The organism is Synechococcus sp. R70.1 (genome assembly GCF_047461675.1).
Classification (GTDB): Bacteria; Cyanobacteriota; Cyanobacteriia; order Thermostichales; family Thermostichaceae; genus Thermostichus.
On the sequence record NZ_JANSHR010000019.1, the window covers coordinates 6024 to 53472 of the forward strand.

The 47449-nt window shown below is 59.8% G+C and carries 40 protein-coding genes and 1 pseudogene; 15 read left to right on the plus strand and 26 right to left on the minus strand.

Annotation, left to right across the window (positions count from 1 at the left end; translation table 11 throughout):
* The 4 genes from NW807_RS02150 to NW807_RS02165 form a co-directional block, all read right to left on the minus strand.
* A partial coding sequence (locus NW807_RS02150; RefSeq protein WP_414425165.1) for a response regulator occupies nt 1-584 on the minus strand: 584 nt, incomplete at its 3' end.
* A 111-nt stretch (nt 585-695) separates the two neighbouring features.
* Entirely contained in the window at nt 696-1031 is a 336-nt protein-coding gene (locus NW807_RS02155) for a DUF3007 family protein (RefSeq protein WP_414393513.1), read from the minus strand.
* A gap of 12 nt (nt 1032-1043) precedes the next feature.
* Nucleotides 1044-1265, minus strand: coding sequence for an NAD(P)H-quinone oxidoreductase subunit L (ndhL, locus tag NW807_RS02160; protein WP_414393511.1), 222 nt, complete (start codon nt 1263-1265; stop codon nt 1044-1046).
* A 68-nt stretch (nt 1266-1333) separates the two neighbouring features.
* Nucleotides 1334-1738 carry an NIL domain-containing protein gene (locus NW807_RS02165; protein WP_414393509.1) on the minus strand — a complete coding sequence of 135 codons (405 nt, stop codon included), beginning with the start codon at nt 1736-1738 and terminating at the stop codon, nt 1334-1336.
* Between the two features lie 144 nt (nt 1739-1882).
* On the opposite strand from NW807_RS02165, the gene NW807_RS02170 reads away from it, so the two are divergent.
* The 4 genes from NW807_RS02170 (at nt 1883) to tilS (ending at nt 7103) form a co-directional block, all read left to right on the plus strand.
* Nucleotides 1883-2056, plus strand: a complete 174-nt coding sequence (locus NW807_RS02170) for a hypothetical protein (protein ID WP_414425191.1) — start codon at nt 1883-1885, stop codon at nt 2054-2056.
* 63 nt (nt 2057-2119) lie between these two features.
* Complete coding sequence (locus tag NW807_RS02175; RefSeq protein ID WP_414425166.1) at nt 2120-4447, plus strand: endonuclease MutS2; 2328 nt, start codon at nt 2120-2122, stop codon at nt 4445-4447.
* Between the two features lie 464 nt (nt 4448-4911).
* On the plus strand, nt 4912-6069 hold the full coding sequence (gene hrcA / locus NW807_RS02180) for a heat-inducible transcriptional repressor HrcA (protein WP_414425167.1): 1158 nt from the start codon (nt 4912-4914) through the stop codon (nt 6067-6069).
* A 38-nt stretch (nt 6070-6107) separates the two neighbouring features.
* Nucleotides 6108-7103 (plus strand): tRNA lysidine(34) synthetase TilS, encoded by a 996-nt coding sequence (gene tilS / locus NW807_RS02185; protein ID WP_414425168.1) that lies wholly within the window; start codon nt 6108-6110, stop codon nt 7101-7103.
* A gap of 8 nt (nt 7104-7111) precedes the next feature.
* Here the strand turns inward: tilS and trpE are convergent, their stop codons facing one another.
* Nucleotides 7112-8629 carry an anthranilate synthase component I gene (trpE, locus tag NW807_RS02190; RefSeq protein ID WP_414425169.1) on the minus strand — a complete coding sequence of 506 codons (1518 nt, stop codon included), beginning with the start codon at nt 8627-8629 and terminating at the stop codon, nt 7112-7114.
* Nucleotides 8630-8742: 113 nt separating this feature from the next.
* On the opposite strand from trpE, the gene NW807_RS02195 reads away from it, so the two are divergent.
* Complete coding sequence (locus tag NW807_RS02195; RefSeq protein WP_414425170.1) at nt 8743-9312, plus strand: NUDIX hydrolase; 570 nt, start codon at nt 8743-8745, stop codon at nt 9310-9312.
* Nucleotides 9313-9335: 23 nt separating this feature from the next.
* Here the strand turns inward: NW807_RS02195 and NW807_RS02200 are convergent, their stop codons facing one another.
* The 4 genes from NW807_RS02200 to NW807_RS02215 form a co-directional block, all read right to left on the minus strand.
* Nucleotides 9336-10370, minus strand: coding sequence for a glucokinase (locus NW807_RS02200; RefSeq protein ID WP_414425186.1), 1035 nt, complete (start codon nt 10368-10370; stop codon nt 9336-9338).
* Between the two features lie 202 nt (nt 10371-10572).
* Entirely contained in the window at nt 10573-11169 is a 597-nt protein-coding gene (locus tag NW807_RS02205) for a hypothetical protein (RefSeq protein WP_414425171.1), read from the minus strand.
* Between the two features lie 30 nt (nt 11170-11199).
* The gene (ilvN, locus tag NW807_RS02210; RefSeq protein WP_414393495.1) at nt 11200-11724 is read right to left on the minus strand and encodes an acetolactate synthase small subunit; all 525 of its coding nucleotides are present in this window, start codon (nt 11722-11724) and stop codon (nt 11200-11202) included.
* 114 nt (nt 11725-11838) lie between these two features.
* A complete protein-coding gene (locus NW807_RS02215) occupies nt 11839-12888 on the minus strand; it encodes a tetratricopeptide repeat protein (RefSeq protein ID WP_414425172.1) in 1050 nt (349 codons plus the stop codon).
* 444 nt (nt 12889-13332) lie between these two features.
* Between NW807_RS02215 and NW807_RS02220 the strand changes: the two genes are divergently transcribed.
* A complete protein-coding gene (locus NW807_RS02220; protein ID WP_414425173.1) occupies nt 13333-15195 on the plus strand; it encodes a peptidoglycan D,D-transpeptidase FtsI family protein in 1863 nt (620 codons plus the stop codon).
* Between the two features lie 13 nt (nt 15196-15208).
* Here the strand turns inward: NW807_RS02220 and NW807_RS02225 are convergent, their stop codons facing one another.
* The 3 genes from NW807_RS02225 to NW807_RS02235 all read right to left on the minus strand — a co-directional run bounded on the left by NW807_RS02225 (nt 15209) and on the right by NW807_RS02235 (nt 18241).
* A complete protein-coding gene (locus tag NW807_RS02225) occupies nt 15209-16432 on the minus strand; it encodes a glycosyltransferase (RefSeq protein ID WP_414425174.1) in 1224 nt (407 codons plus the stop codon).
* Nucleotides 16433-17068: 636 nt separating this feature from the next.
* Nucleotides 17069-17518 carry a sulfocyanin-like copper-binding protein gene (locus NW807_RS02230; RefSeq protein ID WP_414411151.1) on the minus strand — a complete coding sequence of 150 codons (450 nt, stop codon included), beginning with the start codon at nt 17516-17518 and terminating at the stop codon, nt 17069-17071.
* A gap of 45 nt (nt 17519-17563) precedes the next feature.
* The gene (locus NW807_RS02235; RefSeq protein WP_414425175.1) at nt 17564-18241 is read right to left on the minus strand and encodes a 4'-phosphopantetheinyl transferase family protein; all 678 of its coding nucleotides are present in this window, start codon (nt 18239-18241) and stop codon (nt 17564-17566) included.
* Nucleotides 18242-18380: 139 nt separating this feature from the next.
* Here NW807_RS02235 and NW807_RS02240 point away from each other — a divergent pair, with 139 nt between their 5' ends.
* Both NW807_RS02240 and htpG read left to right on the plus strand, forming a co-directional pair.
* On the plus strand, nt 18381-19724 hold the full coding sequence (locus NW807_RS02240; protein ID WP_414425176.1) for an LCP family protein: 1344 nt from the start codon (nt 18381-18383) through the stop codon (nt 19722-19724).
* A 164-nt stretch (nt 19725-19888) separates the two neighbouring features.
* Nucleotides 19889-21748 carry a molecular chaperone HtpG gene (gene htpG / locus NW807_RS02245; protein ID WP_414405529.1) on the plus strand — a complete coding sequence of 620 codons (1860 nt, stop codon included), beginning with the start codon at nt 19889-19891 and terminating at the stop codon, nt 21746-21748.
* On the opposite strand, the gene ribH is transcribed toward htpG, so the two are convergent.
* Nucleotides 21742-22320 carry a 6,7-dimethyl-8-ribityllumazine synthase gene (gene ribH, locus NW807_RS02250; RefSeq protein WP_414393477.1) on the minus strand — a complete coding sequence of 193 codons (579 nt, stop codon included), beginning with the start codon at nt 22318-22320 and terminating at the stop codon, nt 21742-21744. The two genes, htpG and ribH, sit on opposite strands and share 7 nt — an antisense overlap.
* A gap of 151 nt (nt 22321-22471) precedes the next feature.
* Nucleotides 22472-23521, minus strand: coding sequence for an alpha/beta fold hydrolase (locus tag NW807_RS02255; RefSeq protein ID WP_414425177.1), 1050 nt, complete (start codon nt 23519-23521; stop codon nt 22472-22474).
* Nucleotides 23522-23661: 140 nt separating this feature from the next.
* On the opposite strand from NW807_RS02255, the gene NW807_RS02260 reads away from it, so the two are divergent.
* Nucleotides 23662-24288, plus strand: coding sequence for a cobalt-precorrin-8X methylmutase (locus NW807_RS02260; protein ID WP_414425178.1), 627 nt, complete (start codon nt 23662-23664; stop codon nt 24286-24288).
* 107 nt (nt 24289-24395) lie between these two features.
* Nucleotides 24396-25631, plus strand: coding sequence for a precorrin-6y C5,15-methyltransferase (decarboxylating) subunit CbiE (gene cbiE / locus NW807_RS02265; protein WP_414425179.1), 1236 nt, complete (start codon nt 24396-24398; stop codon nt 25629-25631).
* Between the two features lie 35 nt (nt 25632-25666).
* On the opposite strand, the gene NW807_RS02270 is transcribed toward cbiE, so the two are convergent.
* Together NW807_RS02270 and NW807_RS02275 are read right to left on the minus strand one after the other, a co-directional pair.
* Nucleotides 25667-28015, minus strand: coding sequence for an AAA family ATPase (locus tag NW807_RS02270; RefSeq protein ID WP_414425180.1), 2349 nt, complete (start codon nt 28013-28015; stop codon nt 25667-25669).
* Nucleotides 28016-28201: 186 nt separating this feature from the next.
* Nucleotides 28202-28798, minus strand: coding sequence for an NYN domain-containing protein (locus NW807_RS02275; RefSeq protein WP_414393469.1), 597 nt, complete (start codon nt 28796-28798; stop codon nt 28202-28204).
* Nucleotides 28799-28991: 193 nt separating this feature from the next.
* On the opposite strand from NW807_RS02275, the pseudogene sfsA reads away from it, so the two are divergent.
* The 3 genes and pseudogenes from sfsA (at nt 28992) to msrA (ending at nt 31258) form a co-directional block, all read left to right on the plus strand.
* Nucleotides 28992-29701 (plus strand): annotated as a pseudogene (gene sfsA / locus NW807_RS02280) (DNA/RNA nuclease SfsA).
* Between the two features lie 14 nt (nt 29702-29715).
* A complete protein-coding gene (gene xth, locus NW807_RS02285) occupies nt 29716-30501 on the plus strand; it encodes an exodeoxyribonuclease III (RefSeq protein WP_414425187.1) in 786 nt (261 codons plus the stop codon).
* A gap of 82 nt (nt 30502-30583) precedes the next feature.
* Nucleotides 30584-31258, plus strand: a complete 675-nt coding sequence (gene msrA / locus NW807_RS02290) for a peptide-methionine (S)-S-oxide reductase MsrA (protein ID WP_414425188.1) — start codon at nt 30584-30586, stop codon at nt 31256-31258.
* 13 nt (nt 31259-31271) lie between these two features.
* On the opposite strand, the gene cysW is transcribed toward msrA, so the two are convergent.
* From cysW to pflB, 10 genes are all read right to left on the minus strand, one after another.
* Nucleotides 31272-32111, minus strand: coding sequence for a sulfate ABC transporter permease subunit CysW (gene cysW / locus NW807_RS02295; RefSeq protein WP_414405520.1), 840 nt, complete (start codon nt 32109-32111; stop codon nt 31272-31274).
* Entirely contained in the window at nt 32101-32913 is an 813-nt protein-coding gene (gene cysT, locus NW807_RS02300; RefSeq protein ID WP_414409602.1) for a sulfate ABC transporter permease subunit CysT, read from the minus strand. Before cysT ends, cysW begins: the two co-directional genes overlap by 11 nt.
* Before the next feature lie 6 nt (nt 32914-32919).
* Nucleotides 32920-33963, minus strand: a complete 1044-nt coding sequence (locus NW807_RS02305) for a sulfate/molybdate ABC transporter ATP-binding protein (RefSeq protein WP_414425181.1) — start codon at nt 33961-33963, stop codon at nt 32920-32922.
* A 175-nt stretch (nt 33964-34138) separates the two neighbouring features.
* The gene (locus NW807_RS02310; protein ID WP_414425182.1) at nt 34139-35173 is read right to left on the minus strand and encodes a sulfate ABC transporter substrate-binding protein; all 1035 of its coding nucleotides are present in this window, start codon (nt 35171-35173) and stop codon (nt 34139-34141) included.
* A gap of 75 nt (nt 35174-35248) precedes the next feature.
* A complete protein-coding gene (locus NW807_RS02315) occupies nt 35249-38080 on the minus strand; it encodes a GNAT family N-acetyltransferase (protein WP_414425183.1) in 2832 nt (943 codons plus the stop codon).
* 28 nt (nt 38081-38108) lie between these two features.
* Complete coding sequence (adhE, locus tag NW807_RS02320; protein WP_414425184.1) at nt 38109-40739, minus strand: bifunctional acetaldehyde-CoA/alcohol dehydrogenase; 2631 nt, start codon at nt 40737-40739, stop codon at nt 38109-38111.
* Nucleotides 40740-40829: 90 nt separating this feature from the next.
* A complete protein-coding gene (locus tag NW807_RS02325; protein WP_011429381.1) occupies nt 40830-41240 on the minus strand; it encodes an OsmC family protein in 411 nt (136 codons plus the stop codon).
* Between the two features lie 181 nt (nt 41241-41421).
* Entirely contained in the window at nt 41422-42174 is a 753-nt protein-coding gene (gene pflA, locus NW807_RS02330) for a pyruvate formate-lyase-activating protein (RefSeq protein WP_414425185.1), read from the minus strand.
* A 154-nt stretch (nt 42175-42328) separates the two neighbouring features.
* Nucleotides 42329-42706: a pentapeptide repeat-containing protein gene (locus NW807_RS02335; protein WP_414388725.1), complete on the minus strand. Its 378-nt coding sequence runs from the start codon at nt 42704-42706 to the stop codon at nt 42329-42331.
* Nucleotides 42707-42774: 68 nt separating this feature from the next.
* On the minus strand, nt 42775-45054 hold the full coding sequence (gene pflB, locus NW807_RS02340) for a formate C-acetyltransferase (protein ID WP_414425189.1): 2280 nt from the start codon (nt 45052-45054) through the stop codon (nt 42775-42777).
* Nucleotides 45055-45678: 624 nt separating this feature from the next.
* On the opposite strand from pflB, the gene NW807_RS02345 reads away from it, so the two are divergent.
* The gene (locus tag NW807_RS02345) at nt 45679-46026 is read left to right on the plus strand and encodes a DUF1815 family protein (protein WP_414393445.1); all 348 of its coding nucleotides are present in this window, start codon (nt 45679-45681) and stop codon (nt 46024-46026) included.
* 373 nt (nt 46027-46399) lie between these two features.
* On the plus strand, nt 46400-47449 hold a 1050-nt coding region (gene glnT / locus NW807_RS02350; RefSeq protein WP_414425190.1), incomplete at its 3' end, for a type III glutamate--ammonia ligase.

A 47449-nucleotide genomic window follows, 5' to 3' on the forward strand; every position in this document is an offset into this window, starting at 1 on the left:
CGATACATCAACCGGTACTTTGCTGGCTGGGTCTCAGCCTTTTGCTCTTGCCGTTCTTCTGCTGCCTCAGGCAGAGAAGAAACGGGCTTGCCACTCCCCAGACCTGCCTGCTCGAGAGCGGTACAGAGGGCTTGCGCGTCGATGGGAAAAGGCCAGCCGGCGGCTTTGTACACTTGCTCAAGGGAAGGGAGGATGTCGTCCGCCTCTGCCAAGCCTGGGATCATCTCTGCTGCTCCCTGGGAGATGGCCCAACGTCGCTCAGCAGGTTCGATGGGGCGCCGAGGATGGTGGGTGAGGATCACAGGGACAGCCGGGAGCCTGCTCCGGCACTCTCGGCAGAAGGCGTAGGGGTTAAAGAGTCCCGTTGTTATATCCACTACCATCAAGTCTAGGGGCTGGCATGGCGTTGCTGCCACTTCCGCCAGATCTGGCCGCGGCGAAATGAGCACCACCCTATGCTGCTGAGACTCCAGCGCCAACTTCCAGAGCTGCGCTTGGAAGGGCTGGCCCTGAGCTACCAGGACGGTCTTAGTCACGGCAAGGGGGAATACGTAAGCAAAATGGGAAGTCAAAACCTGTACCACTTAGCTTGCTTTCCTAGCCCTGCTTGCAGTGCAGAATAGCCTTGCCAAAGGGAGAAAGGAGTAGCTGGGTATACAGGCGCCGTGCCCCTCTTCTACCTTGCGAAAGCAGCTCTAGCGCCTGTCCGGCCCAGGCCAGCTAACTTCCCCTTCGGTTTCGGATTCCAGTTCGGCCTGCAGGGCCTGCCACTCCTCCGGCGAGAAAGATCGGAGTTTCTCTTCAATTTGCTGCCTTTCGAAACTGGCCCACTGGGCCTTCAGAGTCATCTCGCCGCTTAGAACCCGCCTCAGGTAACTCACCGTCCAGCCCAGGCACCCCAGCATAAACGCCGCACTCGACACCTGCTGTGCCGTTCCCGTGTCTAGGCCGGCCCAAAGCAACAGACCGTAAAGAACGCCTCCCCCCAGCAGCAGGGCCAGGCCAATGCTGAGGATATCTCGTCTGCGCATAGCTCGAGGGCTCTAGAGGGAACGCGGCTTAGGCCGAAACGTCATGAAGGGGGCTACCAACACCATGCCGGGGAAGAAAAACAAGACCAGGAAAAACATCAACACCTTTTCCCAGGCGCCGCTGCAGTTCCAGCGCTTGTCCACGTACACCAAAGACAAAAACGGCAGCACCAGCAGGTAAAGAGCTGCTAGAGCACCATAAGTTGCCCAAACTAGCCAGGTGGTAGAAGCCATGGTGAGCTTGCCCCAGAACCTAGTACTGCCCATTCTACTCTTGGGAGAGGTCGCCAGCTCAAGGCTGCCTACAGGCTGGCGCTAATGGCCCCAACCGGGCAGGTGGGAATGCACTGTTCGCACATGACGCAGCGGTTGCGCCGGAACTCTAGCTTCCAGTCAGGAGCTGAAATCTTCAGGGCTTCGGTAGGGCAGACTCCCGTGCACAAGCCGCAGTCTACACACAAATCCGGGTCAATCTGAATTTCCTTGGTCTGGTCAGCCACCTCGATCCCCAGCGACTGCACCCACTCCAGCCCTGCTTCCACTTGGTCGATATCTCCGGAGAGCTCCACCACGAGGGTGCCCACTTCATTGGGACTGACCCTAGCGCGCAGGATGTTGGCCGCCACGTCGAAGTCTTTGGCCAGGCGGTAGGTAACAGGCACGTTCACCAAGTGCCGCGGGAAGATCAACGTTACTCGTTTGCGCACGGAATCTCAGACTGTGGGTTGAGCATTGGCCAGGAAGCCTCGCTTTTCAGTATGGCAAGGCCTCTTCCTGCAGGGGTAGAACCTCTCCGGTTGGAAGCTCCAAGAGGTACCCCGGAGCCTGCCACAATAGGAGCAGAGCGTTCTTTGAACCCCATGGACTCAGCCCGGCCCCGCCTCAACTCCGAGCACTACCGACAGATGTTGGTGCGCGATGGCGAGCGGCGCTTCCGCGAGTGGCACACCGCTTTTCTCAACTACCAGCGGCAATTTTTACGCGAGATGGAGCGACTGCGTCTTCGGTATTCTTCAAATCGCTAGGTAATGCCTACGGCTATCCCTTCGGTCTCTTCTTGCCCCGACTCTTCCCTCCGCCAGGAAACCTTGGAACTGTTGGAGTGGCCCCGCCTCTGTCAGCAGCTAGCCACTTTTGCGGCTACACCTCTGGGTCGTCGCGCCTGTCTGGAGCTAGATCCCTGGCGTAGCCGCGAGGAGAGCGAGGCCTACCTTGACCAAACCGAGGAAGCTATACGGCTGGATCGCAGCCAGCCAGGGGGGGTTTCCCTGGAGGGGATCCACAACTTGCTGCCGGCCCTGGAACGGGTCGAACGAGGGGGTGTCCTGAGCGGGGAAGAGCTGATCCAGATTGCCACAACCCTGGGAACTGCTCGCCGCCTTCGTCGCCTCATCGATGAGCAGGAGCACCTACCCCGCCTGCAGGAGTGGGTGAGCAGCCTGCGCACCTACCCTGAGCTGGAGCAGGAGATCTTCCGCTGTCTGGACGAGCACGGCGAGGTGAGAGATAGCGCCAGCCCAGCCCTTGCCGACCTGCGCCGTCAGCACCGCCTTTTTCGCAGCCAGATCCAGGAACGCCTGCAAGAGGTGATGAGCCAGTGCCCACAGGCGCTGCAGGATACCCTGATTGGCCAGCGGCAGGGACGTTTTGTGCTGATGGTGAAGGCCACCCACCGGGATCTCATCCGCGGCCTTGTCCACGACAGCTCTGCCAGTGGGGCTACCCTCTATGTAGAGCCTTATGCGGTGGTGGAGCTGGGCAACCGCTTGCGAGAAACCGAGGCTCGCCTCCGGGCGGAGGAGGAGCGAATCTTGGCGGCGCTCTCGGCCCAGGTGGGAGCCGTGGCTGCCGACTTGGAGCACCTGCAAGCGGTGATGGTGAGGCTGGAGGTAGCCCTGGCTCGCGCCCGCTATAGCCTTTGGTTGGAGGGCAACCGTCCGCAGTTTGTTGCCGGTGGATTGCGCCTGCGCCGGGTTAGACACCCTTTGCTGTGGTGGCAGGCCCGTCAAGAGGGCAAGGGCCTAGAAGTGGTGCCCATCGATTTCACCCTCCCCGAGTCTATTCGTGCTGTGGTCATCACTGGCCCTAACACCGGTGGCAAAACCGTTGCCTTGAAGACGCTGGGCCTGTTGGTGCTGATGGCCAAAGCAGGGATCTTCTTGCCAGCTCAAGATCCGCCCCAACTGCCTTGGTTTGACGGGGTCTATGCCGACATCGGTGACGAGCAATCGCTGGAGCAAAACCTCTCCACTTTTTCCGGCCACATCCATCGGATTAGCCGCATTGTGCAAGCTCTGCAATCCAGTCCAGCGCCGGCCCTTGTTCTGCTGGACGAGGTGGGGGCGGGCACGGATCCCACGGAAGGCGCTGCCCTAGCGGCTGGGCTATTGGAGTATCTCTCGGAAAAGGCCCTGCTGACTCTGGCCACCACCCACTACGGCGAGCTGAAGGCCCTCAAGTACCAGCACCCCGGCTTTGAAAATGCCTCGGTGGAGTTTGACGAGGCCACCCTGGCCCCTACCTATCGCCTGTTGTGGGGGATCCCGGGCCGCTCCAACGCCTTGACCATTGCCCAGCGGCTGCAGTTGGATCCGGAGATCCTGCGGCGGGCCCAGCGGCGTCTGCAGGGAGAAAGCCAAGTGGATAAGGTCATCGCTGGGTTGGAAGCGCAGCGGGCTCAATTGGAAGAGCGGGCGGCCCAGGTGGGATCCCTGCACCAAGAGCTAGAGACCCTCTACCGCCAAATGCAAGAGCGCAGCCGGCGGCTGGCCGAGCGAGAGGCCCAACTGGAGTACCAGCAGCGCCAGGGGCTGGAAACTCTGCTGGCTGCTGCCCGCCAAGAAGTGGCTGCTGCCATTCGCAAGCTGCAACAGGGGGACGCTCCTCAACAGGTAGCCGCCCATCTCGAGCAAATCCGCAAGCGCTACTTGCCGGCGCCTCAACCTGTGGACACGGAGTTTGTGCCGGAGGTGGGGGATCGGGTGCGGCTGCGGGGGCTGGGACAAACGGGAGAGGTCATTGCCGTCGAAGGAGAGGTGTATGTGGTGCGCAGCGGCATCCTCAAGTTCACCGTGCCAAGGGCCCAGTTGGATCCCCTCGATGAACACCAGGCCAAGCAGCGCCAACGCCCCAAGGCTCCACCTCCCCCGCCACCAGCCACCGCCCCCCTTAACCTGCGCACCAGCCACAACACCCTTGATCTAAGGGGGAAAACCGTGGCTGAGGCCGAGGCTATTCTCGAAGCGCACTTGGCCCAGGCACCTCCTGGTCCCCTTTGGATCATCCACGGCCACGGCACGGGTCGCCTCAGGGCGGGTATCCGGGCCTATCTCCAAAATCACCCGCGCGTTCAGAGTTTTGCCGCGGCACCTCCCCACGAGGGAGGAAGCGGCGTAACCGTGGCCCAGCTGCGCTAGCAAGGAGCGGGCGGATCTCTCAAGCCGCTAGCGGAGCTCGATCCCCTTAGTCCTCTGGACTCAGCTCCGTCAGGCCTTTGCTCGTCAACGAGATCTTCCCCTGCCCCCCAAAACGGCTACCCTCAGAGCAGCTAGGCGGACTCTCAGCTCCTGGAGCAACCTCAGAACAAAAGGTTACAAAGGGGATAAAGGTAAGCCCTATTGCCCCAGAAGTAGCACCTCTGGGGAAAGCTTAGGGCGAACCCAACGCCTCTGTCGGTATTTTGCAGCTTTCCTTGCCAGGCAGTCCACCCCAGCGAGGTTAATTAAATTGTCAAAAAGTCAAAAATTATCAATTCATCAATACGAAGCGTTAGGTAGACTAAAGGTTCATTTAGATTGGTATCTCAGTCCTCAACGGGAATCTACCGGTTGCTTGGCAGTCTGCTTTGAGATACGGGTTAACCAGATTCTTTTGAGCGGCCATGAAACTTGAACTGACTCCCCGCCAGCGGAAGATCCTCTGGGCGACAGTGCGCAGCTACATTGCAACGGCTGAACCTGTCGGTTCCAAGACTTTGGCTCAGTCGTATAACTTTGGGGTAAGCACAGCCACCATTCGCAACGACTTAGCCACCCTTGAGCAGGCGGGGTTGCTGTTCCAGCCCCACACCTCTGCCGGTCGGATCCCTTCCGACTTTGGCTATCGGGTTTATGTCAACGATTTGTTGACCTCCGTCGGCATGGAGGGGATCCCCGACGACGCTCCCCAGCCAGAGCCCCACCCTGCGCTGCAGCGGCTGTTGGATCAGGTTAGTCGCGAGCTGGGAGACGACCTCGACAGTTTCCTCCAGAGGGTGGCGCAGCTTCTGGCCCACGTGAGCGGCTGCATTGCCCTCATCACCCCACCTCAGGGGCCCCTTGTAGCCATTCACCACGTGCAGCTGCTGTCGGTAGGGCCGGGGCGGGTGATGGTGGTGGTGGTTACCGATTCCTACCAAGCCCATTCAGCCCTGGTCAGCCCACCGGCATGGCCCGACAGCCGCTATGAGGATTTGGAAGACGAGCTGCAGCTACTGAGCAACTTTCTCACCCTCAAGCTGCGGGGCAAGACTTTTGCCGAGCTGCAGGATCTGAGCTGGCTAAAGCTGGACGAAGAGTTTCGCGCCTACAGCCAGTGGCTGCAGCAACTGCTGCGCTCAGTGGTCCAGCGCTACCTGCGGCCCTCTTTGGGGCCTGTGTTTAGCGCAGGCATGACAGAGCTGATGCGGCAGCCAGAGTTTTCTCAGACCCAACGGGTGCAAGCGGTGGCCCAGTTGATTGAGGCGGGATCCGAGCAACTGCAAGGGATGATTGGGCTCTATACTGCCAGCCCCCCAGATTGCCAGATCTCTAGCGAGGCTACTCCTTCTGCCCCGCCCTCCTCTGGCGATCCCTTCCACACCATCCCGGTGGTCATCTACATTGGCAGCGAGAATCCGCTGGAGTCTCTGCGCCACTGCACGGTTATCACCTCAGTCTACCGCCGTCGCTCGGCGCCGCTGGGGACGGTTACCGTGCTGGGGCCAACGCGGATGGCCTACGAGCGGAGCATTGCGGCGGTGCAGACGGTGGCCTCCCATCTCACGCGGGCTCTGGCCTAGGAAGTCTAGGTGCAAGTTCCCAAGAGCAATCGCCCACCGTGGCCAGACTCTCCCCTCTTCACCTACGCGTTCAGTGTGCCATCCGCGAGCGGCAACTGCTGCGCCCCGGCCAGCGGCTGTTGGTGGCCCTTTCCGGCGGGCAAGATTCTTTCTGTCTGCTCCAGATCCTGCGCGATCTGCAGCGGCGCTGGAACTGGCAGATCTTTGTCCTGCACTGTAACCACCGCTGGTCGGAGGATGAAACGGCGTGTGCCTGCTTTTTGCAAGAGTGGCTGCAGCAGCAGGGCCTGCCTTATGCCATTGAAACTGCCGATCCCATCCGCTGGGATGAGGCGGGGGCTCGGGTTTGGCGCTACCAACAGCTGGACAAATGGGCGCGCACCTGGAATTGCGAGGCAGTGGTTACGGGGCACACCGCCAGTGACCGCGCGGAGACGTTCTTGTGGAACCTGCTGCGGGGCACAGGGGCAGCTGGGCTAGCTAGTCTGGATTGGCGGCGGCGTTTGGACGAGCGGGATCCCTCCTCCGCCTGGCTGGTGCGGCCTCTCCTAGGCCTTTTCCGGTGGGAAACAGAGGAGTTTTGCCGGCAGTACCAGCTTCCGGTCTGGCCGGATCGCAGCAATCAAGATTTGGCGCACGGACGCAACCGGCTCCGCCTGGAGGTGATACCCTATCTCAAGCGGCACCTCAATCCCCAGGTGGAAAAAGCTCTGAACCGGGCCGCCATCTTGTTACAAGCAGAACATGAACTGGTGGTGGCCCAAGCCGCTCAGCTATGGCCGCAGGTGTATGAGCCGGCCCTGCCGGGGTTGCGGCGGGATCCCTTGCGAGCTGCTCCCCTTGCGCTGCAGCGGCAAGTCCTGTTTCAGTTCTTGTCCTTGCTGCTCCCCCATCACCCCACCTTTGAGCAGGTGGAAGCCGGGGTTCGGCTCCTCAAAGCAGGTCGCCGCAGCCGCAGCCCCGACTACCCCGGCGGTGGCTGGCTGGAGGTGAAGGAAGAGTACTTGGCTTGGGTTTCTCGCCCTTGCGCTTAACAGCAGCGCTAAAGCGCCCCGGAGCCACCCTGGCTTTCCTGCAAGCTGGCTACAGCCATGAGCATGCCCCGCGCTTTGTTCAAACATTCTTGGTACTCCCGCTCCGGCTCCGAGTCGGCCACAATGCCCGCCCCCGCCTGCACACTCACCTGGCCGCGGTGAACCAGGAGGGTGCGGATGGTGATGGCGGTGTTCAGTTGGCCGGCAAAGTCGTAGTAGCCGTAGGCGCCAGCGTAGGGGCCGCGGCGGCACCCTTCCAGTTCGTGGATAATCTGCATGGCGCGGATCTTAGGAGCGCCGGTAACTGTGCCCGCAGGAAAGGTGGCCCGCAGCAGATCCCAGGCGCTGTAGCGAGGATCCAACTGCCCTACCACGTTGCTGACAATGTGCATCACATGGCTGTAGCGCTCAATCTGCATCAGGTCGTCCACCTGCACGGATCCCAGGCGGCAGACCCGGCCTAGGTCGTTGCGGGCCAAGTCCACCAGCATCACATGTTCCGCCCGCTCCTTGGGATCCGCCAACAGCTCCTGCTCCAACTGGCGGTCTTCGGCAGGGGTAGCGCCGCGAGGGCGGGTGCCGGCAATGGGACGAACGGTGGCAAGGCGCTCTTCCCCAACGCGGCTGAGCTTGACCATCACCTCTGGGCTGGAGCCGACAAGGCAAAGATCGCCAAACTGCAGAAATGCCATGTAGGGAGAGGGGTTAATGAGCCGCAGGGAGCGATAAAGCCGGAAGGGATCGCCGGCAAAGGGAGTGGTGAAGCGCTGCGAGAGCACAACCTGAAAGATCTCGCCGGCGCGGATGTATTCTTTGGCCCGCTCCACGGCCTGGCAGTAGGCGTCGCGGCTGAGCGTGCTGGGAGGGATCTGATCCGGCAGGTGGGGCTTCCAGTTGAGGCTGAGGTGGGATAGGGCCAGGGGGGCGCTGAGCTGGTGCACCAACTTTTCCACCCGCTGGCAGGCTTGGGCGTAGGCCTGCTCCGCCGGCTGCTGGCGCGTGTCGGCAAAGGCCACCACCCAGATCTTACGCTTGACCTGGTCGAAGATGAGGATGCTGTCCACCTGCATCAGGATGGCGTCGGGAGGGTCCTCTGGTTGCAGGGGATAGATGGGCACCTTGGGCTCAATCCAGCGGATGAGCTCATAGCCCCAGTAGCCAAAGAGCCCGCCAATGCTGCTGGGCAACTCCGGCAGGTGCACCGGCTCATAGGGCTCTAGGCAGCGGGCCAAGATGGCGAAGGGATCCCCCCGATGCTGCTCCCGATGCCCATCGCGGTGGATTTGCCAAGCCTGATCCCCGCGCACCTCCAGCACCCACTGGGGATCGCAGCCGAGGAAGCTGTAGCGGGCCACCTGTTCCCCTCCCTCCACTGATTCCAGCAGAAAGTTGTAGGGCTGCCCGGCGCAGACGCGGTACCAGGCAGAGACAGGCGTTTCCAAATCCGCCACCCATTCCTGGTACACCGGGATGAAGTTGCCCTGACCCGTGAGGGCAAGAAACTCTTTCAGGGGAGGGTAAATCATGGCTTGCCAGGTGGGATCCCTGCTTTCCCCGACTGTATCCCACAGTGGATCCCTGGCAACAGGGCCGGAAACCACTAAGCTAGGAGCGGCTCTACTCTTGGGAAATCTTGGCCATGCAAATCCCATCGCAAGTCCTCCGCGAGCGCCTGCGCTTTCAGGGCCACAAGTACACCTTCGTCAGCCAGCGTCTGCGCTTTCCCAACGGCAAAGAGGGGGAGCGGGAGTACTTCATCCACCCCGGGGGCGTGGTGGCTGTGCCAGTGACTGCCGAGGGCAAGTTTGTCTGCATTCGCCAGTATCGCTTTGCCGTCGCCTCCTACCTTTATGAATTTCCAGCGGGTACGGTCGAGCCGGGAGAACATCCAGACGAAACCATTCGCCGCGAGCTGGAGGAAGAAACCGGTCTGCGGGCCCACCGCTGGGATTCACTTGGCCAGTTTTATCTCTGCCCCGGCTATTCCAGCGAGATTATGTACGCCTATCTGGCGCGGGATCTGGAAGTGCTGGACTCTCCTCCAGCAAGGGATGAAGACGAAGACATTACTGTTGTCGAGTTTTCCCCGGCTGAACTTACAGAGAAGGCTCGTTTTGGCCTCGATTTGGACAGCAAATCCATTGCCTGCTTTTGGCGGGCTCAGCTGTTTTTGGCCTCGGAAAAGGGGGTCAGTGCCGCTGGGAGCTAATCCCCCGCAGCGAAAGAGGAGGACTACAGCAAGGTGGCAGCATGGCGGGCGGCCCCCCTCAAACCCACCTGCTCGTTAAGCACCACCTGCACCGACAGCTGTTCCAACAGCGGCCGCATTCGCCCTTTGTCCAAAAACGCCGCTAGAAACTCCCCCTGGCGCAACAGGGGCAAGAGCTTGGGGGCAATCCCACCGGCAAGGAACAGCCCACCCCGGGGCAATAGGTGCAGGGCAAAATTGCCAACAGCCGCTCCGTAGAGGCTAACGAACAGCCGCAAACACTCCATAGCTAGAGGATCCCGTCCCTCGAGGGCGGCAGTGGCAATGTGGGCGGCTGGATCAATCCCACTGGCTCCCCTTTCCCAGGCGGCAACCTGGGCTAACCCTTGCTCCTCTCCCTGGGACCGGCGACTATCCCGCAAAAACTGGTAGATAGCTACGATCCCCTGGCCGGAGACCACCCGCTCGGTGGAGACACGCCCGTATCGCTGTTGCAAATACTGCAGCAGCTCCCATTCCAGAGGAGTGCGCGGGGGAAAATCCACATGGCCTCCCTCGCTGGGATAGACCTGGTAGCCGCCTTCTCCCCAGGTGAGGTAAGCCTGCCCCAGCCCCGTGCCCGCCCCTATGACGCCAATGGGTGCCCGCGGCTGCCGCTCCCCCGCTTGCAGAGTCTCCAGCTCCGCATCGTGCAGGGCTAGCACGCCATAGCCTACGGCGCTGAAGTCGTTGATCAAGGCCAGGCGCGGGATCCCCAGTTCTGCCGTCAACTGGCTTGAGTGCAAGCTCCAGGACAGGTTGGTGATTTTGGCCCTTTGTCCGCCGCTTTTCTCCTCCACCACTGGGCCGGCCACGGCAAAACAAGCAGCAGCCGGCTGCGGATCCCACCCCAGCTCCTGCCGAGCTTGGGCCAGAAACTCCTGCACTAGGGGGGTAAGGCTGGAGTAATTTTGGCTGGCGTAGCGGCGGCTGTAGAGGCTGTGCTCGGGATCCTCGGCCTTGACCAGACTGAGGCTGGTCTTGGTGCCCCCAACATCTCCGGCCAGCAGCAACTCCATGGGGCCTTCTCCGAGCAGCGCGCCCATTCCACCCTGCCATTTTCGGCAGGGCTCTGGCAATGGACGTCGGAATCCAGAGGTGGGAAGGTCTCTTGCCCATGCCAGGGTTACCCCGAGCTGGCTGGCGGAACTGGGGCTGGCTGCGTTGGGAGCCGCTCTGGCCCATGCTGAATTGGCGGCAACGCTTTGCCCGCCTTGGCACCTAGTTTGGCTCCCTCTGAGGCACGGCAGGAGTGGCAGCAGGCGACGCCGTTTGACTGGCTGGAGACGCAGCTGACGCAGGGGAGGGTGCCTCTGCTTGCCCAGGGGGCAAGAAGTCGACGACTTCCCACCCCTTGCCCTCGGGGGAGCTAGAGGCCAACAGCCATCGCTCAGTTAGGCCTTGAGACCCCGCTGATTGGACTTGTTGGCGGGCCAAGGTGAGCTGAAAGGGATCGCCTTTGCGGCGGTAGGGGCGGCGGGATCCCGGTGGCTTCACCCTCAGGGTATAGGTGCCGCTGAGGTGGTGGATCTCTAGTTTTTCCCCAGTTGCTACCCGCAGCCCCGTCTCCCGCCGATCCCGGCGAATGCGAACATCCTGCACTTCCAGATGGGCTGCCAAGCGGTCGCTGCCCACCAGCGAGGCAACCGGCCCCGACAGGTGAGCAATCTGGTAGGTCAGGGCCTGTTGGACAACAGACTGGGGTGGCTGGGGAGCACAGCCTGCTAGGAGCCCCAACAAGGCAAGGGCCAGGAGGCTGAGTAGACAACGCCTGCCACGGTTGCTTGCTGCTTTTGCCGTGGCCCTCTCCCTAGGCATCTCCTCTTCCCGGCAGCTTGGCCAAGTCTGTTAGACCATAGCAGCGCTGGGATGCTGCTTTAGGTATTCGGTATTAACTCCCGACTCGCGGGTGAGCGCCACTAGACCCGTGCGGGCGATCTCGCGAATGCCAAAGCTAGTCAACATTTTGATGATGGCGGCCATTTTGCCCGGATCCCCGGTGACTTCCAAAGTTAAAGACTCTTCCGCCACATCGACGATGCGGGCCCGGAACATCTGCGCCACGTCCATGATGGCAGAGCGGGTTTCGATGCTGGCATTGACCTTGACCAGCATCAGCTCCCGTTCTACACAGGGGACGTGGGTAATATCCGTTACTTTCAGAACCTCGATGAGCTTGTAGAGCTGCTTGGTTAGCTGCTCCACATCGTGCTCGTCTCCCTGCACCACCATGGTGATGCGGGAGATCCCAGGCCGTTCAGTAGGGCCAACGGTGAGGCTGTCGATATTGAAGCCCCGCCGGGCAAACATGCCGGCAATGCGGGTTAAGACGCCGGGCTGATCCTGCACAAGAGCGCTGAGGGTATGTCTCACGGCAACCGCAGAGGAGAGTGGCGGGAAGTAGGCGATGGCCTTGTACAAATCCTACCCCAATTCCACAGCTGCCAGGAGGGATCCTCGAGCCTTGCCGAATTGAACTCAGCCGTGCTAAGGATCTCCCTCTTCATCCTGGAGTTGGCGCAAAGCGCGCTGCACCTGCTCTTGCAGAACCCGGTTGTGGCGCTGGCGGCCAAGGTGCAAGGCGGCTTGCCAGCTGGCAATGGCGGTCTTGAGGTCTCCCATATTCCGGTAGGCCAGTCCCCTCGCGTAGAGGCCGTACTCGTCGGCAAGGTCAAGGGGAATGCCGCTGGCCTCCAGGCGAAAGGCCTGGTCGTAGTCGTCGAGGGCTGCCCCAAGCTCCCCCAGCTCGTAGAGCAGATTGCCCCTGAGGTAGAGAGCGCAGGGCTGGCCGGGCTCTGCCTCTAGGCTACGGCTGAGGTCGGCAATTGCTTCGAGGTAGCGATCGGCCCAGGCGTAGGCGATCCCCCGCCGGTAGTAATGGGCTGGGCAGGGATCCCAGCGGATGGCCTGGGACCAGTCGGCTACAGCCGCCTCCCACTCCCCCAGGTAGCCGTACACCTGAGCACGGCAGGCATAGGCGAGCGCCCAGGTGGGATCCCGCGCAATTGCCTCATCCAAGGGAGCCAGCGCTGAAGGTAGGGATCCCTGCTGCAGGTACAGCTCAGCTAGGCGGAGATGGTAAGTAGGGCTGGGATACAGCTGTACTAGCTTGGTCAACTCGGCGGTTGCCCCTTGCAGATCCCCTTGCGCTTGGTAAATGAGGCTGCGGTAGAAACAGGGTTCCGAGCGACGGGGGATCAACTGGGCAGCCTGTTCGAAGTCTTCCAGGGCCTGGGCAAGCTGACCCAGTTCGAGGCGGATCTGTCCCCGCAGGAGGTAGGCGTTGGCTAGACGGGGATCCCGTTGCAGCGCCAGGGTAAGCTGCTGCAGGGCCCCTAGCAGATCCCGGTTGAGCCACCGTTCGCGAGCGCGGTTGTAGGCCAAGATGGCCGGGCGAGTAAAGGCAGAAATCGCCGCTGCGCTGGCCAGGCCCATCACCGCCAAGAGGCGATCCTGGTGCCAACTGGCCAGGCTCCCCAGCAGCAAGGCAGCGGCAACCCCAAGGCGCAGGCCAGCAGAGGTGTAGGCTTTGAGCATGGTATTCCGCCGCCCTGAAAGACCTGCGAAACGATAACAAAATTTATGGCAGGGCATTGCTTGCCGCGTTTCTGCCTTCTTCCTGCTTCCACGACCTGTAGCTGGTAGTAGACTCTGCACCTACCAGCCGGCTAGGGGGGTCTCCACAGACGTCACTTCCTGTCGAGCTGACGGGAGTTGCCCCTTGCTCTGGATGCCAACCTTAGCTTAGGCAAAATACCTACCGAAGAGAGGTAGCTGCCGGCCCACTAGCTCAGCTACTCCACGTTAAGTCAGAAGATTTGTTGGCAACGCTGTCCAGTGTGCCACAAAAGTAGCAAAGTGCTCCGCACCCGTGTTGCCAACGAGAGCCCCCTGGCCTAATCCCGACACCCGCCCGGTAAAACGCTGGCCAGAGGAGGAGATGGGCGTCAAACTGACGGTGGTATCTACCCAAAGGCAGCAGTGGAAGACAAGTCGAGGACTGGCTTGGGCCGGCAGCCTTTACAGAATAGCCAGAGCAGCCGGCAGCTTGCCCGCTGGCGCCGCCACCGAGCTAAGGAACAGCAGCTGGCGTGGCTTTGGGAGGATCGGATCCCGACGGCCCGACAACTGAACTTTCGCCTTGCGGCGGTGGGCTTGGCTTTGGCCGTCGCTTTCTTGGGAGCGGGGGCGCGTTTGGTTTACTTGCAACACTACCAAGGGCCAACCCTACAGCAGCGGGCCGAGGCTCAGCAGCGGGCCCACCTCCGACCCTTCCTCCCTCGCCGCTCGATCGTGGATCGCCACTCCGTAGCTCGGCAGCAGGCGGAGCTGTTGGCCGTAGATCGCCCTGCCTATACCCTTTGGGCCCATCCCCGCCTTTTTGGCAGGCGCACTCCGCAGGAGATTGCCACGGCTCTAGCCCCTCTGCTGCGGCGGCCAGTTGAGCAATTGACCCAGCAGTTGTCGGCTAACCATGCGGTGCGGCTGGAGCGCTGGCTGGCGCCAGAAGTGGCGGAGCAAATTCAGGCTCTGTACCTGGACGGCCTGGAGCTGGTGAGCGAGCGGCAGCGGGTTTATCCCCAAAAGGAGATGGCTGCCGAGGTGGTGGGCTATGTGGATTTAGACCACCGCGGCCAGGCAGGAGTGGAATATTCTCAACAGGCACTGCTGGAGCGGACAGTTCAGCCAGTTACCATTCCCCGAGATGGCTACGGCCAGTTGTTGGCTGCCGAGGTGCCGGAAAGGCTGCTGCAATCCGGCGAGACGGTGCTGCAACTGACCTTAGACATGCGCCTGCAGCGGGCTGCCCGCGCTGCTTTGAAAGCCCAGATGGAACGGTTTCAGGCGCTGCGGGGCACGGTGATTGTTTTGCAGCCCCACACTGGCGAGATCCTCGCCTTGGTGAGCGAGCCCACCTACGATCCCAACCGCTACTTCGAGTACGACCCTGCCCTTTTTCGCAACTGGGCCGTTACAGACTTGTACGAGCCGGGATCCACCTTCAAGCCTATCAACATCGCCATTGGGCTCGATGCCGGGGCCTTCACCGCCAACGAGCGGGTTTACGACGCAGGGCGGATCTGGATTGGCCGCTGGCCCATCCAAAACCACGACTACCGCCAGCGGGGTGCCCATGGCTGGCTAAGCGTTACCGAGATTCTGCGCCTGTCCAGCAACGTGGGCATGGTGCACCTGATGCAAAAGCTGGATCCCCGCCAGTACCACCATGCCCTCCTACGGCTGGGATTGAACGACCGCAGCGGTGTCGATCTGCCCTTCGAGCCGCCCAGCCGCCTGAAGCCCCTGCGGCAATTTGTAACCGTGCCAGTGGAGCGGGCTACTGTCGCCTTTGGCCAGGGATTGGCCCTCACTCCTCTGCAGTTAGCCGCCTTGCACTGCATCATCGCCAACGGCGGGTTAAAGGTGCGGCCCCATGTGGTGCGCGGCCTAGTGGAGAAGGATACCGACACCCTGGTTTGGGGCCCCCCCCGGCCAACGCCAGTGCGGGTGTTGTCGGAAGAGGCCACGTTGGCAGTGCGCATCCAGATGCGGGATGTGGTGGACTTTGGCACTGGGCAGTCGGCCAAGGTCGAGGGGTATGAGATCGGCGGTAAAACGGGCACAGCGCAGAAAGTTGGGCCGCAGGGGGGCTACTTGCCCGGCAAGCGCATCACCAGTTTTGTGGCCTATTTCCCAGCCCTTCGTCCTCAGTATGTGATTTTGGCTGTGATCGACGAGCCAAAGGGGGAAGATGCCTTTGGATCGACGACGGCAGCTCCCGTGGTTCGCTCGGTGATCCAGGAGATCATCGCCCTGGAAGGGATCCGCCCCAATTCCCCATAGGAAAAGGCTGGGATCAGGACTGGCTGCCATGGGCATCTGACCTTGGTGCTGCCACCCGCCAGCTCAGTTTAGCGTTGAGATAAAAGTTCCAAAATACAACAATACCAATTGCGATCAAGTTAGCGAGCAAATAGTGAATGCCCAGGCGCTCGCTTAGCAAGATCAACAACAAAGAGTTGAGCAGCAAGCCAATCAAGCAAATGACATTAAACTTGACCAGTCGCTGCAGACGATTCCAGAGGCCTGGCTGTAGCCGAGTGACATGGCGAAAGGTCCAGAGGTCGTTCCAGAGGAAGTTATTGAGGATGGCCACCTCAGAGGCGATGAGTTTGCTGATAGCCAGATCCCACCCTAAGTTGCGGGGATCGTGGAACAGATACAGCAATGTCATATCCACAAACGTGCCGGACAGTCCAACCATGCTGAAGCGCAAAAAGGATCCCACTTGACCTAGCGAAAAGCGCAGCGCAATGAGGTGGTGGAGATACTGGAGGCAGGTTTGCAGTTGGATTTTGCTCTCACCGTTTTGGCGCTCCTGAAAGATGTAGCCGACTTCAGCAATGGTCCTCACCCGGCCCCGCGCCAGCACCTCAACTAGCAGCTTGTAGCCTTTGGGGCTGAGCGGGATCCCGGCAATAGCCTGGCGTCTGACTAGAAACAACCCGCTGAGAGGATCCGACACCCGCCTAAAAACCCCAGGAAGTAGCATCAGCCCAATCCACTGGGCCCCCCGGGAGACGAGGCGCCGGCCCAGGTTCCAGTGGCTCACTCCCCCCGACTCCGCGTAGCGGCTGCCCACCACCAGGTCTACTCCCTCTTGGATGGCAGGCCACAGCTTGAGAACAATCTCCGGCGGGTGCTGCAAGTCCCCATCCATCACCCCCAGGACCTCGCCGCGGGCCGCTTGCCATCCCCGCAACACCGCCGTGGCCAGCCCCCGTTCGTGGTCTCGGCAGATAACCTGCAGTTGGGGAAATTCCTCTTGCAGTTCCTGGGCCACTTTGGCGGTGTAATCGGGGCTATTGTCATCCACCACGATCAGCTCGTAGGCCCCAGGTAGGATTTTGTCCAGATGGGCACACAACTGCCGGATCAGGCTGCAGATGCTGGAGGCCTCGTTGTAGGTGGGAACAACCAGCGATAGCTGGACAGAGGTGGGCTGAGAGAGCGGCGGGATTTGAATAGGGACTGTCGAAGCTTGCGGATGGTTGGACGAAGTAAGAGTTCCCTGAGGCATTCAGCAGGCCATCCAAAAAACATCGAGGAGAATCCTAAGCAGGAGCGCGGAAACACCGCTCCGCGCCACCAAAGCGCTAATCCCCTATCCTATCGGGGGATAACCCCCAGAGCTAGACAGTTCCCCACATGCCCAGCTTGCCTAGGAAGATCCCGTCGAAGGGAGCGGGATCTAGGCCGCGGCAGAGTTGGGCTCTCGCAAGCCTCGATGAGCGTTTGTTTGGCCTGCCAGTCGAGGAGGAGCTGCGCCATGGCTAAGCCGCCAAGGGGTTGCAGAGGGCCCTCTGGCCCGTTGCTATCTGTGGGCGGTAGTTGGCGCAGGTAGAGCTGGGTGGGCAGAGAGAGCAACTGAACCGAAACGTAGGGCAAGGGGCCGGCCTCTGGCCAACCGCCTCCACTGCAGGGGCGATAAACGTCTGCGGCGAGCGGCTGCCAACCGTCAACTGTGGCTCGTTGTAGCAGCAGATCCCGTGGACAGCTGTGAAGGGGAGCTGCTCAGAAAGAGAGGGCTAGGCTTTGCGAGCAGACGCCGCCTGCGGCTGTTGCATCCAGCGTCGCACCCTAGGCAGGATAGGATGGTTCATCATTTGCTCGGCAACGTCTTTCTCTCCTTTGACCGGCCAGCCCAGGGAACCGCCTAATCGCCAATGGTGATCTGGCCAATCATGCCGGCTTCCGCGTGACCAGGGATGGTGCAAGCCAGAGAGTAGACCCCAGATTTGAGGGGGATAAACTGCCACTCCACCGACGCGCCCGGCTTGAGCTCAATTTCTCGGACCTGCCCTTTAATTTCCACGCCAGCCACTTCCAGTTTGCGTGTCCAAACAGCATCGGCAAAGTCCTTGGCGCTGAAGTAGTGCTTCAATTGGCTGGGGTTGCTCAAGCGCAATCGGTAGAGGTTGCCATTGCGAAAAAAGAGCTCCTTAGGCGCAAATACCAACTGGTTGTCAACCGTGCCCAGCTCGACTGCCTTGTCCTGGGGCGTTTGCCGCGACAGATCCCGTCCCCACGCCGGCCAGGAGATCCCGCTGCTCAACATCCACAGACAAAAGCTCACTAGCAGGAGATAGCGCAGCCCACGCAGCATACCCAACAGGGAAACTCGGCCTGGAACCTAAGATAGCAATCAGCTTTAGCCAGAGAGTACTTGACCAAGCCGCACAGTTGGGGGCGCCTCTTCGGCTGTTCCCCTCTCCCATTCCACCGCTACCGCTGCAACGTAGCCATCGGCAACCCCCAGAGGCAAGGTTAGCCAGCCGGGATCCCTGGCCAACCTTTTGGCACCAGCCAGGCCCACACCCATGGCTTTTAGGAGAGCCTCTTTTTGGGTCCATATCTGCAAAAAAGCCGCATCTCGCTCTGGCGGTGGGCAGGCCAGGAGGTAAGCTTGCTCGGCAGCAGAAAAGTAGCGGCGGGCAATGCGCTGCCAGCGGGGCACGGGTCGGATCTGCTCCAAGTCCACGCCAATTCGACGGTGCAGCGCCAAGCCAACCAGGATCCACTGGTGGGAGTGGCTGAGGTTAAACTGCAGCGGCAGAGGTGGATCCCGCCAGTAGGGCTTGCCGGTAACCGTGCGGTCGAGGGAGATGGCTTGAGGCGGAATGCCGCTATAGTGGCTAAGCAAAGTTCGCAGCAACAAGCGGCCAGCCAGAAAACGGCGCCGATCCTCCACCAGTTGCAATTGCCCCGCCCGCTGCCGTTCCTCGAGGGAGAGCAGCTCAAGCCGAGGAAGCAACACCTCCAGAGGGGGCACTGCCTGTAGCCACAGGTGGATCTCCGGCTTTTCCAGCTCCAGCAGCGGCTGCCGCAATCTTACCCTTCCACCCTCTTGAGACCTAGACAGCTCGAGAGGTTGCGAATGGGGTAACATGGCCTTGAGCTGGCGTGGTTGGCAACACCACCTAGACAGTACTTCCTTTAGACGTGTTCCCAAGGCCCGGCTCGAGCTAATGTCTTCCTCTCACTACCCACCCCGCCCCGGCCCTGTCCGCGCCGCTCGACAACAGGCCATTTGCCAAGGGATCCTCTGGCTGTTGCTGGGCTTTACGGCTATTTTGTCCGGCTCTGCTGGGGCCTTCCTGGCGGCCATACTGCCCCGCCCGATCCTTCCCCCTTCTCTAAGTGCTGAGGAACAGGCAGCCTTTCGACCGGATGCCCTGCGCGCTGCTGCTCTAGATCGATCCTTGCACATCCTCATTCTGGGCCTCGACAGGCCAGATCCCGCCCTCTCGGGAACAGGGGATCAGGACCGCTTCAACACCCGCTCTGACACCATTCTTCTAGCCCGCTTTGACCCCCAGGCGCGGCGGATTACCGTGTTGTCGATCCCCCGCGACACCCGCGTGCGCCTGCCCGGCTTCGGCGTGGCCAAGATCAACGCCGCCAACCTGGTGGGAGGCCCCGCCCTAACAGCTCAGGTGGTAAGCCAGTTGCTGGGCGGGATCCCGATTGACCGCTACGTCCGCCTCAATACCGAAGCCCTGGAAGCGCTGATTGACGCGGTGGGTGGCGTAGAGGTCTACGTGCCGGAGCCCATGCACTACGTGGATCGTACGCAGCAGTTGTTCATTGCCCTACAACCCGGCTGGCACCGCCTCAACGGCAAACAGGCCCACCACTTTGCCCGCTTCCGCCACGACCAGCTGGGGTTAGGAGATATTGGCCGGGTGCAACGGCAACAGGAGCTGCTGCGGGCCCTCAGCCGGGAACTGCTCTCCCCCGCCGTCTGGCCGCGCATCCCAAAGGTTTTGCAGGTTGTCCGCGCCCACTTGGATACCAACCTCACCTGGGAAGAAGTCTTGAGCTTGGCCAAATTCCTTCTCACCTACGGCGGGGATCGCATGGATCTGGTGCTGTTGCCGGGCCGCTTCAGCCAGGCGGGAGAATTTGCCACCAGCTACTGGCTGCCGGATCTGGCCGGGATCCGCCGTGTGGCCGCCACCCATTTTGGCCTAGAGGCGGAAGTAACCCCCATCCCGCCGCAACACCTGCGCATAGCCGTGCAAAACGCTACCGGCAAGCCGGGGATGGCCCGCCGCATGGTGCAAGAACTGGTTAGACAGGGCTATGCCCAAGCTTTTGCCGTCGAGGATAGCCCCCAGGTGTTGCCGCGCACCGAGATCCTTGCCCAAAGTGGGGACCGGGAGGGGGCTAGGCAGGTTCGCGCTGCCATTGGGCTAGGAGAGGTGCGGGTGGAGTCCACGGGAGTTCTCAACTCCGACGTCACCATTCGCCTAGGTCAAGATTGGGTGGAGCAGCTTACCCTCGGTAGGAACCAAGCTCAGAGCCTCTAGGGCCAGCTGGTTTGAGTGCAGATTTATTGCCCTGCTGCCCTAAACGGCAGAGCACAAGGCCGCTCTACTGGGGCCTGCGAAGGTCATGCATAGTAGTGGGCAAGGCTTGAGGCTCAGTCTTCTTGGTAAATTGGAACTAAGCTGGTTCGAGTGACAAGCTGCCTATGGCCGTCTTGGAACAAGGAGCCATCACTGTCCACACGGAAAATATTTTTCCCATCATCAAGCAGTTTCTCTACTCGGATCGCGAGATCTTTTTGCGGGAGCTGATCTCCAACGCTGCTGATGCTATTGCCAAGCTGAAAATGGCCAAGCTGGCCGGCGAAGTGACGGAGCCTCCAGAACCAGAGATTGTTATTGCGCTTAACAAAGAGGCAAAGACTCTCTCCGTAAGCGACACTGGCATCGGCATGACTGCCGAAGAGGTGAAAAAATATATCAACCAAGTGGCCTTTTCCAGCGCTGAAGAGTTTATTCAAAAGTACAAAGACAAGGGTGCTGACCAGGTGATCATCGGCCACTTTGGCCTAGGTTTTTATTCTTCCTTTATGGTGGCGCAGCGGGTGGAGATCGACACCCTTTCCTACCAGCCCGGCAGCACCCCTGTGAAATGGTCCTGTGACGGCAGCCCCAATTTTACCCTCTCGGATTCCCAGCGCTCTGCTATCGGCACCACCGTCACGCTGTACCTAACCCCCGATAGCGAGGAGTACCTGGATCCAAGTCGCATCCGCGAATTGGTGCGCAAGTACTGCGATTTTATTCCCGTTCCCATCAAGCTCAATGGAGAAGTTATCAACCGGCAAAAGCCCCTCTGGAAGATTTCTCCCTCAGAGCTCAAAGACGAGGACTACCTGGAGTTTTACCGCTACCTGTATCCCTTCCAGGAAGATCCCCACTTCTGGGTTCACATCAACACGGACTATCCTTTCATTGTGCAAGGGATCCTTTACTTCCCCAAGCTGCGCCCGGACATCGATCCCACCAAGGGCCAAGTTAAACTGTTTTGCAACCAAGTTTTTGTCCAGGATAACTGCGAGGAAGTTATCCCTAAGTTCCTCCTGCCCCTTCGCGGCGCCATCGACAGTCCCGATATTCCTCTCAACGTCTCCCGCAGTTTTTTGCAGAATGACCGCACTGTCAGGCGCATTGGGGATCACATAGCCAAAAAGGTGGCGGATCGCCTCAACGAGCTCTACCGAGAAGACTACGAAAAGTACGTCAGGGTCTGGCCCGATATCAGTCTATTTATGAAATTTGGGGCAATGAATAGCGACAAATTCTTTGCCCAGATTAAGGACATTCTCATCTTCCGAGTTGCCGGATCCCCTGCCGACAAACCCGAGTACGTGACCCTCAAGGAATACCTAGAGCGCACGCGAGAGAAACAGAACAAGCGGGTTTACTACGCCACGGACGAGGCAGCCCAGAGCGCCTACATTGACCTGCACCGCTCCCAGGGCCTAGAGGTCATCATGCTAGATAGCTGGATCGACAGCCATTTCAGCAGCTTCCTGGAGCGAGAGTATCGCGAAGAGGGGATCCAATTTAAGCGGGTGGACTCGGAGTTGGATGAAGCCCTGATCAACAAAGACAAAGCTGCTGAGCTTGTCGATCCCCTAACTCAGAAAACCCGTAGTGAAAAGCTAGTAGATCTTTTCCGTCAGGCGCTGGGGAAAGAAAAGCTGCAGATCAAGGCTGAGGCCCTTAAGTCCGAGTCTGTGCCGGCCATGATCCTGCTGCCGGAAACCCTGCGGCGCTTGCAGGAGCTCAATGCCATCCTGCAACAGAAGCCGATGGAGTTTTTGGAAGAACACACCTTAGTGGTCAACACTGCCCATCCCCTCATTCAGAACCTGCAAGCTTTAGCCGAGGAGGGCCGGGATCCGGAGCTGGTCAATCTTATCTGCAACCACATCTATGACCTGGCGCTGATTACCCAGAAAAGCTTCGACCCAGCAGCGGCGCGGGCTTTCGTGCAGCGCTCTAACGAGGTGCTGACGCGGCTTACCCGCCGTCAGTAGGCAGCACTCTCCCAGCTTGCCCCTGCTTGCAGGGCTTCTGCTGCCCCAGGCAAGGGGGGACGAGGGCCAGCGCCGTTTCTACTTTCTTGGAGAAGGGGAGCCACTTGACGCATGAGCGTAGCCATCTCCAGGGCGCTCATGGCGTACTCCCAGCCTTTGTTGTTTTTGATCCCGGCTCGCTCCAGCGCCTGCTGCAGGGTGTCCGCCGTGAGGATCCCGAAAATGACCGGCACGCCAGTGCGAAAGCCTGCTGCCGCGATCCCCTTGGCCACCTCTGCCGACACATAGTCAAAGTGGGGGGTCTGCCCTCGGATCACCGCCCCCAGGCAGATGATGGCATCGTAGCGGCGGGACTGGGCCAGTTGGTGGGCCACCAGCGGCACCTCAAAGCTGCCAGGCACCCAGTAGTAGTCCACCTGGCGACTCTCGGGGCTGACATCCAGGCCATGCCGCCTCAGAGCATCCTGGCACCCCTCCAACAACTTGCCCACAATCAAATCGTTAAACCGACTGATGACGATAGCTAGACGCAGATCGCCTGTCTGCGTAAAATTCCCCTCGTAAACTGCCATCTTGCTGCTCCAGGAAAAGGAAGCGGCCTCCTCTAGGCTACAAAGCTGCACTCTTCCATCCTGACATACTTCTTGCCATCCCACTTTCAGGAGGATAGTTCTGCAGCTGCCCATCGAGCAGCAAGATTGACATCCTCCCCCAGTGATCTAGCTAGGCCAGGAAGGGATCCCTGGCCGGACGGCGCGGCAGTCTGGTACATGTCTCCAGGCTGGCGGCCCACTCGCCGATGAGGATGTTGACCCAGTGAGGCAGCTCGTCGTGGGCGCAGTGACCCACCCCCGGTAGCTTCACCAACGTAAGAGCTGGCTGCCAGCGCTTGAACTGATCCGCCAAAAAGCTAGGTACCGCCGGATCTTCTTGACCCCAGAGGAGGAGAATGGGCATTTTGAGGGTGGGCAGCAGCCGCTTGGGGCTATCGAAGGGGCGGCAGAGGATGGCCCTGAGGCTGTCCAAGAACACGTGGGCTGCTCCTGGGTCAAAAGCTGGCGTTTGGAAGATCCGCACCAGCTCATCGTCCACTTGCTCATCGCGCTTGTAGACGTTCTTGATCCAAGCCCGCAGCACCTTAGTCTGTCGCAGCCAATTAAAGAGGTGAGGGCCCAGCAGCGCCAGGATCCCCTCGCAGAAAGCTCGCACTAGGGCATCCCAGGGAGGGGGCAGTTCTTCTGGATGGGGCCCGTCGGCGCAGCTAATCAAGCATAGGCCCCTCACCATCTGGGGATAGCGGGCAGCCGCAATCACCCCCACCAACCCGCCAAGGGAGTGGCCAACCAGGATCATAGGCTGGCGGATGTGGACGCGCCAAAACTCGTACACCTGCTCCACCCAGAGATCGACGCTGTAGGCGATCTCCGGCTTGGCGCTCTTGCCAAATCCCAGCAAGTCAAGGGCGTAGACAGGGCGCTGGGATCCTAGAGGGACGATGTTGTGGCGCCAGTGGCCGACGGAGGCGCCAAAGCCGTGGATTAAAAGAGCCGGCGCTGCCACCAAGTTTACCTGGCCTGCAGGAGTTTGGGCGCGACTAGGAGTGTAGGTGAAGTGAACCGGCCAGCCGCGCCAAAGCCAGGTTTGAGAGTGGCCGTAGCGAGGCAGGCCCGAGAGGGGATCCCTGCTGTCGACTAGATGGAACGGGGGAGACAGGGATCCGGGCACAGAGGGAATAGAAAGGGAGTTGGGTGTGTGCAAGGAAGGAGCGAACAAGCCACCTCCACCAGAATAGACCAATCATGGCCGCTTCTTCGGAGCGTCTAGAGTGGACTAACGGGGCGTTTTGGGGACTAGAGGTTCCGCCCAGCTTCCGCCCGCCAGCAGTCTTCGCTTGAGCTCTACTTGCAGATTCGATGAGCGAGAAAACCGACGAGACGGCCTGGATAGACCCGATTACAGCAGCCAGCTTTCGCCAGATTGACCAAGAGATCGGCCCCCACCCCTGGCAGGGGATCCCCTATGAGATCGTGCGCCGCGCTATCCACGCCACTGCTGACTTCGAGCTCCGGGATCGCTTTGTGTTCAGCCCCACGGCGGTTGAGGCGGGGCTGGCAGCTCTGCGGCAAAAACGACCAGTGGTGGTGGATGTGAGGATGGTAGCCGCCGGGATCCAAGCTGGTCTGCAGGCCCAGGGGATTCCGCTCCACTGCGCCTTGGACTGGGTGGAAGAGCCCCTCGAGGTGGGGCAAACCCGCACCGCTCAAGGGATGATCAAGGTGGCCCGCTGCTACCCAGAGGCAATCTTTGTTGTCGGCAACGCGCCCACAGCCCTGCTAGCGCTAGTGAGAGAGATTCGGGCGCAGCGGGTCCGGCCCAGCCTGGTGATTGGGGTGCCGGTGGGCTTTGTGGCAGTAGAAGAGGCAAAACAAGCCTTGGCCCAGACAGAGGTTCCCCAGATTCGGGTGGAGGGCCGTAAAGGGGGATCCCCGGTGGCTGCCGCCATTGTCAATGCCCTGCTGCTGGCTGCCCGCCGGGACTAGAATTGGGGACGAGCTGGGAAGGCCATCCAGGAATCTCGCCGCGATAGAAATGCAGGAAACCCCATACGCCAGTACACCCGCCTGTCGAACGCTAGATGGCGAGCCAGTTGCCTCAGCTTGCAGTTGTAGGGGTAGCCGGAGATGGCTCGGTGGCTTCCTGGGGGATCCCACCCCTTTCGCAGGCCAAAGTCCTGGCCGGGCCTCCTAGCCTACTCCAGCACTTTGCTGACCATCCAGCCCGCAAGATCCCCCTGACCGGGCCAGTGGAAAGTTGGATCCCGCTTCTGCAGCAGGAGCTAGCGCAGGGATCTCTGGTCTTGTTGGCCAGCGGGGATCCGCTGTTTTTTGGGATTGGGCGCCTGCTGACCCAGTATTTCCCGAGGGAGCAGTTGGCTTTTTATCCCCAGGTGAGCTCGGTACAGTTGGCCCTCAACCGCCTACAGATCCCCTGGCAGGAGGCCACTATCCTCAGCCTACATGGGCGGGGAATGGAGCAGTTGGAACCCGTTCTCAAACAGGGATCCCCTGTAATTGTAGTGCTCACCGATCCAGAGCACACACCAGCCAGCTTGGCCCAGTTCATTGCCGACCTGCGGCTGCCAGTGCGCTACCAGGCCTGGGTGTGCAGCCAACTGGGATCCCCCCAGGAGCAGATCGTGCCCCTGCAGGAAGGGGAGAACTCTGCCTTCCCCAGCCCTAACCTGGTGGTGCTGCGGCGCGTTGAGCCGGAACCGGATCCCAGTCGCTGGCCTTTGGTTGGGATCCCGGACGACCAGTTCCACACCTTTCCCGACCAGCCCGGCCTAATCACCAAGCAGCCCATCCGCCTCCTCACCCTGGGAGCCTTGCAATTGCCGCGACAGGGGGTGGTGTGGGATATCGGGGCTGGCACGGGCTCAGTGGCTGTGGAGATCGCCCGCCTCTCTTCCCAGCTCCAGGTCTATGCCATCGAGCGCAACGCCATGGGCATTTGTCTCATCCAGCGCAACCGCCAACGCTTTGGTCTGGAAAACCTGCAGGTAATCCCAGGGGCAGCGCCTCAGGTGCTGGCTGACCTGCCGGATCCGGATCGGGTGTTGCTGGGAGGAGGTGGAAAGGGGATCCCCCAGCTCCTGCCCACAGTGGCGCCCCGCCTACGGCCTGGAGGGATCCTGGTGGCCAACTTCGCCACCCTAGAAACCTGCAGCGAAACCCTGCAGTGGCTGCGCTCACAGGGCTGGCAGGTGCGAGTGGAACATGTCCAGATCTCCCGCTCCACGGCCTTGGCTGAGGGCACTCGCTTTTCCCCCCTTAACCCCGTTTACCTGCTGCAAGCAATCCCTTCCACCTCGAAGTTCCACTAAGCCCTCAACTGAATGGGAGAGAGTTCAGGGAAGGCTTAGGCACGGCCTAGGATCCAGGCGATAAGGGGGGGATCCCTATGCTCAAGATAGTACCGAACGGCTGAGGTCAGGTCTAGCTCCAAGTCGCGGTTTTGGATGTCGGTGATCATTCTGTACATCAGCTCCAGGTGAATGCGATCCTCTTTGGTGAGCAGCTCATACTTGCCATTAGGGCTGTTGTTGAGGGCAGCCAAGGCCGCTTGGGTGGCGGTAGCTGTTGGAGAAGGAGGCTTGAGGCGGGCATCCCGTAGCAAAAGAAACTGAAGCTCAGGGTGAGCAATCACCAATTGGTTGAAGTTATTGAGCTGTCCATACATGCTGCTGGGACCCACTTGGATAAAGGCGATCACCCGCTTTTGGCTGGGGAAATAGAGGTGATCTGGAAGCTTGCGTTTGCCCAGCTTCAGGGTGCTCATGGGGAGGGGATGGATCCCTTGCAGGGCATTGACGATGGTGCGCAATTTGCCGATATCAGCTGTGCTGTCGATGATCGCCTCTTGGGGATAGGCGGCGCGGAGCTGAGCCTCAGTGGTGCGGAGATAGGGATCCAGCGTCTCAACAAGATCGGCAGATGGGCTGGGATCCCGAAGGGGTGGAGATAGAACGATGGAGGGGCCGTGGGCAGGCAGAAGGGGGATGAGCAGTTGTTTGAGGGTTTGCAGCTCAGTTTCGAGCCGCTGGACACGGGCGGCTAGATTGCTGGCAGTGGGTACAACTTGCACCTGGGGAGGGAGAGGGATCCCGTTGATGTAGTGGCGATAGTAGGCTGAGGCCCGGTTGAGAATGGCCCGGATGGAGGGTTGGCCAAGAATATCGCTTAGGTCATCGGCGGTAAAGAGAGCTTGGAGGTGGATCCCTGAAGGCAGGCGGCTCTGGAGAAGGGCTTGAAGCTGGGGAAGAGAGGGGAGATCTAGGGAGAGGACGGTTTGGGAGAGGCGATCGACGGTAGCCCGGTCAAATTGGGTTTGGAAATGTTGCCAACGATCAGGAAACAAATTAAGGACAAACAGACTGTTGGGAATACGGGTAAAAAGCTCTTTTAGAGCATCGCCAAAGTTGAGAAGGATATCTCGATTTTCCTCTCGGCCCAGAGCCTCCAATTGGTCGAAGACAATGATCAGGGGCTGGTCGAGCAGCGAAAGCCTGCCGATGACTTTCATCCCTTCTAGGGCAAAGGTGTTGCGATCCAGATCTGCACTCCAAGGGGGCAACCCAATCAAGTTGGTTTCTTCAGGATCCAGGTCGGTACCGCTGAGCCAGCGGATGATCTGGTGACGGCGGTTGGGATCCCTGTAGCTGCAGTATTTGATGATGCCCTTGAGAATGTTTTCGGTGGAACCGGTAAGGAAGTTTTGCTCTGCCCACCAGCGCAGAACCAGTTTTTCAATGGCTTGCCATTGCTGACGACGACGCTCGCTGCCTTCTGCTCCTAGGCGATGAAAGAGGTTGAGGGGATCCGCCGTGAGAAGGGAGAGAAGCTCTTCAGTTTTTGAGGTTTGGGGGAAGGTTTTCAAGATTTCCACAAAGCTCTTGGCAATCAAGTAGTCGAGCTGGGTGTGGTGATGGGCATCTACCCGTTCTCGCAGGGATTCCAGGGTGTGGCTGTAGATGTGGTGGTAGATGTTGTCGGGATGGGTGGGCTGAGGGATAAACAGGAGACGGTTGTGGCGCAGGAGGTTTTGGGCCACCCGCATGATTAGGTGAGTCTTGCCGGATCCAGGTTCACCCAGTAAGACAACCCCTCGGCTCTGGTGGTTGGGATCCCGTTGGATGTCCTGTAGGGTGGCAGTGAGCTGCTGGTACTGAGGCTGATAGATGGTAGCCTCGTCGGGGTAACTCTGAAAGGGATTGTCAACTCTACTGCTGGCAAAGGGGTTGGGAATATTCTGAGCTTTGAGCTGAGCGTGGGTGAGGTGGCGATAGAGGTGATAGGTAAAAAGAGCATCGTAGCTGGCGTCGTGGGCCAGTTTGGAGTTGAAATAGCCGCTCTCCAGTTGGATACCAAGATGTTTGCTAAGATACTCTAGACTGTAGCTGGGGAGGTTGGGGAAACATTCCTTGGCAGCTAGCCAAGTGCAAAAAACGGGGTTAGAAAGCCACTTTTGGTTAGCTTGCTCAAAGGCTTGTTTAAGGATTTTTAGGTCGTGCTCTGCGTGGTGGAAAACGAGGGTTTTACCTTGGGCCAAACGCCGTAGGTCCGCAACAATCTGGGCTAAAGGCTTGGGCTGGGGGTGGCCAGGCGAGTATTCCTGGGTATGGGCGTGGTAAACAAGCTTACCGCTGCTGTCGACAATGGCAATCTCTTTAAGCTTATTGCCCTCGGTGTCGATAACCAAGTAGCTCATGGAAAGAGAGATCCTGGAACACTAATGAGCTAGATGCCCCATTGTAATTTCTGAATGGACAGGGGGGCTAGGAGGTGAGTAACCCATACGGAAAACACCTAGCTTCCCAGCAGAGGGGCTAGGAAGCCAGGTGGGCATTTGCCTAGAATGGCAGGAGGGCTGGGGAGTGGTGGGCCTCCTAGGGCTCTAGCCCTCGTCCTCTTCGTCGTTGCTAACTCCCCCTCGGTAGAGATAGGAAGAACGGTTGGTTTTCTTGATGTAGTCCTTGATGGATTCCAGGTCGATGTAGCGATCCGCCAAGTTGATGAGCTGATCGCTGGTCATAGAGCGCAGGCTAACCACCTCTACCCGTGCTCCCTGGTAGCTGACGGCATTGACAGCATAGGCCAAGTCCCCGTCGCCGCTTACCAGCACCGCCGTCTCGTACCAGCGCACCAGCGACAACATGTCCACAGCGATTTCCACATCTAGATTGGCCCGCTTGGAGCCATCGGGCAGTTGGGTCAGCTCTTTGGTAACCACACGGAAGCCATTGCGGCGCATCCAGAGCAAAAACCCCTGCTGCTTTTCGTTGTTGCGGTCGACGCCGGTGTAGAAAAAGGAGCGCAGAAGGGGAGAACGGCCGGTGAGCGTCTTCAGGAGGCGGGTGTAGTCAATCTCAATGCCCATCTGCAGGGCAGCATAGAAGAGGTTGGCCCCGTCAATGAAGATGGCTACGCGCCCGCGGTTGTCCTGAAAAGGCTCCGGAAGCTGAAAGCCAGGGTCAGGGTCAAGACGCAACATTCGAGTTGTCTTCTCCAAGTTTTGGCCAAGGGATAGAGAAGGATAGAGAAGGTAGGATATTAAAATCAGGGGAGCAAGGCATCGGCCCATGAGAGCCCTAGCTTACGCCATTACCCTAGCGTAGAAGATCGCTCCCCCCTGGAAGACTTCCAAAATCCTAAAGAAAAAATACTTAGCTGGAGGGCACTTGCAGATGCCTGGGCAGGAGGGCCCGCCACCCTATCGTTTCCCCATTCCCCTACTCAAAGGCGTGTTGCGCGGCCGCTGCAAGCGCTTCTTTGCCGAGGTGGAGCTGGAAAATGGGCAACAGGTAACTGCCCACTGCCCCAACACCGGCCCGATGACGGGAGTTTGCCAGGTGGGGGCACCCGTTTGCCTCTCCTATCACCCCGATCCCAGGCGCAAGCTGGCCTACACCTGGGAGATGATCCAAGTGGGGGAGGTGTGGACACTGGCCTACCCAATCGCCTAGTGGAATGGGGGCTGCAGCAGGGCTGGTTTCCTCAACTGGCTCAGTTTTCCTGCTGGCGGCGGGAAGTGGTCTGGGGCAAAAGCAGGATGGACTTTCTTTTGGAGGGGCCGGGCGGCTGTGCCTACCTGGAGGTTAAAAATACAACCTGGGCTGTTGGCTCCTGTGCCCTTTTTCCCGATACGGTGACGACTCGCGGTCAAAAACACCTGGAAGACTTGATGGAGATCCGCCGACAGGGTCAGCGGGCTCTGCTGCTGTATTGGATTAACCGCGCCGACTGCACCGAGTTTGCCCCCGGAGCAGAACGGGATCCTCGCTATGCCCGTCTGTTTCACCAGGCCCTGCAGGCGGGAGTTGAGGTGCTGCCCTACCGGGTCGAGGTTTCGCCGCAAGGGATCCGCCCCCTGGGCCTAGCTAAGCTTGTGGCTTGAGAGAACCTTCTGGGATGCGAGTAGCCACCTGGAATGTCAACTCCATCCGCAGCCGCCTGCCCCAGGTTTTGGCCTGGCTGGACAAGCAGGGATCCCTGGATGTGCTCTGCCTGCAGGAGACCAAGGTGGCGGATGCGGAGTTTCCCCGTGCCCCCTTCGAAGAGCGGGGCTTTCATGTGGAGGTGTACGGGCAGAAAGCCTACAACGGCGTTGCCCTCATCAGCCGGGAGGTGCCGGAAAAGGTGGAGCGGGGCTTTGCTGCCCTGCTGCCGGCAGCCGCAGAGCTGGATGAGCAAAAGCGGCTTATCGGCGGCCTCTACCGCGGCATCCGCATCCTCAACCTCTACGTGCCCAATGGCGAGGCGGTGGGATCTGACAAGTACGCCTACAAGTTGCGCTGGCTGGCCTGCCTGAAAGACTACCTCCAGGTGGCCCTCGACCAGGGGCAGCCTATTCTGCTCTGTGGCGACTTCAACATCGCCCCGGAAGATCGGGATATCTACGATCCCGGCAAAGCCGGAGAAATCATGGCCTCTGAGCCGGAGCGGCAGGCCCTACGGGAGATCCTGGCTTTGGGCTTTGAGGATGCCTTTCGCAAGTTTAACCCGGACCCTGGGCATTTTAGCTGGTGGGACTACCGGGCCGGGGGGTTCCAGAAGAATCGGGGCTGGCGCATTGACCACCTCTACCTTTCCCCCCTGCTTCAGGACAAAGCTACGGCTTGCTGGATCGACGTCGAGCCGCGGCGGGTAGAAAAGCCCAGCGACCATGCCCCTGTGGTTGTGGAGCTGGCAGTCTAAAGTCCCTAAGCCGCTCCCTTGAGACAACAGCGGCTATCTACGCTAGGCTGGTAGGCGTTAACAAATGTATCGGGCTGCCGCCATGGCGCTCTTTGGTTTCGGCAAACTGAGCAAGAAACTGACCCTGCCTACCCCGGAGGAGGCTTTGCCGGGCCGCTCCGAGCCAATGGCAATCGTTAACCGGCACTACGTCAAGGGCACGCCCCTGAAGCCCCCTTTTCCCGAGGGGATGGAGCTAGCCATGTTTGGCATGGGCTGCTTCTGGGGAGCGGAGCGCAGGTTTTGGCAGTTGCCTGGGGTGTTCACCACTGCAGTGGGCTATGCGGGCGGGTATACTCCCAACCCCACCTATGAAGAGGTCTGCACCGGCTTGACTGGCCACAACGAGGTGGTGCGGGTGGTTTACGATCCCAGCCAGATTAGCTACCTCCAGCTCTTGAAAGTGTTTTGGGAAAACCACGATCCCACCCAGGGGATGCGCCAGGGCAATGATGTGGGCACTCAGTATCGCTCCGGCATCTACGTCTATTCCCAGACCCAGCGGGAGCTGGCGGAAAAAACCCGCGACCTCTACCAGCAAGTCCTGAGCGCCCACGGCTACGGCCCCATCACTACTGAGATCCTGGAGGCTCCAGAGTTCTACTACGCCGAAGACTACCACCAGCAGTACCTCGCCAAAAACCCGCGCGGCTACTGCGGCCTGGGGGGAACTGGGGTACCGCTGCCGGAGCTCCTCACCCCCGACCTTTCTCCCTAGAGAGAGAGGGAACCTAAAAGATGCGACGGGAAGGGGATCCCCGCTCCAGCAGCTCCCTGGCCACTAGGGTCACCACCGCCAGCAAAGAAAGCACCACCGCGGCTGCATAGGCTGATCCTGTGGCATAGCTGCGATAGGCATCTTCCACAAACAGAGGCAGGGTTTGGGTGCGCCCAACGATGTTGCCCGAGACCACCGCCACAGCGCCAAACTCCCCCATGGCGCGAGCATTGGTGAGGATGACTCCATACAAGAGGCCCCAGCGGATGTTGGGCAGGGTAATCCGCCAGAAGATCTGCCAGGAATTGGCCCCCAGAGTTTTGGCGGCTTCTTCTTCCTCAGTGCCGGCCTCTTCCAGCACCGGCAATACTTCCCGCACCACAAAGGGCAAGGTGATGAAAGCCGTGGCCAGCACAATGCCTGGAAACGCAAAAATGACCCGCAGGTTCCAGGATCCCAGCCAACCTTGACGGCCAAAGATCAGCACCAGCATCAGGCCGGCTACTACCGGCGAAATGGAAAAGGGCAGGTCAATGAGGCTAAGCAGCAAGGCCCGCCCTGGAAAGCGGCGGCGTGCTAGCGCTATGGCAGCGCAGAGGCCAAAAAGAGTATTGAGAGGCACGACAACTAGGGCAGTTAGCAAAGTCAAGCGGGCTGCGCTGAGAAACTCTCGCTCCCCCAGGTGCTGAAAAAAACTGGGGATCCCTTCCCGCAACGCCTGGTAGAAGACATTCACCAGGGGGATCCCGATGAGCAGCCCCACATAGAGCAAGACGATCCCAATCAGCAGGCCAGCCAGCCAAGGGTTGGCGGGTGGCTTCCCTTGAACCTCGGCAACTCCCTTAGGTCTCATGGCGACTTGCCCAGCCTTGCAGAAGGTTAATCACCGCCAGCGACAGGAAGGAGATCACCAGCATCACCGTCCCAATCACCGTGGCGCCGGCGTAGTCGTACTGTTCCAGTCTTTGGATGACCAGCACCGCCGCAATCAAATCCTGGAAGGGAATGCTGGCGGCAATAATGACGATGGAGCCATACTCACCGACAGCGCGAGAAAACCCCAGAGCCACCCCTGTTAGGATAGACGGCAGAATTTGCGGCAGTACCACTCGGCGAAAGGTCTGCCAGCGGGAGGCGCCCAAGCTCCAGGCAGCTTCCTCCACATCCGGCTCCAGTTCCTGCAGCACCGGCTGCACGGTCCGCACCACAAAGGGAAAAGAGATAAACAGCATTGCTACCCCCACCCCCCAGCGGGTAAAGGCAATGCGGATTCCCAAGGGAGCCAGCAGGGATCCTATCCAGCCGTTGCTGCTGTAGACGGTCGCCAGGGTGAGGCCGGCCACAGCCGTGGGCAGGGCAAAGGGCAGATCAATCAACCCCTCGAGGAGCTTTTTCCCAGGGAAGGCGTAGCGCACCAACACCCAGGCGGTTAGAGTGCCCATCACACCGTTCACTAAGGCCGCCAGCAAGGCGGTTACAAAAGTAACCTCATAGGCAGAGAGGGCCAGGGGATCGGTGGCAATCCGCCAAAACTCTGCCCAGCCCAAGGTGCTGGCCTTGGCAACCAAGGCAGCTAGTGGCAAGACCAGCATCAGGAAGAGATAGCCTAGGGTCAGCCACCAGGGCCAAGACACTGGAAACACCGCCTGCAGCAAGGTTCCCTAAGCTCCCACCGCCATGGCTGTCATTTCCGTTTTCTTGATGGGGAAGGCTTTGATTACCCTGGGGCGCACGTAAACCTGCTGCCCAATGTGCAGGGGCTGGTTGGTGTATTGCTCGCGGCTAAGGTGGGCCCAAAGGGATCCGCCATCGCTCAAGACCAGCTCCGCCTGGATCTCCCGCCCTAGGTGGATGATCTCTCTGACCCAAGCCGAGACACCGCTGCTGGTGGGGCTGAGCTCGATTTGGACATCATGGGGGCGCAAGAAAAGCCGATGCGGGCCGGCCTGCGCTTCAGGGAGCTGGCAGGATAATACGGAGCAGGGCGAGAGCTCGTTGACCGGGCCAATAAAGCTCATGACAAAGGGGGTGGCCGGATGGTCGTAGATCTCGGCAGGGGATCCCACCTGTTCGATCCGCCCCTGGTTCATGACCACAATTTGGTCGGCCACCTCCATAGCCTCTTCTTGGTCGTGGGTAACCAGGACGGTGGTGACATGCACCTCGTCGTGTAGGCGCCGCAGCCACTGGCGCAGCTCCTTGCGCACCCTGGCATCCAGGGCTCCGAAGGGCTCATCCAAAAGCAACACCTGCGGCTCCACCGCCAGAGCACGGGCCAGGGCCACCCGCTGCCGCTGCCCCCCCGAAAGCTGGGAGGGGTAGTGATCCCCAAACCCCGACAGTTGCACCAGCTCCAGCAGCTCGTCCACCCGTGCCCGAATTTCAGCTCTTGGCAGCCTGCGGATCTCCAGGCCAAAGGCAATGTTCTGCCGCACCGTCATGTGCTTAAACAGGGCGTAGTGCTGGAAGACAAAGCCGACGTTGCGCTCCTGGACGCTGGCGTGGGTGGCATCCCGCCCGGTGAGGAAAATCCGCCCCGTGTCTGGCTTCTCCAGGCCGGCAATCAGGCGCAGCAGGGTAGATTTGCCAGAACCCGACGGCCCCAACAAAGCCACTAGGGATCCCGTGGGGATGGTGAGATCGGTAGGGTAGAGCGCCTGAAACTCGCCGAAACGCTTCGATACCCCTGCAATGGTGATGCCCATAGGCTCTGCCTAGCTAGTGGTTTGCCTGAGCAGTTGCTGGATTGGTTGCCGGCTGAGTCTTCTCAAAAGGTTGAGGGAAGTTAAACGCCCACCTAATCTACGGTAAACCTGTCAACAAACCGTTGATACAGCTCCCAGAATAACTTGAATGGGAATCCAAAACAAGGGAGCCTCCCTACAACTCGGCTTGAATGCGATCGAACAAAGCCCCATCGGCAAAGAAGCGGTTTTGGATTGTCTCCCAGCCGCCTAGGTCGGCAACGGTTACCAGTTTCTCAACAGGAGGGTAACGCCAGGCAAACTCTTGCGCCACCGTGGGCTCCACTGGCCGAAAACCCACCTTGGCAAAGGCCCGCTGCGCCTCGGGCGTAAAGAGATAGTCCACAAAGGCTTCGGCCACGGCGCGGGTGCCCTTGCGGTCTACGTTGGCATCCACCACCGCTACCGGGTTGTCGATGGAAATGTTGGGATCCGGCACCACGTAGGGCAAGGGCTGGCCGCGCAAGCCCGCCAGGATCACCTCATGTTCGTAGGTGAGTAGGGCATCCCCCTGCCCTTTTTGGAAAAAGACATCCGTAGCCTCCCGCGAGTCCCGCGGCAGGACGCGGACGTTTTTGTAGACCTGAGTAGTGAAGGCTAGGGCCTGCGGCTCAGGGACAGCGCTCCAGAGGGCCAAAAAGTTCCAGCGGGCACCCCCGGAGGTTTTGGGGTTGGCAGTAACCACCTGCAAGCCGGGCCGAGCCAGATCCGTCCAGGAGCGGATATCGTGGGGGTTGCCCTCCCGCGTTACCATCACCACCACTGAACGGGTGACGATCCCTTGGTTGGGTGTGCGACTTTCCCAACCCGGCCGAATCAGGCCGGCAGCCACGATGCGCTCCACATCCAGGCCCAGGGCCAAGGCCACCACATCGGCATCCAGCCCCTCGATGACCGCCCGCGCTTGCGTTGCCGAGCCAGCGTAGCTGCTTTCTACACGCACCCGTTGTCCGGTCTGGGCCAGCCAGTAGGCCTCAAAGGCAGGGATGATCTGCCGGTAGGCATCGCGGGTCACTGCAAAAGAAGCTAGCAGAATCCTCACTTCCCCCTGGGATCCCGCCCCGCCGCCGCAGCCACCCAGCCCCAGCAGAAGTCCCAGGAGCAGGGATCCCAGCCCCAGCCACCGCCCCACTCTCGCCGACCAGCCCACCGCGATGGGTAATCTGTTCACAGCCATCCCCAAAAGCTTCTCACCCCCAACCCCTCTCCCCAAAGGCGCGGGAAGGTTGGGCGTCAGGGATCTATTCTACGGTAAGCCGGTCGGTAAACCGTTTTTAGAGCCAGGGCTCCCTAGGCAGGGCGTGGGGAGCGCTGCATCGGCAGCAAGATCCAACGTGGCCCTGAGGAGGCCGGGATCCTCTGGGGAGGGGAGCAACTGGAACCCCAAGCGCCTACACAGGCGGCGCATGCCCTCGTTTTCGCTGAGCACCTCGCCGGCCAGGCGCTGGATCCCTTCGCAGCGGGCCACCTGAATGAGGCGGGTCAAGAGCTCCGTGCCGATCCCCTGTCTTTGGTAGGGATCCGCCACCAAGAGGGCAAACTCCGCTTCCTGAGGGAGGCCGTGTTTTTTGGAGAGGCGGCTGATGCCGAGGATTAAGGACTTCGTCCCGCTGACGCGATTGGCCTCTGGCTCCTGTTTTTCTGCTACTAAGGCAATCTCGCGGTCGTAATCGTTAAAGCAAATGCGGGTAAGGCGCTCGTGGGCGATGCGGGCGCTGTATTTGATCGGGTGGAAGTAGCGCAGATAGACGCTGTAATCGGAGACGTGGCGGTGAAAATCGATCACCAAAGGCTCGTCTTCAGGGCGAATGGGGCGAATGGTGATGCCGTCCCGGAAGCTCCAGATGTACTGGGTGGGATAGGGGCGGATGGCCAAGGGCACCTGGGGATCCTGCTCGGTTCGCAAAATGACGCGGGCATCCAAAGCCAGCAGGCCCTCGCTGGAAGCCAGCAGCGGATTGATATCGATCTCTTTAATCTCCCGCTGCTCGGCCACCAGTTGGCTAAAGCGCACCAAGAGCTGTTCCAGGGCCTCCAGATCGACGGCTGGGCGTCCCCGCACCCCCTTGAGGGCGTTGTAGATGAGGGTATTCTCCATCAAGCGCCGCGCCAAGGTAGTGTTGAGGGGGGGAAGGCCGATGGAGCGATCTTGAAACACCTCCACCAGTTGGCCGCCGCTGCCAAAGAGCAACACCGGCCCAAACTGGGGATCCTCGCTGCTGCCCAGGATCAGCTCGTAGCCGTTGGTGGGAACCATGGGCTGCACCGTCACCCCTTGAAAGTGCTGGGATCCGGCTTTTTCGGCAACATTAGTCTGGATCTGCTGGTAGGCCCGCTGCACGGCTTCGGCATCGGGCAGGTTGAGCTGCACGCCGCCTACGTCGCTTTTGTGGGTGAGGGTGTGGGAGTAAAGCTTCAGCACCACCGGGTAGCCTATGGCCTCAGCAGCTTCCACCGCCGCTTCCGAACTTGCTGCCACCCGCGTCGGCACCACCGGGATCCCGTAGGCGGCTAGGATCTCCTTGGACTCGACCTCGGTTAAGAGCGTGCGACCTTGCTGCCGGGCTTGGCTGAGGATTTGGTGCACCCTATCCCGCTCGACCGCTCTTGCAGGGGGCAAAGTGGGAGTTTCGTAGAGGGCCTTGAGGTTGTCGCTAAAGCGCCACAAGTAGCTAAACACCCGCGCCGCCTGGTCGGGGTAGCGGTAGGTGGGGATCCCGGCCTGGTTGAGGATCTGCTCGCCGGCATCCACCAGGGCTCCCCCCATCCAACTGGCCAGGATGGGTTGGCGGGATCCGCTGCGCCGCCAGGTCTCCACCACTTTCTCAGCCGTGGCCGTGGGATCCGTCATGGCTTGGGGGGTGAGGATCACCAAACAGCCCTGGCTGGCGGGATCCCGCAGCACCACTTCCAGCGCCTGGGCAAAGCGCTCCGGGCCGGCATCGCCCAGGATATCGATGGGGTTGCCGTGGCTCCAGTGGGGCGGCAGGATCTGGTTGAGCTGCTCCAGGGTTTGGGGAGAAAGCTGGGCCAGGGATCCGCCGGCGCGGATGAGGGCGTCGGTGGCCAGCACCCCCGGCCCGCCGGCATTGGTGAGGATGGTGAGGTGGGGCCCTTGGGGACGAGGCTGTTTGGCCAGCACCTCCGCCATGTCGAAGAGATCTTCAATGCGATCCACCCGCAGCACACCACAACGGCGAAAGGCCGCATCCAAAACCGCGTCGCTGCCGGTGAGGGATCCCGTGTGGGAGGCTGCTGCCTGGGCTGCTGCCTGGGTGCGCCCTGCCTTGATGACGATGATGGGCTTGCTCAGCGCCACCTCGCGGGCTGCCGATAGGAAGGAGCGGGCATCTCCAATGGATTCCATGTAGAGGACAATGCTGTGGGTATGGGGATCCTCGCCCAGGTAGTCGATCAGATCCCCCCAGCCCACATCCAGCATGGATCCCAGGGAGATGAAGGCGCTAAAGCCCACATTTTCCCGCAGGCTCCAGTCCAGGATTGAAGTGCAGAGGGCCCCGCTTTGGCTGATAAACCCCACGTTGCCGGGTCGGGCCATCTGGGCGGCAAAGGTGGCATTTAAGCCGGTGTGGGGGTTTTGGATCCCCAGGCAGTTGGGGCCAATTAGGCGCAACTTGCCGCGGGCGGCCTGTTGGATGGTCTTTTCCAGGGCCAACCCCTCCGGGCCGATTTCCTTAAAGCCTGCCGAGAGGACAATGGCCCCCTTGACTCCGGCCTCGACGCATTCTTGGATAACCGCCGGCACCCCGGCTGCCGGGATGGCGATGATGGCCAGATCCACCGGCTCGGGCAAGGCGGAAAGCCGCTCGTAGGCCCGGATGCCCAACACCTGGTGCCGCTTGGGGTTGACCGGGTAGACCGTGCCCCCAAACGGGTGGCTGATCAGGTTCCACAAGACCGTGCGCCCAACACTGCCCTCCCGCTCTGTTGCCCCCACCACCGCCACCGAGCGGGGCAGAAAAATGGGAGCTAAGGGGTGGGATCTGGCCTTCCAGATGTCGAGGCTGGGATCGGGGCGGTGCAGCGTAGCCATAGCCGTTGCCAGGGTGGGGGTCACGTTTTGGCTGGGAGCAGAAAGGCGGCTCTTAGGCCAGAGCTGGCTCCGGCTGGTGGTAGAGGGCAGCCTCTACCCGGCAGCCCCGATAGGCCAAGATGTACAGCTCCTTCATGTCCTGGATGAGGGGGTAGCGGGGGTTGGCGCCGGTGCATTGGTCGTCAAAAGCCTGCTCCGCCATCGCTTCCAGACGGTCGTAGAACGCCTGCTCGCTCTCGCTGAGGGCCTCGCGAATGCTGGCCGGGATCCCCAGCTTCCGCTTGAGCTCCTCGATAGCCTCAATGAGGCGCATGACCTTTTCATCGTCATTGGCCCCGCCCAACTGCAGGTAATCGGCAATCTCGGCATAGCGGTGCTTGGCGTTGGGGTAGCGGTATTGGGGAAAGATGGCCTGCTTGAAGGGAGCGTCGGTGGCGTTGTAGCGGATGACGTGGGTAATCATCAAAGCGTTGGCCAGGCCGTGGGGCAGGTGGAAGGTGGATCCCAGCTTGTGGGCCAGGGAGTGGCACACCCCCAAAAAGGCGTTGGCAAAGGCCATGCCGGCAATGGTGGCAGCGTAGTGGACTTTTTCCCGCGCTTCTGGATCTTCGGCCCCCCTCTCGTAGGCCCGCGGCAGGTAGGTCATCAGCAGCTTAATCGCCTGCAGCGCCAGCCCGTCGGTAAACTCGCTGGCCATCACCGAGACATAGGCTTCCAGGGCATGGGTAAGGGCATCGAGGCCGCCGTAGGCGGTTAGCTTCTTGGGCATCTTCAGGGTGAGATCCGGATCCACGATGGCCATGCTGGGGGTGAGGGCGTAGTCGGCCAGTGGGTACTTGATCCCCACCCGGTCGTCGGTGACTACGGCAAAGGGCGTCACCTCGGATCCCGTCCCGGAAGTGGTGGGGATGCAGACCAGTTGGGCTTTTTGCCCCAGCGGCGGCAGCTCGTAGACCCGCTTGCGGATGTCCATAAAGCGCGTGGCCAGGCCTTCAAACTCCACCTGCGGCTGCTCGTACATCAGCCACATCACCTTGGCCGCGTCCATCGGGGATCCGCCCCCCACGGCGATGATGACATCCGGCTGAAACTGGCGCAGCTGCTCCAGGCCGCGGTTGACGTTGCTGAGGGTGGGATCCGGCTCCACGTCGTGGTAGACATCCCACTTGATCTGCAGTTCGTCCAAAACCCGGGTAACCGCCTGCAGCACGCCCAGCTCGAAGAGGGGCCTATCGGTAACCAAAAAAGCCCGTTTTTTGCCGGCCAACTCCCGCAGCGCCACCGGTAGACATCCCGGCTTGAAGTAGATCTTGGGCGGCACCCGAAACCAGAGCATATTTTCCCGCCGGTAGGCCACCGTTTTAATGTTGAGCAGGTGGCGCGGCCCCACATTGTCCGAGACGGAGTTGCCCCCCCACGTGCCACAGCCCAACGTTAACGAGGGATCCAGCCTGAAGTTATAGAGATCCCCAATTGCTCCCTGGGAAGAGGGGGTGTTGATCAGCACCCGCGCTGTTTGTAGGGCATTTTCAAAGTAGGCAATATCGTCCCGATTGGCGGGATCGGTATACAAAACAGAGGTGTGGCCCCGCCCCCCGAAATTGACCACTTGGACGGCAATATCGACAGCGCTGTGGAAATCCTTGGCGCGGTAGAGGGCCAAAACAGGGGCCAATTTTTCGTAGGAGAACGGCTCCTCAAGCCCCACCTTGTCCACTTCTCCAATCAGGAGCTTCGTGCCTTCGGGTACTTGGATCCCGGCCAGAGCGGCAATGGTCTGCACCGATTGGCCGACAATAGCCGGATTGAGGCGGCCGTCTTTGAGGAGGAGGCAGCGCACCGCTTGCGTTTGTTCCGGATCCAAAAAGTAGGCCCCCCGCTGGCGGAATTCGGCCTTGACCTGCTCGTAAACAGCATCCACCACGATCACCGCCTGTTCTGAGGCGCAGATCATGCCGTTGTCGAAGGTCTTGCTCAAGATAATCGAGCTGACGGCTGTGGGGATGTCGGCGCTGGCATCGATCACTGCCGGGGTATTGCCTGCCCCCACCCCCAAAGATGGGTGGCCGGAAGAATAGGCCGCCTTGACCATGCCAGGGCCCCCGGTGGCCAGGATCAGCTTCACCTCAGGATGCTGCATCAAAGCCTGGGAGAGCTCAATCGTGGGCTCGTCAATCCAGCCAATCAACCCCACCGGCGCGCCTGCCGCCTCAGCCGCCTCTTTGACCACTTTGGCTGCAGCAGCCGTGCATCGTTTGGCACGGGGGTGAGGCGCAAAGATGATGGCGTTGCGGGTTTTTAGAGTGATGAGGGCTTTGAAAATTGTTGTCGACGTGGGGTTGGTTACTGGCACAATACCTGCCAAAAGCCCCACCGGCTCAGCAATGCGCTCGTAGCCAAAGCTCTCGTCCCGCTCGATGACGCCGCAGGTTTTCTCGTGTTTGTATTTGTTGTAAATGTACTCAGAGGCAAAGTGATTTTTGATTACCTTGTCTTCCACAATGCCCATGCCGGTCTCTTCTACGGCCAGCTTGGCAAGCGGGATCCGTTCGTTGTTGGCGGCCAGGGCAGCTTTGTGAAAGATCCGATCCACCTGTTCCTGGGTGAAGGTGGCATACTCAGCCTGGGCAGCTTTCACCTGTTGGATCAGAGCTTCCAGTTCCTCGAGGTTGGTGACAGGCATAGGTGGATCCTCCAAAATTACATCCATACGGGTTAAAAGTTGAGGCAACCGTTAGAAATTGCTGCAAGACTCCATGGGCCTGCTGACCGGCTAAGCGCCAACAGGCGCGGGAACCTGGATCTCAGTGGTCATTTTTGGGGGATGGGTAAGGGTGTTGTGGATGATGCACGCATCGACTGCCTTTTCCAACCCTTTTTGGTGTTTTTCGTCGAGCGGGATCCCACTTTTCACCCGAATGCAAATGTTGTCTAGGCGGGCAGGGTGCTCGACTTTATCTGCGGTAACAACCACTTCCAGCCCTTTGGGATCCAACTGCCGCGCTTCCAAATACTTGACGGCATAGAACCCCACACAAGCACCCAAAGAGGCCAAAAACCACTCCGGCGGCGTCATTCCCTGATCTTGGCCGTGGTTGTCCAAAGGCTGATCGCTGAGGATGCGATGGCCGCGGCTTTGGGCTTGAAATTGAACGCCATTTTGGTAGGTTACGCGCACTTCCACCGGGGATCCCTCCTCATTTTTGGAGCTACCAGAGTTGGCAAGCTGCTAGACTATTGGGTTCAACTAAGTTCAACTTAGCATTACCTTGGAGACAGCCTAAGGACTTTAGAGATGACTTTGGGATCAGGCTGGCTCAAGTCAGAATTGGCTCTAGTTTTGTTGCTGTCGCTCCAGCGATAAACTAAACTGCCACCAATCCCCGCTCGCGAAAGATCTGCAAAGCGTGGTTGATCTGTTCCGGGGTGGGCGGCTGAACATCGCTGAGGGTATAGGGCAATCCCAACTGCTGCCATTTGTATTCCCCCATCTTGTGAAAGGGCAAAACTTCCACCCGCTCCACGTTGGATAGGGTGGCTACAAACTCAGCCAATCCCTTAATGTTTTCCTCGGGATCCGTTAGTCCGGGAACGAGGACAAAACGAATCCAGGTGGGCTTGTGAATCTGATCCAAATAGCGAGCCAGATCGAGAGTGGGCTGCAGCGAAACGCCAGTAACTTTGCGATAGAGCTCCGGCAGATAGGACTTGATATCAAGGAGCACCAAATCCGTATGGGCCAAAACTGGCTTAGCCACTCCCAAGGGCGCGTAGCCGGAAGTGTCCAGCGCTGTGTGCAAGTCCAGCTCGTGGCAGCGGCGGAAAATCTCAGCCACAAAGGTGGGCTGCATTAACGGTTCTCCCCCGCTGGCCGTTACTCCCCCGCCTTTGAGGTAGTAATTGCGGCAGCGCTGGATCTCCGCCATGAGGGAGTCCACTGTCACCACCTGGCCAGCATTGGGATCCCGACAGTCCGGATTGTGGCAGTACAGACAGCGCAGAGGACAGCCCTGCAGGAAGATGACAAAGCGGATCCCTGGCCCATCTACCGTGCCACAGGTTTCAACCGAGTGAATGCGGCCGGTCACCGGCCTCGAGGGGTTGAGGGAGGTACCCATAACTTCTATTCTCAATGGCTTTTGCAAAATATCAATTAATCTTGAGGTTTTCTTCCAAATTGCTGGCTACGTTGCCCACCCCCTGGCTTTGACTTTGGGTTTACCTGGGCTGGGTTTTCTTAAGTTGAAAACCGATGGAAAGACCCCAAAGGGCCTACTGGGAGACACCTGACGAGATGTTGTGTAGGCGATGCGCCTTCGGATCAAAGCCCGCTGGGAAATGGGTATAGGCATCGAAATCGGCGTGATCCAGCAAAGCTCCTTCCAAGAGAGCACCTCGGAAATCGGTGCCGAAAAGCAGGCATCCTCGCAGATCGGCTCCAGATAGGTTGGCGTCGCTGAAATTGGCAAAGCTGAGATCACACCCCCGCAGGTTGGCGCCTGCCAGGTTGGCCCCGCTGAAGTCGGCAGAGCGCAGGTCGGCACCGGCTAGGTGGATCCCTTGTAGGTCGGCCTGGAGCAGCTCGATCCCTTGGAAATCTCGCTGTCCTGCCGCGTAGTCTCTAACCAAGTCCAAAGCGCTATAGCTCATCGAACCTCCTTGCTGGGGGATCCCTTTCCCTGGGTATGGGCAGCCTTCAGGGATCCCCTGGCCGTCGTTTAGAAGTGTTGATGGAAGGTGCGGTTAATCACATCCAGTTGTTGCTCGCGGGTGAGCTTGATGAAGTTCACCGCGTAGCCGGAAACCCGGATGGTGAGCTGTGGGTAGAGCTCCGGGTGCTCCATGGCATGCAGCAGGGTCTCGCGGTTGAGAACGTTCACGTTGAGGTGAAAGCCGCCATCCCGCATGTAGCCGTCCAGCAGCCCCACCAGGTTAGCAACCCGCTCCTCGGCTGTGCGACCTAGGGCCGCCGGCACAATCGAGAAGGTGTTGGAGATGCCATCCAGGGCGTCGTCGTAGGGCAGCTTAGCCACGGAAGCCAGCGAGGCCACCGCCCCCTTGGTGTCGCGGCCATGCATGGGGTTGGCCCCAGGGGCAAAGGGTTCACCTGCGCGCCGCCCGTCAGGGGTGTTGCCGGTTTTCTTGCCGTAGACCACGTTGGAGGTGATGGTGAGGATGGACTGGGTGGGGATGGCATTGCGGTAGGTCTTGTGCTTGCGCAGCTCCGCCATGAAGGTCTGCACCAGTTGCACCGCAATGGAGTCAACTCGGTCGTCGTTGTTGCCGTATTTGGGGAAGTCGCCCTCCACCGCGTAATCCACCACTAGGCCCCGCTCATCCCGGATGGCCCGTACCCGCGCGTATTTGATGGCGGATAGGGAGTCGGCTGTTACCGACAGGCCGGCCAACCCAAAGGCCATGGTGCGCAGCACGTCCCGGTCGTGCAGGGCCATCTCCAGGCGCTCGTAGCAGTACTTGTCGTGCATGTAGTGGATGATGTTCATGGTGTTGACGTAGGTTTTGGCCAGCCAGGCCATCATCTGCGCCATGCGCGGCCACACCTCGTCGTAGTCCAGGACATCGGCGGTGATGGGGGCGAAAGCAGGAGCCACCTGCTCGCCGGAGATCTCGTCCCGGCCGCCATTGATGGCGTAGAGGAGGCACTTGGCCAAGTTGACCCGCGCCCCAAAGAATTGCATCTGCTTGCCGATGCGCATGGCCGACACACAGCAGGCGATGCCGTAGTCATCCCCCCAGTAGGGGCGCATCAAGTCGTCGTTCTCGTACTGGATGGAGCTGGTTTCAATGGAGACCTTGGCGCAGTAGCGCTTGAAAGCTTCCGGCAGCCGCTCCGACCAGAGCACGGTCAAGTTGGGCTCCGGCGCCGGCCCAAGGTTGTAGAGGGTATGCAGCATGCGGAAGCTGGTCTTGGTCACCAAAGGCCGCCCATCTAGCCCCATGCCGCCGATGCACTCGGTTACCCAGGTGGGATCCCCGCTGAAGAGCTCGTTGTACTCCGGCGTGCGCAAAAACCTGACCATGCGCAGCTTCATGACAAAGTGGTCGATGAGCTCCTGGGCCTCTTCCTCGGTGAGGATCCCGGCCTGCAGATCCCGCTCGATGTAGATGTCTAGGAACGTGGAAACCCGCCCCAGGGACATGGCGGCGCCGTTTTGCTCTTTGACCGCTGCCAGGTAGGCTAGGTACAGCCACTGGATGGCCTCGCGGGCGTTGGTTGCGGGGCGGCCTAGATCAAAGCCGTAGCTGGCCCCCATCTCCTTGAGCTCGTACAGGGCTTTGATCTGCTCTGAGAGCTCCTCCCGCAGGCGGATGGTTTCTTCATCCATCGTGTCCACCTCTAGGCTGGCCTTCTGCGCCTCCTTGTCCTCAATCAGCCGATCCACGCCATAGAGAGGTACCCGCCGGTAGTCACCGATGATGCGGCCCCGTCCATAGGCGTCCGGCAAGCCGGTGATGATCCCAGAGCGGCGGCAGCGGCGCATCTCCTCCGTGTAGGCGTCGAAAACCCCGTCGTTGTGGGTCTTGCGATACTTGGTAAAGATTTCCTTAACGCGGGGATCCAGCTCGTAGCCATAGGCCTTGAGGGCCGTTTCTACCATACGGATGCCGCCAAAGGGCAGGATGGCGCGCTTTAGGGGCTTATCCGTTTGTAGCCCTACGATTTGCTCCAGATCTCGGTCGATGTAGCCTGGCGGGTGGCTGGTGATGCTGGAAGGAAGGTCGGTGTCGGCATCCAAGATCCCACGCTTCCGCTCCAAGGCCATCAGATCTTGAACTTTGGCCCACAGCCGCTGCGTGCGCTCGGTGGCCGGCGCCAAGAAGCTTTCATCTCCCGTGTAAGGCGTGTAATTGCGCTGAATAAAATCTCGGACGTCGATGCAGCGCTGCCACCGCCCAGGCACGAAATCCCTCAAGCTATGTTGTTTACTTGTGAATTCTGTAGGCAAAGCTACAGAAGACTGGGCGCTCACTACCATAGCAATCCCCCTGGCCATTCGGCCTGACAGCTATGCAACAGGCTAGACCTAGAGCAAGACCTCTCCTCAGCTACTGCTAAGGGCTGCTGGCATCTTTGCAAAAGGGACGATCTAGCCACCGGTGCAAGGGAGAACTTTTAGCAACTCTGATGTTTCTTTTTTCAGGCGTTTGCAATACACCTTGCCCACTTCAATTCTAGTTCCTTCTCCTCTTAGGAGGCCGCTGTCTCTGTGTTTTTAATCCCGTTTTTAATGTTTTCTTAAGGGCTTGCTAAGGGGGCTTGCCAAACGGCTAGCTTAGGCCAAGGTAGGTTGGAGGCAGCACCCCCAATCAATCAGGCTGAGGATCCGCTCCCCCCCTAGAGGCAAGAGTTTTGAACTAGAGTAAACTTTGGTGTTTGTTTTGAGAGGAGTGTTAAATACGACATCTGAACCACCTGGGCCTTGCCTATCATCCTGCTTGGCGCTGGGCAGTTTTGGTTCCTGGACTGAGCTCCTTCATTGAGGATTGCCGATTGCTGTGCTACATATGAACTTAACTGCCGAGCATAGGTATTTATTACTAAGCGGCTTGTCTGTGGCCAGAAGAGGGCCTGGCTGAGCCGAGGAGTGAGGAGGAGTGTGATGTTCAAACGGTTGGCGGAACAATACCGCAGCTACGTTCAGGATCTGGTGATGAGTTTGCAGGCGCTGGCCATTGCTTTGGAGAAGCGGGGCTACCCGGCCTCCTGCTACACTTGCGGCACCTCCTTTGAGAGCGCTTCCTTCATGGTCAGCTTGCGGGAAGGGCATCTGATTCGCTTTTTAGTCTCCGAGTGCTCCATCAGTTGGACGGAGATGCGGGATGAGCGGGAGCTGATGAAACTGGAAGGAGCGGAGGCCATTCGTCAGCTTCAGGATCTGGTAGAGCTAATCAAAGACGATCTAGCTGCTAGCGCTGCGCCAGCAGAAGCTCTGGCCCATAGCCGTTGATCCGCGTCTGAAAGACCTATACAACCTCGGACAAAAGCAGACTTTTGCTCCAGGTTGAGCCTTTCTTCCTGCTTCCACGACCTATAGCTAGCAGCAGAGTTCACCTCCACTACCCCACCAGAGGGATCTCCACAGGCGTCACTTCCCATCAAGCTGACGGGAGTTGTTCCTGATCGAGCACACCGGCTAAAGACGGAGCTGACTTTAGCCTAGGCAAAGTGCCTAGCCGAAGAAATGCAGCTGCTCGTCTACTGGCTTAACTAATTATTCATTATTCTCCCTGATCACGATAGTTGGGACTTTCGTATCTGAGATGACACTTTTGCCGGGGTTGAGTGCCTAAACTGACTCCATAACCCTAGTAATTCTAATGATGCCGGTACTTTCAGAACTTGCCCGCAGCCAGGGTATTGATTATTTCCTGATCTCATTTACGGATTTGTTTGGCACGCAGCGCTCCAAGTTGGTGCCTGCTTCAGCAATTGACCGCATGGCCGATGGGCAGGCAGGTTTTGCGGGATTTGCTACGTGGTTGGATTTGACCCCTGCGGATGCGGATGTGTTTGCCCAGCCGGATCGCCAGCGCCTATTCCAATTACCTTGGCAACCAGAGGTGGGGTGGATGCCTGCGGATTTGATTCAGGCCAACGGGGAGCCTTTGGAACAAACGCCACGCTGGGTGCTGAAAAAGGTGTTGGCGCAGGCAGAACGCCTGGGTTTCCGGGTCAAGACGGGGGTGGAATGTGAGTTTATGCTCCTATCCCCTACGGAGTGGGCCATTTCCGATGGGCAGGATTGCCAAGCCAAGCCGTGCTACGACCAGCAAAGCCTGATGCGTCGTTTTGCGGTGATTCGGGGTATCTGCGATGGGATGCAAAAGCTGGGTTGGCATCCCTACCAGAGCGACCACGAGGATGCTAACGGGCAGTTTGAAATGAATTGGTTATTTGACGATGCGCTGGTTACCGCCGACCGTCATGCCTTTTTCAAATACATGGTGAAAAGCATTGCGGAACGGCACGGCTATCGGGCGACGTTCATGCCCAAGCCATTTCCCCATCTGACGGGCAATGGTTGCCATACCCATCTGTCGGTTTGGGATGTGACCGGGACAACCAATTTGTTTGCCGATGCCAAAGGGGAACTGGGTCTCTCGTCGCTGGCGTATTACTTTATCGGCGGGGTGCTGTACCATGCTCCGGCGTTGTGTGCCCTGACCAACCCGACGGTGAATTCCTATCGCCGTCTCCATGCGCCGCCTACGGCTTCGGGGGCCACCTGGGCACCTGCCACGATTAGCTACAGCGGCAACAACCGCACCCACCTGATTCGCATCCCTGAGCCGGGTCGGTTTGAGTTGCGTTTGGCTGATGGTGCGGCTAACCCCTATCTCCTGGCGGCGGGTCTGATTGCAGCGGGGCTG

What these genes read in the sequence shown, in the direction of transcription:
- NW807_RS02155 (WP_414393513.1), bottom strand. Translation starts at nt 1,031, where the DNA reads ATGCGCAGACGAGATATCCTCAGCATTGGCCTGGCCCTGCTGCTGGGG.
- ndhL (WP_414393511.1), bottom strand. Translation starts at nt 1,265, where the DNA reads ATGGCTTCTACCACCTGGCTAGTTTGGGCAACTTATGGTGCTCTAGCA.
- hrcA (WP_414425167.1), top strand. Translation starts at nt 4,912, where the DNA reads ATGAAACTTGAACTGACTCCCCGCCAGCGGAAGATCCTCTGGGCGACA.
- trpE (WP_414425169.1), bottom strand. Translation starts at nt 8,629, where the DNA reads ATGATTTACCCTCCCCTGAAAGAGTTTCTTGCCCTCACGGGTCAGGGC.
- NW807_RS02195 (WP_414425170.1), top strand. Translation starts at nt 8,743, where the DNA reads ATGCAAATCCCATCGCAAGTCCTCCGCGAGCGCCTGCGCTTTCAGGGC.
- NW807_RS02200 (WP_414425186.1), bottom strand. Translation starts at nt 10,370, where the DNA reads ATGGAGTTGCTGCTGGCCGGAGATGTTGGGGGCACCAAGACCAGCCTC.
- NW807_RS02205 (WP_414425171.1), bottom strand. Translation starts at nt 11,169, where the DNA reads ATGCCTAGGGAGAGGGCCACGGCAAAAGCAGCAAGCAACCGTGGCAGG.
- NW807_RS02215 (WP_414425172.1), bottom strand. Translation starts at nt 12,888, where the DNA reads ATGCTCAAAGCCTACACCTCTGCTGGCCTGCGCCTTGGGGTTGCCGCT.
- NW807_RS02225 (WP_414425174.1), bottom strand. Translation starts at nt 16,432, where the DNA reads ATGCCTCAGGGAACTCTTACTTCGTCCAACCATCCGCAAGCTTCGACA.
- NW807_RS02230 (WP_414411151.1), bottom strand. Translation starts at nt 17,518, where the DNA reads ATGCTGCGTGGGCTGCGCTATCTCCTGCTAGTGAGCTTTTGTCTGTGG.
- NW807_RS02240 (WP_414425176.1), top strand. Translation starts at nt 18,381, where the DNA reads ATGTCTTCCTCTCACTACCCACCCCGCCCCGGCCCTGTCCGCGCCGCT.
- htpG (WP_414405529.1), top strand. Translation starts at nt 19,889, where the DNA reads ATGGCCGTCTTGGAACAAGGAGCCATCACTGTCCACACGGAAAATATT.
- ribH (WP_414393477.1), bottom strand. Translation starts at nt 22,320, where the DNA reads ATGGCAGTTTACGAGGGGAATTTTACGCAGACAGGCGATCTGCGTCTA.
- NW807_RS02260 (WP_414425178.1), top strand. Translation starts at nt 23,662, where the DNA reads ATGAGCGAGAAAACCGACGAGACGGCCTGGATAGACCCGATTACAGCA.
- NW807_RS02270 (WP_414425180.1), bottom strand. Translation starts at nt 28,015, where the DNA reads ATGAGCTACTTGGTTATCGACACCGAGGGCAATAAGCTTAAAGAGATT.
- NW807_RS02275 (WP_414393469.1), bottom strand. Translation starts at nt 28,798, where the DNA reads ATGTTGCGTCTTGACCCTGACCCTGGCTTTCAGCTTCCGGAGCCTTTT.
- xth (WP_414425187.1), top strand. Translation starts at nt 29,716, where the DNA reads ATGCGAGTAGCCACCTGGAATGTCAACTCCATCCGCAGCCGCCTGCCC.
- msrA (WP_414425188.1), top strand. Translation starts at nt 30,584, where the DNA reads ATGGCGCTCTTTGGTTTCGGCAAACTGAGCAAGAAACTGACCCTGCCT.
- cysW (WP_414405520.1), bottom strand. Translation starts at nt 32,111, where the DNA reads ATGAGACCTAAGGGAGTTGCCGAGGTTCAAGGGAAGCCACCCGCCAAC.
- NW807_RS02305 (WP_414425181.1), bottom strand. Translation starts at nt 33,963, where the DNA reads ATGGGCATCACCATTGCAGGGGTATCGAAGCGTTTCGGCGAGTTTCAG.
- adhE (WP_414425184.1), bottom strand. Translation starts at nt 40,739, where the DNA reads ATGCCTGTCACCAACCTCGAGGAACTGGAAGCTCTGATCCAACAGGTG.
- pflA (WP_414425185.1), bottom strand. Translation starts at nt 42,174, where the DNA reads ATGGGTACCTCCCTCAACCCCTCGAGGCCGGTGACCGGCCGCATTCAC.
- NW807_RS02335 (WP_414388725.1), bottom strand. Translation starts at nt 42,706, where the DNA reads ATGAGCTATAGCGCTTTGGACTTGGTTAGAGACTACGCGGCAGGACAG.
- pflB (WP_414425189.1), bottom strand. Translation starts at nt 45,054, where the DNA reads ATGGTAGTGAGCGCCCAGTCTTCTGTAGCTTTGCCTACAGAATTCACA.
- NW807_RS02345 (WP_414393445.1), top strand. Translation starts at nt 45,679, where the DNA reads ATGTTCAAACGGTTGGCGGAACAATACCGCAGCTACGTTCAGGATCTG.